Below are 54597 nucleotides of genomic sequence, written 5' to 3'. Positions count from 1 at the left end.
GCGCGCCTTTCGCGCGGACTTCAACCGCTGCCCGATCCACGAACCCATAGCGTGAGCGCAAGGCGCGCTATTTCGGTGTCGCCGTAGGCGGCAGGAAGACGACCGGGTCCAGCGACGCATGGCTCGGCAAGCCTTCCAGGCTTCCGGTGCGCAGGAAGGCGTAAGCCAGTTCGGCCAGCGCCGGTTGCCCACGCAGCCACTGGAAGGTGCCGCCGTGCTGCGCGCGGTGCAGCACGAGTATCCGAGCGCGGGGAAACCACGGCAGCATCGCCAGCGTGTTCTCCATCGGTGTCGAGGCATCCCAGTCGCCCTGCACGAACAGGATGGGCGTGAAGTCCTGCACGGGCTGCCGGAACGCATCGCCGGCATCGGGTGTGGGCCATTCGTCCCGGGTCTGCAGGTACGAGGCGAAGTTCCATTCGCCTATCACCGGCAGCGCCGGATCGTGCCGCAACAGGGCCTTGCGCTCGGCGCTCATGTCCAGGCCGATGTTGACCAGCGGGTTGAGCAGGCTGCGTTCGCCGGCGGCGCGCTCCCTCGCCGCCTCGCGCGCCCATTCGGCGTAGTGCTGGTGGTACACATCGAGCACGAAGCGCGGAAAACCTTCGGCAGGCTGCACCGCGGACAGCAGCGCGGCCTGGTAGTCCTCCACGCCCAGCATGATGGTCTGCCGGCCGCCGCCCTCTGCGTCGATCACCACGCTGACCGGTGCGTTCTGTAACCGGGTGCGCGTGGCGTCGATCGCCGCGAGCAGCCCGCCGGGGGGCATCCAAGGATGCAGCGCAGGATCGCGGTCGGCTTCCCAGGCGATGCGCTGGTAGACGGCGTAGACCTCCGAAGGCATGTCGTAGCCGCGGTCCAGCGGCTCGGTCGAGGACATGACCGCGCGCGCCACCAGCCCCGGATGTGACTTCATCACCGCCAGGCCCCATTGCGAGCCGAAGCTTGCCGCCAGCAGGCTGATCTTCGTGTAGCCCAGCGCATGGGCCAGGTCGGCCACGTCGTCGGCCATGGCGCCGATGGTGTAGCCGGCGAGGTCGGCCTGTGGGTAGGCCGGCGCCGCGCGGCGCGCCATGTCGCGCACCAGGGCGACGTCGTCCGCTACCGTGCCGGGTCGGTCCAGCGGCAGCGCCGGTGTCCGCAGCACCATCATGTCGCCGCGCAGCGTATAGCCACGCTGTTCGATCACCACCAGATCGGCGACCTCCGCATAGCGCTGCCACACCTTGACCCGGCGCCGCGCCGCCGCATCGTGGTCGAGCACGATGTCGAGCATGGTCACGCCCGGCCCACCCGCGAGCAGGAAGATCGGCGGCGCGCCGGTGGGATGCGCCGCCCGGACCCGCGCGAAGCCAACGCCGATCCGCCGGCTCTTCGCGTGCGCACGGTTTTCCGGCACCTGCAGCGTGCCGATTTCATAGGGCATCGCGGAACCATCATCGGCCGTCGCGCTGCCGGCTTCGGTCTGGATCTGCGCAACGGCGGGGAAGGCGACAAACAGCAGCAGCGCGAGGCGAACGAACGGCATGGCCTTCCCTGGTCGGCGAGGTCGCGGACCGGCAGCATAGCCCGCGGGAAGGGCGGCGAAGGGCCGTTGCTACAATCGCGCGCTCTCCACGCAGGTGCCGCATGCTCGTCCTGTTCAACAAGCCGTACGGCGTGCTCACCCAGTTCAGCGACCGTGGCGCGACCGGCCGGCGCACGCTCGCCGCGTTCGGCCTGCCGCCGGACATCTACCCGGCCGGCCGCCTGGACATGGACAGCGAAGGCTTGCTGCTGCTGACGGACGATGGCGCGCTCGCCCATCGCCTGACCGATCCCAAGCACAAGGAAACCAAGACCTACTGGGTGCAGGTCGAGGGCGCGCCGACCGAGGACCAACTGCGCGCGCTGCGCGAAGGCGTGTTGCTCAACGACGGCCCCACGCTGCCGGCGGGCGCCGCGCTCCTGGACCCCGCGCCGTCACTGTGGCCACGCGATCCGCCGGTGCGCTTTCGCAAAACGGTGCCCGACGCCTGGCTGGCGATCACCCTGCGCGAAGGCCGCAACCGGCAGGTACGGCGCATGACCGCCGCCGTCGGCCTGCCGACGCTGCGGCTGGTGCGCGCGCGCATCGGGCGCTGGTCGCTGGAGGGCTTGGCGCCGGGCCAGTGGCGGACGCTCGACGACGCGCCGGCAGCCCCGACAACACCCTCCAGGCGTCGCCAGCCGCGCTGAAGTGTTGCTATTGGTGGAATCCCGGCCGGCGCCCGATTACGCTTGGCCGGATGCGAACCAAGCCCAACGCCCAGCCCAACCAGAGCCTGATCGACGGCATCGCCACCCTGCAGGCCCTGGCCTCTTCGCCCGAGCCGGTGGGCTGCCGCGAGCTCGCCCGCCAGCTCGGCGCCAACCCGACGCGGGTCAACCGGCTGCTCAAGACGCTGGCTTACCTGGGCATCGCCCGCCAGACCGCCGACCGCAAGTACACGCCCGGCCCGGGCATGCACGTGCTGGCCGCGCAAAGCCTGTTCGCCTCCGGGCTGATCCGCCGCGCGATGCCGGTGCTGGAAAGCCTGCGCCGCTTCGGCCACACCGTGGCAATGGGCGTGTTGTGGAACGACAGCGTGAGCTACCTGTTCCATGCGCCGCCGGGGATCGAGGCGGCGCGCGGCCTGGGCCGCATCGGCCTGCTGCCGGCGACCACCAGCGGCATCGGCATCGTGCTGCTCTCCCAGCTGACCGACGAGGACGTGCGCGAGCTTTACCGCGACAAGCCGATCCCGATGTTCCCCGAAGGCATCGAGCAGTTGCTGCGCGCGCTGGCACAGACGCGCGCGCAGGGCTATGCGCGCGTCCATGTCGCCGACGAACGCGACCACCACGTCGTGGCCATCGCGATGGGCGACCCCGTCCACGCCGGCATCGCGATGTCCGGCTGGATTCCGGAGACCGCCACCGCCGAACTGGTGAAGGCGTTGCGCGAAGCCGCCACGGAGATCGGCTGAGGCTTTGCCGCGATGCGGCTTGACCTGTTGCTACAATAGCAATACGTTGCGGCCTTCCTTGGGGAGGCAGTGACGATGGCCAAGCGGGTGGACGAGTGAGCGGGGCCGGGCGCACGAAGTGGGTGCTGCTGGGGCTGCTGTTCTGTTCGACGGTCATCAACTACCTGGACCGCCAGGCGCTCTCGATCCTCGCCACGACGATCCAGGCCGACCTGCGCATGAGCGACATCGAGTACGCGCGCGTCGTGCAGGTGTTCCTGTTCGCCTATGCCGCCGCCTACGTGATGGCCGGCCGCATCACCGACTGGCTGGGCGCGCGGGTGGCGCTGATCCTGTTCGTGGGCTGGTGGTCGCTCGCCAACATCGCCACCGGTTTCGTGCGCACGCCGCTGCAACTCGGCGCGGCCCGGTTCGCGCTGGGCCTCGGCGAGCCGGGCAACTACACGGTCGGCACCAAGGTCGTGTCCGAGCAATTCCCGCCGCGCCAGCGCGGCTTGGCGCTGGGCCTGTACACCGCCGGCGCGATGATCGGCGCGACCATCGCGCCGCCGCTGATCGGCGGCCTCGCGCTCACCTATGGCTGGCGCAGCGCGTTCTGGGTCACCGGCATCGCCGGCCTGCTGTGGATCATCGGCTGGTGGTGGGCCTACCCACGCGAGAAGTCGCAGGCCGCCGGCGATGCAGCGGCCACGGCGCCGCCGCCGTCGATGAAAGGCGTATGGGGCAAGCTCGCGCGCGACCGCGCGGTGTGGGCGCTGGTGGGCTCGCGCATGGTGGCCGACCCGGTTTGGTACTTCTACCTGTTCTGGTTCCCGAAGTACCTGGGCGATGCGCGCGGCATGAGCCTGGCCGCGGTGGCCTCGCTGGCGTGGGTGGTCTACGTCGCCGCCGACATCGGCAGCGTGGGCGGCGGCGTGATCTCCGGCCAGCTCGTGCGCCGGGGCATCACGCCGGTACGCAGCCGCCTGCTGACCATGACCGGCGCGGCGATGCTCGCACCCGTCGGCATCTTTATCACCCTGCACCCGGGCTTGCCGCTGCTGCTGACGCTGGCGTGCGTGGTGACGTTCGCGCACCTGGTCTACCAGATCAACCTCACCACGATGGTGGTGGACATCTTCCCGTCGCGCTACATCGCCTCGGTGGCCGGCCTGATCGGCTGCGGCAGCGCGCTGGGCGGCATGTTGTCGGCGCAGGTGGTGGGCATGCTGGTGGCGGGTGGCTCGTTCGACCGCACCTTCGTGCTGATGGCGTTCCTGCATCCCGTCGCGGTGGGCCTGGCGTGGCTGGCGTTGAAGCTGGCGCGCCGCTCGCCGATGTCGCTGCTGTCGTCCGACGGCAGCGACGGCGGCGATCAGGCCACTGCTTCGGCGTGATCCCAGAAGCGGGCGCCGGGCACGGCGCCCAGGCCGGCCCCGGTGGGCAGGCGGTAATGCCCGTCGCGATAGGCCATATCGGTGTCGAGCATCTGCAGCGAGCGCGAGAAGATCGAGTGCTGCCACTCGTGCCGCCACAGCCCCGGCAACACGCTCGCCACGTGCAGGCTGGCGGCCATGAACAGGCCGCCGCCGATGGTGGCGTGCGGCGCGATCGGCACGCCCTGCGCTTCGGCAAGGCGCGCGATGCGCAGGAACTGGGTGATGCCGGTGTGGCCCATCTCCGGCTGGATGTACGACAGCGAGCCGCCCGCCAGGCGCAGGCGCGCTTCGTACTCCGTGTGCCATTCTTCGCCGGCGGCGATGGGCACGGGGCTTTCCTTGCCCAGGCGGATGAGGCCTTCCACATCTTCCGGCTTGAGCGGCGCCTCGATGAACTTCACCCGGTAGGGTTCGAGTTGGCGCGCCATGTCCAGCGCCTGCGCGAGGTCGAACTTCCAGTGCAGGTCCACCATCAGCTCCGGGCCGGGGCCGAGCACCCGGCGCAATCCGGCGATCTCCTCCACGATGCCTTCGTGGCTCACCACCGCATGGATCTTGAACGCGTCGTGCCCTTCGGCCGCGAATGCCTGCGCCATGTCCAGCTTGGCCTCCAACGTGCTGGCCGGCAGGCCGGACAAGTAGCCGGGAATCGTCTCGCGTTGCCGCGCGCCGAGCAGCGACCACAGCGGCACGCCGCGCGCACGCGCGCGCAGGTCCCATAGCGCGATGTCGAGCGCGGCGATGGTGTCCACGTGGAAACCCCCGAAGCAGCCGCGCACGCGCATCAGGCCGTAGAGGTCGTCCCAGATCTGCTCCACGTCTTCCGGCTCGCGGCCGATCAGTTCCGGCGCGAGCAGGTCATTGATGATCTCGCACACCGCGCGTGGCGCGCAGATGCCATAGGTTTCGCCCCAGCCCGCCGCGCCGTCGGCGGTGGTGACGCGCACCACCACCGAGCGGTCCACGGTCGGGTAGATGGTGCCGTTGCCCTTGCGCACGAGGTAGCCGCGGCTGTTCACGCGCTCGCCCGGCCCCAGCGGCCCGAGGTAGGGCGTGGTGCGGGGAATGGTGAGGATGAAGGTTTCGACCTGGACGACGTGGCTCATCAACGGATCCTCTGTGCCTGCCCCGGCACGCGATCCAGCGGCAGCAGGTCGGCGATGCGGTCGAGCAGGATATCCAGTTCGCGCTGGTCGAAGGCATCGAGCGCCGGACCCGGCGCACGCACCTTGTCGCTGGCGATCAGCCCACGGCGCAGCAGCACGGCCTTGGTGAGCCGCCAGCGGAACACCGCCTGCATGCTGAGCAGCGGCAGCGTGCGCTCGAACAGCTCGCGTGCGCGTGCGTGGTCGCCGGCCGCCCACGCCGCCAGCATCGCCACATGCACCTCGGTGATCTCGCACGCCGGCATGGTGCCCACCGCGCCGCGGCCGAGCTCATCGAGCACGTAGCGCGCGCCGGCACCGCCGAACACCGCGCGCACCTGGCTGCGGCCGGCCTGCTCGGACAGCGCGGTGATGCGATGGCCCGACGGCATCGTCTCTTCCTTGACGTACTCGATGCCCGGCACGCGCGCGGCCAGTGCCACCACCTCGTCCACGCCCAGGCCCACGCCCATCGGCGCCGGCGCGTTCTGCAACATCACCGCCACGCCAGATTCGGCATGCAGCCGTTCGAAGAACGCCGCCATCGCCTCGGCATCGCCGGCGTGGCGATGCGGCGTCAGCACCATTGCCGCCTGCGCGCCGGCCTCGCCGCCGGCACGCGCGAAGGCAATGGCTTCCTCCACCGTCTTGGCGCTGGCGCCGACGATCAGCGGGACGCGGCCGCGGTTCCATTCGCCCAGTCGCGCGGTGAGGTGCAGGCGCTCTTCGGCGGTGAGCATGTCGTACTCGCTCGCCAGCCCGGGAAACACCACGCCGGCCGCACCGGCGCCCAGGATGTACTCGAACACATTGGCCATCCCCGCCTCATCGACGGAGCCGTCGGCGTGGAAGATCGTCGGGAGGATGGGGAAGACGCCTTGCAGTTCGGCCATGGCCGGGTCCTTGCGGTAAGTGTGCCGTTATAAGCAACAAGTTGAAGGGTGGAAACGGGCTCCTCGCGAGCCTGTTTCACTTTCTACGTTGCGCTGCAGCGTGCGCGACCAAAACATATTGCTATATTAGCTACAACACTGCCAAGTCGCAGTGCAGCAGTCATCGACGAATCACGCTGGATCGAAGGGCGGTATCACCGGGTGGAAGAGGGGGGAGGGCGCGCGTCATGCGCCTTCGCCACCCCCGGCGGCGGCGCTTCGGTTCCTACATTGGGGGAGGGCCCAACACATGCGTAGCTTTCGACGTTCCACCCTGTTCACCGCCCTGGGCGCCTGTCTGCTGACGCCCTGCGTGGCACTGGCGCAATCGGCCGAGGCACCGGCCGCGCCGGCCGCCGATTCGCAGGCCACCACGCTCGACGCGGTCACCGTCACCGGCATCCGCGGCAGCCTGGAAGCCTCGCGCGACATCAAGCGCGATTCACCGCAGATCGTCGATGCCATCGTCGCCGACGACATCGGCAAGCTGCCGGACAGCAACGTGGCCGAATCGCTCTCGCGCGTGGCCGGCGTGCAGCTCGAACGCGGCATGGGCGAAGGCAGCGACATCCTCGTGCGCGGCTTCAAGGAAAACGTGCTGCTCTACAACGGCCGCCAGATCGTCGATGCCACCGGCCGCGGCGGCAATGGCCTGGACCAGCTGGCGACTTCCACCTACGGCCTGCTCTCGCTGGTGCCGTCCGAGCTGATCTCGCGCTTGACCGTCACCAAGCTGGCCGGTTCGGACCAGATCGCCGGCGGCCTAGGCGGCATCGTGGATATCCAGACCCGCCAGCCGCTGTATGGCGATGGCGAGCAGAACGTCGTCAGCCTGGCCGGCACCTACGACGAACTGTCCGATTCCTACGGCCAGAACGCCTTCGCGCTGCTGTCCACGCGCAGCGAGGACCGCCGCTTCGGCGCGCTGGTCTCGGCCACCTACAGCAAGCGCGAAGTGGTGCAGCAGGGCCTGGACACCTTCTCCGGCTACTCGCGTTTCAACGATCCGGCCAACCCGGGCCAGGTGCGTTTCGGCAGCACCGACATGCGCGCGCAGAACATCGACGACGACCGCGACAAGCTCGGCGCCAGCCTGGTGCTGCAGTGGCGTCCGGTGGACGGCGTGGAAATTACCTCCGACACGTTCTATTCGCGCCAGGAAGCCAAGCGCGACCGCTACTGGATCGCCTTCAACCCGTCTGCCGGCCTGACCAACGCCGTCTATTCGGACCACGACATCCTGCTGGCCGGCCGCTCCACCGGCACCGTGCTGCTCAACAGTGAAGTGGCCGATATCGACTCGGACATCTTCTCCACCGCGCTGACGGCCAAGTTCCGCGTGGGCGAGCAGCTCGACGGCTCGGTCGAGGCCGACTACGGCAAATCCACCGCGCGCTACGACCAGCACTACATGCGCCTGGCCCCGCGGGCAGGGCTGACCTCGGTCACCGATTTCGACCTGCGCAGCGGCAACTTCGGCAGCTTCAACGTCAGTGGCGTGGACGTCACCGACCCGGCGCAGTGGCGCATGACCATCCTGTTCGACAACGACTGGCGCGCCGAGACCGACACCAAGGCCCTGCGCACCGACTGGAGCTGGGCGTTCAACGACGGCCCACTGCGCTCGCTGGACTTCGGCGCGCGCTTCAACCGCCTGGAAAGCCTGCAGGACCCGCTGCGCGCGGACATCCGCCCGGCCGGCGGCATCCCCGTCTCGCAGATGGGCAACTACATCCGCCTGTACCGCAACTACGACTTCATGCCGGGCGAATTCGCCGGCCTGCCGCGCGAATACCTGGGTGCGTACCGCGGCGCGTTCGGCGGCTGCGACAGCTTCACCGACCTGCCGGCGATCTCGCAGAACACGCAGTGCCTGAACCCTGGCAGCAGTGCGCTGTCCTACGGCTCGACCTTCAGCGTGGACGAGGATTTCCTGGAGGCCTACGCCAAGCTCAACTGGGATACCGAGATCGGCGAGATGGGCCTGACCGGCAACGTCGGCGTGCGCTTCGTGCGGCGCGACCTCGACTCGCGCGGCAACGTGCTCGGTGCCGACAACAGCGTCACGCCGTCCACCTTCCACCGCCGCGACGACGAGGCGCTGCCCTCGGCGGTGGCCAAGCTGCAGCTCACCGATACGCTGGTGCTGCGCGGCGGCGCCGCCAAGGTGGTGGCCTTCCCCAATACCGAAGACCTCAACAACGGCGTCACCTTGAACAACAACGCGGTGTTCGACGCCAACGGCGTGCAGACCTCGCTCGGCACCGGCACCGGCGGCGCGCCGGATCTGGACCCGTTCAAGGCCAACCAGTTCGACCTCTCGCTGGAGTGGTACTACGGCGGCCAGGGCATGCTGTCGGCCGGCCTGTTCTACAAGGACGTGTCCACCTTCATCGTCCAGCAGCAGAACGCCGAGGTCTACAACAACGTCAACTACCTGGTGCTGCGCAAGATCAACGGCGACAAGGCCAAGGTGAAGGGCGTGGAGCTGCTGGCGCAGGTGCCGTTCACCGGCCTGCTGGACGGCTTCGGCGTGGTGACCACCTACACCTACATCGATTCGGAAACCCCGATCACCGACATCACCGGCAATGCGATGACCTTCCCGGGCCTGTCGAAGAACAACGTCAACCTGATCGGCTACTTCGAGCGCGGCCCGTTCGGCGTGCGCGTGGCCTACAACTGGCGCGACAAGTACCTGGTCGGCCTGTCCAGCGCGGCCACCGGCATCTACAACGACACCTACAAGGACCTGTCGGCCACGCTGAGCTACGATTTCAGCGACCGCCTGTCGTTCAAGCTGGAAGGCAACAACCTGCTCGACAGCGAACAGCGCACCTTCGACGGCTACGACGAAGGCCTGCGCACCAACGTGGTGTTCGGCCGGTCCTACAAGGCCAGCCTGACCTACCGGTTCTGACGACTGACGGAGGCCATGGGCGACGATGACCGAAGGCGTGATGCGGCAACAGGTGGTGCTGGTCAGCGGTGCGGCCAGCGGCATCGGCGCGGCGGTGGTACGCCGGCTGCGGGAGGAGGGCGCGCGGGTGGCCGCCCTCGACCGGCAGCCGGTGCCCGATGCCGATGCCAGCGCCCAGGCCGACCTGCGCTCGGCCGAGGCCGTGACGCAGGCGGTGGGGCAGCTGGCATCGGCGCTGGGCCCGATCACCGCGCTGGTGCACTGTGCCGGCGTGTGCCCGGCCGGCGGCACGCTGGACGACGACGACGCGCTCTGGCTGGACACCTACTCGGTGAACGTGCTCGGCGCGCTGCGGCTGATGCGCGCGGTGGTGCCGGGCATGCGCGCACGCGGCAGCGGCGCGGTCGTGCTGGTGTCATCGATCAACGCGCGCTTCGCCACGCCCAGCCTGGCGGCCTACGCCGCCTCCAAGGCCGCGCTGGAAGAACTGGCGCGTACCGCCGCGCTGGAATTCGCGCCCGAGGGCGTGCGCGTCAACGTGATCGCCCCGGCCTCGGTGGATACGCCGATGCTGCAGGCGTCCTTCGCCCGGGCCGACGATCCGGCCGCCGCGCGGGCACGCAACGTGCAGCGCCACCCGCTGGGCCGCCTGGGCACGCCCGAGGACGCCGCGGAACTGGCGCTGTTTCTGGTATCGCCGTGCAGTGGCTGGATCACAGGCGGCATCTTTCCTTTGGATGGCGGGGCGGGAGTAACGCGACGATGACGTGGGACAAGGACGGCGGGGACATCGTCGGCATCAACTGGGGCAGCTCCAACTTCCGTGCTTTCCTGATCGGCGCCGACGGCGCGGTGCGCGATTCGGTGGAACAGCCGCGCGGCATCGCCGGCCTGGAACGCGCGCAGATGCAGGCGATGGTCGCCGAGCTCGCCGCACGCTGGCCACACGCGGCGCGCGCCTACGCCAGCGGCATGATCGGCTCGAACATCGGCTGGAGCGATGCGGGGTATGTGGATTGCCCCACCACGCTGGCGCAGCTGGCCGCGCACCTGCATGCCGTGCGCCTGGGCGATGTGCCGGTGGCGATCGTGCCGGGGCTGGCCTGCCGCCGCGCGGTGGACGACGCACCGGACATCATGCGCGGCGAGGAGACCGAACTGCTCGGCCTGATCGCCAGCGGGCGGGTGCCGGCGAGCGGCCTGGTCGCGCTTCCGGGCACGCACAGCAAATGGGTGCGGCTGCGCGAGGGGGCGGTGGTCGAGTTCATGACGGCGATGTCCGGGGAAATCTTCGACCGGTTGACCGCCGCGGGCCTGCTGGCCTCCGTGGTCGATGGCCCGGCGGTCGAGGGCTCGGCCTTCCACGCCGGCCTGAAGGCGGGGCACGACAGCGGCCTGGGCCTGGGGACCTTGCTGTTCGGGGCACGCGCGCGGGTCATCCGCCAGGACCTGCCCAGGCAGGACGGCGCTTCGTACCTGCGCGGCCTGCTGATCGGCGCCGAACTGGCCGATGTGCGGCGGCTATGGCCCGAAGCGCTCGAAGGCAACGTGCCGCTGGTGGGCGCGGCACCGGTCTGCGCGCTCTATGGCGCCGCGGTGGCGGCGCTGGGCGGGCATGCCGCGCAGATCCACTCGCACGACGCGGTGACCCGCGGCTTTGCCGCGCTGCACGCACACGCGGTGGCCGCGTGAGCACGTTCGACGAGATCCTCGCGCAGGCGCCGCTGGTGGCGATCCTGCGCGGCCTGCACGAAGACGCCATCCCGGTGGTGGAGGCGTTGTACGCGGCCGGCGTGCGCGTGGCCGAGGTGCCGCTCAATTCGCCCGATCCGTTCACCACGCTGGCCGCACTCGTGCGTCATTTCGACGGACGCATGCAGATCGGCGCGGGCACCGTGCTCGAGGTGGAAGAGGTCGAACGACTGGCGGCCCTGGGCTGCGCCTTCTGCGTATCGCCCAACACGGATGTGGCGGTGATCCGCGCGACGGTCGCGCACGGCATGGTGCCGATGCCCGGTTTCTCCACGCCGTCGGAAGCCTTCGCGGCGATTGCCGCCGGCGCGCGGCACCTCAAGGCGTTCCCCGCGCACGGCGCCGCGCCGCGATTGTCGGCCTTGTCCGCGGTATTGCCCAAGGGCGTGCAGCTGGTGGCGGTGGGCGGCGTGGCGGCCGACGATCTGGAGGGCCTGCGGGCGGCGGGCGTGACCGCGGTCGGGGTCGGCTCGGACCTCTACAAGCCGGGCCGCACGGCCGAAGACGTCGGCGCGCGTGCGCGCACCTGGCTCCAGGTGCTGCGCGAACGCCCCGCGCGGGCCGAACGGGTGTGCAACCCGCAGGCGCTGGTGGGCGAGTCGCCCCGGATGCTCGGCGACGAAGTGATCTGGCTGGACCCCACCGCGCCCGCGCTGCTGCGCTGGAATGGCGAGACGTGCACACGCACGCCGCTGTCCGAACCGGTGTGGTCGCTGTCGCCGCACGCCGGCCGCCTGGTCGGCAATGGCGAAACGCATTTGCTGTCCATGACGGAAGAGGGCCGGATCACGCCCGGGCCGGAGCTCGACGTCGGCGCAGGCTGCCGCCTCAACGACATGACCGTAGATGCGCGCGGCGGCCTGTGGGCCGGCTCGATGCACAGGGGCCTGCTCGCGGGCAAGGGTGCGCTGTTCTACACGCCCGATCCGGCGCAGCCGGCACGTCGTGTCGCCGAGGGCCTGGGCGTCGCCAACGGCATGGTGTTCTCGGCCGATGGGCGCACGCTGTTTGTCGTCGATACGCTGGCGCGCACGCTGCTGGCCTATCCGGCCGATATCGCCGCCGGCACGCTCGGCGAACCGAGGGTGGTGACCGATTTCCTCGGCGTGCCCGGCAAGCCCGATGGCTTGGCGATGTCGCGGCAGGGCCGGCTGTGGGTGGCGATGTGGGGCGGGCAGGCGGTGGTGGAATTGGCCGAGAACGGCGCGGTGCTGCGTTCGATCGCCATTCCCGCGCCGCACGTGGGCGCATTGTGCTTTGGACCGGCGGGGCGGCTGTACGTCACCACCGCGCGGGCGCGGCTCGCCCCGGAAGCGCTGGCGGCCTTTCCCGGCTCGGGCGGGCTGTTCGTCGTCACCCCTTGAACGAAGATCGCCGCGACGTGCGCGGCGATCTTCCATCCACGGGAGGCGGCGGTCAGGCGCCGGCTTCGTCGGTCGGATCGACCACGCGGCCACGGTAGTGCTGGCGGGCAGCACGGCGGGCATTCGCGTTGCCCTGCTGCTCCACGCGCTGCGCGGTGCCGTCGATCGCCGCGTTGTCGCGCTGCTTCTTCTTGCGGTAGATCGCATAGGCGATCAGGCCGACACCGGCCGCCGCCGCCGCGATGGTCACCGCCGGGTTGCGGCGGGCCAGGCGCGTGGCCACCTTGCCGCCGGACTTCACCGCGCCGAGCGCCGCGCCGGTCTTGATCCAGTCCATCGCCTGCGGGGCGACGTGGTCGCGCAGGTTGCTACCGGCATGGCGCAGGCCGTCTCCGGCGCTGGAGGCCAGGTCCATGGCGCGTTCCAGCGCCCGGTCGGTGATCACGGTCAGTCTGCTCATGGCGGGGAATTCCTCGGTTCAACGGCGATGGAAGGCCAGTGTCGAGGGCAGGCCGTATAGATGATGTCAGTGCGGCGCTCCGGCCCTATCCGCCCGCTGAACCGGACTCAGGTGCCGCGCGGCTTGGCCCGGTGCGTGGCCGTGGCGCTCCAGGGGTCGTCCGGCCAGGGGTGCTTGGGGTAGCGGCCCTTCATTTCCTTGCGCACTTCCGGGTAGGTGTTGCTCCAGAAGCTGCGCAGGTCCTGGGTCACCTGCAACGGGCGTCCGCCCGGCGAGAGCAGGTGCAGGGTCAGCGGTACGCGGCCATCGGCCACGCGCGGCGTATCGGCCAGGCCGAACAGTTCCTGCAGCTTCACCGCCAGTACCGGCGGTAACGGGGCGTCCTCGTGGTCGAGCGCGTAATCGATCCGCCGCTCCATGCCGGAGGGCACGGTGATGCGCGTGGGCGCGTGGCGGTCGATGAGTTGCCGCTGCGCCCACGGCAGGGGCGATTTCAACGCCTCGCCCAGTTCTTCCTCGGAGAGCGCATCCAGGCGGCGCTTGCCGGCGAACGCCGGTGTGAGCCAGTCGTCCAGCGTGGCGAGCAGCGCCACGTCGCCGTAATCGGGCAATGCCAGCTCCGGCATCCAGTGGTGCAGCGATTGCGCGCGCGCCTGCCATTGGCGCAGGCCCTCCGTCCACGGCAGCGCCGACAGGCCGAGTTCGCCCACGGCCTGGGTGAGCGCGTGGGCGGCCAGCGCCGGGTCCACGCTGCCGGCCGAGCGGCTGTCGAGCACGATGCGGTCAAACCGCGTCTCGCGCAGGGCCACCAGCGCCCGCCGCTCGGCATCCCAGCGCACCACGTCCTCCTGCACGAAGCGCGCGGGGAAGGCGTGGCGCAGCCAGCCTTCGTCGACCGGCGCGGCGCGCAGCAGCAGGGCGTCGCGCGGTTCGAAACGCAATTCGGTGGCCACCAGCCACGGCTCGCCGCGCAGGTCGCTGGGGTCGAACAAGCGCGCGCTGCGTCCGTTGGCCAGCAGGTAACGCAGTGGATCGGTGGGATGGCGTGCGGCAATGCGGTCCGGGAAGGCGTGCGCGAGCAGGTCGCCGAGCGCGTGCGCCTCGATCTCTTCCGGCGGCGTGGCCTCGCAGCGCAGGCGACGGCGCCACTGCTTGGCGGCGGCGTCGATCGCGGCCAGCCCGCCGCGGTTCGCCTCGGCCGGTGGGCGGCCGCGCCTGAAGGCCGCCAGCGCGCGCCAGCGGGCGGCGAGCGCGTCGCCGCCCTGCCGCAGCGGATCGCGCGCCTCCACCAGCGCGGCCAGATCGCAGGCCAGTGCCTGCGCGCGATCGCCTTGCGCTTGCAGCAGCATCGCCGCCAGCCGCGGGTGTGTGCCCAGCGCCAGCATGCGCCGTCCCAGGCCGGTGAGGGTGCCGCCAGCGCCGAGCGCGCCCAGGCGCTGCAACAGTTCGCGTGCCGCGGCCAGCGCGCCGGGCGGTGGCGCATCGACGAAACGCAGCGCATCCGAGCCCCACGCCGCCAGCTCCAGCGCGAGCGAGGCCAGTTCGACCTGGCCGATCTCCGCGCGCCGCTGCGCCTCCAGCCGTTGCGATGGCGGCCACAGCCGGTACGCCCAACCGGCGGCGACGCGCCCGGCACGGCCAGCACGCTGGTCGGCGGAGGCCTGCGAAATCGCGGCGGTCTCCAGCCGCGAGAAGCCGCTGTTCGGATCGTAGGCCGGTTCGCGCGCCAGGCCCGCATCGACCACCACGCGCACGCCCGGCAACGTCACCGACGACTCGGCGACGTTGGTCGCCAGCACCACGCGGCGATGGCCGTCCGGATCGGTCTGCAGCACGCGCGTTTGTTGTTCCACCGGCAGCTCGCCGTGCAGCGGCAGGATCCGCACCGCCGGATCGAGCACGCTCTCCAGCGCCATCTGCACGCGCGAGATCTCGCGCTGGCCGGGCAGGAACACCAGCACGTCGCCCGGGTGCGCCGCCAGGGCGTGCTCCACCGCGCGCCGCGCCTGCGGCTCCAGCGCCTCGTCGCGGCGCGGCGGGAAATGCGCGATCTCGACCGGATACCCGCGCCCTTCGCTGGACAGGCGCGGCGCATCGAGGAAGCGCGACAGCCGCTCGCCGTCCAGCGTCGCCGACATCACCACGATGCGCAGGTCCTCGCGCAGCTGGGATTGCACGTCCAGCGCCAGCGCCAGGCCGAGGTCGCCGGCCAGGTGGCGCTCGTGGAATTCGTCGAACAGGATCGCGCCGACGCCGTCCAGCAGCGGGTCGTCCTGGATCATCCGGGTGAGGATGCCCTCTGTGACGACCTCGATGCGCGTGCGCGCGCTGGTGCGGTTCTCGAAACGGATGCGGTAGCCGACCGTCTCGCCCACCGCCTCGCCGAGCTGGCGCGCCATGAACGTGGCGGCGCTGCGCGCGGCCACGCGGCGCGGCTCCAGCATCACGATGCGGCGGCCGGCCAGCCACGGCGCATCGAGCAGCGCCAGCGGCACCTGCGTGGTCTTGCCGGCGCCGGGCGGGGCCTCCAGTACCAGGCGCGGGTGATGCAGCAGGCTGTCGCGGATCGGCGCCAGCAGCGGGGAGATCGGGAAATCGGGGGTCGCCATCGTGACAAGGATAAGGCCCGCGCCCGCTACAATGCCGCGCTTTCCGATTCCGGCCTGGCCATGCAACTGATCGACATCGGCGCCAACCTCACCCACGAATCGTTCGACCGCGATCGCGACGCGGTACTGCAGCGCGCCCGGCAGGCCGGCGTGGCCGCGATGGTGGTGACCGGCGCCAGCCGCGAGCATTCGCCGCTGGCCCTGGACCTGGCGCGCCAGTACCCGGGCTTCCTTTACGCCACGGCCGGCGTGCATCCGCACCACGCGGTGGAGTACACCGAAGAGTGCGATGCGCAGATGCGCGCGCTGCTGGCGGACGAGCAGGTCGTGGCGGTGGGCGAGTGCGGGCTGGATTATTTCCGCGATTTCTCCCCGCGCCCCGCGCAGCGCCGCGCCTTCGAGCGCCAGCTGCGTATTGCCGCCGACCTGGCCGATGCCGGCAATCCGAAGCCACTGTTTCTGCACCAGCGCGACGCGCATGCCGACTTCCTCGCCGTGATGAAGGAATTCGAGGGGCGCACCGGCGCGGCGGTGGTGCATTGTTTCACCGGCACGCGCGAGGAGATGTTCGATTACCTCGACCGCGACTGGTACATCGGCATCACCGGTTGGCTGTGCGACGAGCGGCGCGGCGCGCACCTGCGCGAGCTGGTCAAGCACATCCCGGCCGAGCGGCTGATGATCGAGACCGACGCGCCCTACCTGCTGCCGCGCACGCTCAAGCCCACGCCGAAGGACCGCCGCAACGAGCCGATGTTCCTGGCGCACATCGTCGAGGAACTGGCGCGCGATCGCGGCGAGGACGTGGACACGAGCGCGGCGGCCACCACGGCCACGGCACGCGCCTTCTTCCGCCTGCCAGGCTGACGCACTCAGGCGGCGACCAGCTCCCAGCCTTCCGCATCGCGCAGCCGCAAGCCGGGCTGGCGGCCGCTGACCGTCAGCCGCAGGCCCTGCGCCCATGGCAGTTGGCGGCGTTCGGGAAACCAGCGGCGGCGTCGTTCGACCACGATGAGCATGCCCAGGTGGTCGCCGAGCGGGGCGAATTCGTCGGATGCCTCGCCCCCCAGCGGACGGGCATCGAAATGGTTGCCCAGGCTGCGGGTGACCGCCGCCACGTCGGCGCTCGGCAAGCCCACCTCGCTCAGGCACTGGATCTCCGCGCCGTTGAAAGGCCCGTCGCGCCGCGCACCTTCGCCCAGTGCGCGGCGTGCGATCAGCTCCAGCACCGCGCCGTCGGGCCCGGCGAAGTACACCGATTCGGATTGCCACGCGCCCTCCAGGCGGAAGCGCGCCTGTCCGAGTGGATCGCGCAGCAGCGGCACGCGCGCGGCCAGCCACTCCGCCGCCGCGGCGAAACGCGGCGGCGGCACGTTGAAGGCCAGGTGCAGGCAGCCCACCGCACCGTTGGCCGGCACCAGGTCGATGGTGCTCCAGCCGGCGCGCACGCGCTGGCCGTCCACCGGCAACTCCAGCACGTCGCGGTAGAACGCGGCGCTGGCCGCCGGATCCAGGCTGGGCAACAGCAGGTGCAGCAGGCGCATGGGGCGCTTCCGGAAAAAAGGAAGCGCCATTGGACGACCTCAACCGAACTTCAGGTCAAGCGTCCTGCGGCGCGGCGTGTGCCAGTTCCCATAGGTGCCGCACCACCGGCGTGTTCGCGCGCGTCACCGGGTGCGTGGCCAGCGCCAGGCGTGCCAGCGGCACGCGGCCTTCGATCTGCAGGTAGCGCACGCCGGGCAGCTGCATCTGCGCGGTCGATGCCGGCACCACCGATACGCCCAGTTCGGCCGCCACCAGGTTCACGATGGAGGACATCTGCGGCGCCTCCTGGGTGATCTGCAGGCTGAAGCCGGATTCGCGGCACACCGAGAGGATTTCGTCGTACAGGCTGCTGCCGAAGCTGCGCGGGAAGAGGATGAACGGCTCGCCGGCCAGCGCCACCAGGGGCGCGCGTGCGCGCTGGGCGAGCGGATGGGCGGCGGGCACGGCGATCAGCATCGGCTCGTCGGGAAAGCGCATCAGGTCCAGGCCGGCCGGCAGCGCGGAGGGCGTGTAGCGGATGAAGGCCGCATCGAGCCGGCCGTTGCGCAGCGCCTCCAGCAGGCCGGCGGTATTGGTTTCCTCCAGCACCAGCTGCACGCGCGGCCATTGCCGGCGGAAATCGCGGATCAACCGCGGCACGCGCGGGTTGAACGCCGCCGAGGCGGTGAAGCCCAAGCGCAGCCGGCCGGCCTCGCCGCGGGCGATCCGGCGCGCGGTGTCGGCGGCGCGCTCCACATCGGCCAGCACGCGCTTCACTTCGACCAGGAAGGCCTCGCCGGCCTCGGTCAACTCGGCACCGGCGTGGGTGCGGCGAAACAGCGGGGTACCGAGTTCGCGCTCCAGCGCCTGGATCTGCTGGCTCAGCGGTGGCTGGCCGATGCCCAACCGCGCCGCCGCGCGGGTGAAGTTGGCTTCCTCGGCCACGGCCAGGAAGTAGCGGAGATGGCGCAGTTCCATCATATGCAAGAAATATGGAGACTGCCTGGATCATATATTGGACAGGGGGTCCGCGGGGGCGAACAATGGCGCTACCCCACACCCACCTCCCGTCGTGACGACCCCCATCCCCGCCGTGGCGCGCCCCGGCGACCCGCCAGCCGCCACCTTGCTGCGCATCCGCATCGCGCTGTTCCTGGCCGGCTTTGCCACCTTCTCGCTGCTCTACAGCGTGCAGCCGCTGTTGCCCGAGTTCGCGCGCACGTTCCAGGTCGGCGCGGCGGCCAGTTCGTTGCCGCTGTCGCTGGCCACCGGTGCGCTGGCCCTCGCCATCTTCTGCGCCGGCGCGGTGTCGGAAAACCTGGGCCGGCGCGGGCTGATGTTCTGCTCCATCGCGCTGGCCGCCGTGCTCAATGCCGTGGCCGCCTGGCTGCCGCACTGGGGCTCGCTGGTGGTGGTGCGCACGCTGTCGGGCCTGGCGCTGGGCGGCGTGCCGGCGGTGGCGATGGTCTACCTGGCCGAGGAAGTGCCAGCCACGCGCCTGGGCGCGGCCACCGGGTTGTACGTGGCCGGCAATGCGTTCGGCGGCATGAGCGGTCGCATCGCGATGAGCGTGCTCACCGACCACTTCGGCTGGCGCGCCGCGCTGAGCGCGTTGAGCGTGGTCGACCTGCTGTGCGCCTTCGGCTTCGTATTGCTGCTGCCGCCCTCGCGGCATTTCGTGCGCCGCCACGGCATCAACCTGCGCTTCCACCTGCGCGCGTGGGGCGGCCACCTGCGCGACCGGCATTTGCCGTGGCTGTTCTCGCTGCCGTTCCTGCTGATGGGCTGCTTCGTGAGCGTCTACAACTACGCCGGCTTCCGCCTCGGCGGGCCGGAATTCGGCTTGAGCCAGAGCCAGATCGGGCTGATCTTCGGCGCCTACGTGTTCGGCATCGTGAGTTCCTCGGTGGCCGGCGCAGCCTCGGACCGCTTCGGCCGCGGCCCGGTGGTGCAGGCGGGCGTGGTGTGCGCCATCGCCGGCGTGCTGCTCACGCTGGCGCACCTGCTGCCGCTGGTGATCCTGGGCGTGGTGCTGCTGACCATCGGGTTCTTCGTCGCGCACTCGGCAGCCAGCGCCTGGGTCGGCCGCCTGGGCGGCGAGCATCGCAGCCATGCCGCCTCGCTCTACCTGCTGGCGTACTACATGGGCGCCAGCGTGATCGGCTCGGTGAGCGGCAGCTTCTGGCAGGTCGGCGGCTGGAACGCGCTGATCGCCTTCTGCCTGGCGCTGCTGCTGGTGGCCTGGTTCGCCGCGCATGTGCTGCGGCGCGGCGCGCGCGACGAACGACCCGCGCAGGTGCCTGCCCGCGCGCAGCCCACGGCCTCGCGAGGCGCCTGAGCATGCGCATCGACCGCCTGGACCATCTCGTGCTCACGGTGGCCGATATCGAGGCCACCTGCGCGTTCTACCGGCGCGTGCTGGGCATGGAAGTGGTCACCTTCGGCGAGGGCCGCAAGGCGCTCGCGTTCGGCTGGCAGAAGATCAACCTGCACGCGGCCGGCCATGAATTCGAACCCAAGGCGCGGCACCCCACGCCGGGGTCGGCCGACCTGTGCCTGGTGACCGGCATGCCGCTGGCGCAGGCGCAGGCGGAGATCGAGGCCTGCGGCGTGCGCATCGAGCAAGGCCCGGTGCCACGTACCGGCGCGCGCGGGCAGATCCTGTCGATCTACTTCCGCGACCCCGACGGCAACCTGATCGAAGTCAGCAACTACGTTTGAGCGGCGCTTGTGCGCGGCGCCCGCCGGCCACATCTGGGGGGCATGAGCCCTCCCGACGCCCTGCGTGCCTTCATCGAGCGCCACGAGCGCCTGTTCGTCCTCACCGGCGCAGGCTGCAGCACGGCCTCGGGCATTCCCGATTACCGCGACGCCGACGGCGGCTGGAAGCGTGCGCAGCCGGTGACCTACCAGGCTTTCATGGGCGAGGCCGCCACGCGCCGCCGCTATTGGGCGCGCAGCCTGGTCGGCTGGCGCCACTTCGGGCAGGCGAAACCGAACGGCACCCACCACGCGCTCGCCGCGCTGGAAGCGCAGGGGCGCCTGGGATTGCTGCTCACCCAGAACGTCGATGGCCTGCACCAGGCCGCCGGCAGCCAGCAGGTGATCGACCTGCACGGCCGCCTCGACCAAGTGCGCTGCATGGGCTGCGAGGCGCGCCTGCCACGCGGCGAGTTCCAGCACGCGCTGGAAGCGGCGAACCCGGATTGGGCCGCGCTGGACGCCGGCCAGGCGCCCGATGGCGACGCCGACCTGGAGCAGGCCTCCTTCGACGACTTCGTCGTGCCTGCCTGCCCGCACTGCGGCGGCGTGCTCAAGCCGGACGTGGTGTTCTTCGGCGAGAACGTGCCGCGCCCACGCGTGGCGCAGGCGCAGGCGGCGCTGGAGCAGGCCGATGCGGTGCTCGTGGTGGGCTCCTCGCTGATGGTCTATTCCGGCTTCCGCTTCGTGCAGGCCGCCGCACGCCAGGGCCTGCCGGTCGCCGCGCTCAACCGCGGCCGCACGCGCGCCGACGCGTTGCTCACGCTCAAGGTCGAACACGATTGCGCGGACGCCCTGCGCTTCCTGCAGCCCGCGACCCGGCACGCGACGCAGTGATCCAGCGGCGCGGTTGATCGCATGCCGGCGTCGGCGTGCAATGGTGCATTGCCCGCCTCCCCCACGGCGGCCTGCATCGGGATATCCACTTGAGCACGCTTTTCTCTCCGCTGGCACTGGGTTCGCTCACGCTCGCCAACCGCATCGTCATCGCGCCCATGTGCCAGTACTCGGCGCAGGATGGGCGCGCCAACGACTGGCACCGCATCCATCTCGGCACGCTCTCGCAATCCGGCGCCGGCCTGCTGATTCTCGAAGCGGCGGCGGTGGAAGCGCGCGGCCGCATCAGCTACGCCGACCTGGGCCTGTATGACGATGCCTGCGAAGCGGCGCTGGCTGACGTACTCGCCTCGGTGCGGCGCTGGTCGCCGATGCCACTGGGCATCCAGCTTGCGCATGCCGGTCGCAAGGCCTCCACGGAAAAGCCCTGGGACGGCGGCGGGCCGATCGCGGCCGACGCGCCGAACGGCTGGCCCATCGTCTCGGCCTCGGCGCAGCCGTTCGATGCGGGCTATTCAACGCCGCAGGCACTGGACGAGGCGGGCATCGACGCCATCGTCGAAGCATTCGCCAACGCCGCGCGCCGCGCCGAGCGCATCGGCCTCGAGCTGATCGAGCTCCACGCCGCGCATGGCTACCTGCTGCACCAGTTCCTCTCGCCGCTGTCCAACCAGCGCACCGACGCCTACGGCGGCACGCTGGAGAACCGCATGCGCCTGACCCTGCGCGTACTCGACGCGGTGCGCGCGGCGGTGTCGCCGGCGGTGGCCGTGGGCGTGCGCATTTCCGCCACCGACTGGGTGGAGGGCGGCTGGGACGTGGCGCAGAGCATCGTGCTTTCCCGCGCGCTGCAGGCACATGGCGCTTCGTATGTGCACGTGTCCAGCGGCGGCCTCGACCCGCGGCAGCAGATCGCGGTCGGCCCGGGCTACCAGGTGCCGATGGCCGAGGCGATTCGCGCCGAAGTGGAGATCCCGGTCATCGCCGTGGGCATGATCACCGAGCCGGCGCAGGCCGAGGCGATCCTGGCCGAAGGCCGTGCCGATGCCATCGCGCTGGCGCGCGGCATCCTCTACGACCCCCGCTGGCCGTGGCACGCCGCCGCCGCACTCGGCGCGCAGCTGGCACCTGCGCCGCAATACCTGCGCTGCGAGCCGCGCCAGGCACGTGGCCTGTTCGCGGCGCGCCCCGCGTAGTCGTCAACCACAAGGACAGGGGGAAAGATGGCGATTGGATTTCTGGGCCTGGGTTCAATGGGAGCCGCCATGGCGGCCAACCTGTTGCGCGGCGGCCACCCGTTGCGCGTATGGAACCGCGATGCCGCCAAGGCCGATGCGCTGGCACGCGCGCATGCGCAGGCCACGCCGGTCGCCCGCGCGGCGCAGGCCGCGCACGGGCAGGTGCTGTTCTCGATGCTGGCCGACGACAACGCGGCACGCCAGGTGTTGATCGAGGGCGGCGTGATCGACGCGCTGCCGGCCGGCAGCGTGCACGTGAACATGGCGACGATCTCCGTGGCGCTGGCGCGCGAACTCACCGTGCTGCATGCCGAGCGCGGCGTGGCCTACCTGGCCGTGCCGGTGCTCGGGCGGCCGGACGTGGCCGCCCGCGGCCAGTTGAACCTGCTTGCCGCCGGCGACGCGCTGGCCCTGGCGCGCGTACAGCCGCTGCTGGACCTGCTCGGCCAGCGCACCTGGACGTTCGGCAGCGAGCCGGCGCAGGCCAACGCGGCCAAGCTGGCCGCCAACCTGTGCATCGCCAGCGCGATCGGCACGATGGCCGAGGGTGCGGCGTTGGTCCGTGGCCACGGCGTGGAGCCGGCGCAGTGGCTGGAATTGCTGTGGAGCACCTTGTTTGCCGCACCCGTCTACCAGGGCTACGGCCGCCTGATGGCCGAGCGGCGCTACCAACCGGCCGGGTTCACCAGCGTGCTCGGCCGCAAGGACGTGGACCTGGCGATACAGGCCGCGCAGGCGCAGCGCGTGCCCGTGCCCTTGGCCGAAGTGCTGCGCGCCGAACTGGACGACGCCATCGCCGGCGGCCAGGGCGATTGCGACTGGGCGGTGCTGGCGGAGGTTGCCGCGCGCCGCGCTGGCCAGGGCTGAGCCGCCGGCGCACGGTTGCGCCTGCAAGTGTCGCGGCGCGCTGAGCGCGCTGGCTATGATCGGCCGATGCGCCACGACTACATCCTCACCCTGTCCTGCCCGGACCGCACCGGCATCGTCTACCGCGTGACCGGCCTGCTGTTCGAGCTGGGCTGCAACATCCGCGATGCGCAGCAGTTCGGCGACGAGGACAGCGGGCGCTTCTTCCTGCGCGTGCACTTCGACAGCGATGCGGCGCTGGCGCAGGACCGCCTGCACGCGGCGATCGGCGTGCTCGCCACCGATTTCTCGATGGATTGGCAGCTGCACGATGCGCGCCGGCGCGCGCGCCTGCTGGTGCTGGTGAGCCGCCAGGGCCATTGCCTCAACGACCTGCTGTTCCGCGCGCACAGCCGGCAGCTGCCGGTGGACATCGCCGCGGTCGCCTCCAACCACGAAGACTTCGCGCCACTGGCCGCGTCCTACGGGGTGCCGTTCCACCACCTGCCGGTCAACGCGGGCAACCGCGCCGCGCAGGAAACGCAGCTGCAGGCGCTGGCCGCCGCCGAGCGCGTGGACCTGGTGGTGCTGGCGCGCTACATGCAGATCCTCTCGCCTGCCCTGTGCCTGGCCTGGGCGGGCCGCGCGATCAACATCCACCACAGCTTCCTGCCCAGCTTCAAGGGCGCGCAGCCGTATCACCAGGCGCACGCACGCGGGGTCAAGATCATCGGCGCCACTGCCCACTACGTGACGCCGGACCTGGACGAAGGCCCGATCATCGAGCAGGACGTCGCGCGCGTGGACCACGCGATGCGCCCGCCCGAACTGGTCCGGCTGGGCAGCGATGTCGAATCGTTGGTACTGGCGCGCGCGGTGCGTCGCCATGTCGAGCATCGCATCGTGCTCAACGGGCACCGCACGGTGGTGTTCCGCTGATCAGTCGATGCGGATGCCGGCTCGCGCCAGCGCGGTGCGCGTGGCCGTGTCGTTGCCCGCATCCACGGGGCGGGTGAGATCCCACAGGAAGCGCACGCGCAGGCCGGCGGCCGCCGCGTCCTGCGCGCTCCACAGCACGCAGTAGTCGCGTGCCAGGCCGCAGACGTGCACTTCGGCCACGCCGCGCTCGCGCAGCCAGCCGGCCAGGCCGGTCGCGGGGCGCTCGCCGCCCGGGCCGTGGTTCTCGCGGAACGCGCTGTAGGAATCCACCGCCGCGCGCGTGCCCTTGCGCAGGATCAGGTCGGCGCGGCTCCAGTCCACGCCCGGGTGAAGCGCCGCGCCGGGCGTGCCTTGCACGCAGTGGTCCGGCCACAGCGTCTGCGGGTGGCCGTGCAGCGATATCTGCTCGAACGCCGCGCGTCCCGGATACTGGCTGGCGAACGAGACATGCGTGGGGGGATGCCAGTCCTGCGTGGCCACCACGGTGGCATAGCGGCGCGCCTGCAGCAGGGCGGCAATCGGCGCGACGATCGCCTCGCCTTCCGCGCACGGCAACGCGCCACCGGGCATGAAGTCGGGCTGCAGGTCGATCACGAGCAGGGCGGTATCGGCGGGGAAGTGGGACATGAGGTTCACGGGGCAGGCACGTGGCAAGCCTACCCCGCTTGGCGCCACGGCAGGGGCATCGCGCGGCGCACGCGTCCATCCGCCGCAGGGGCGGCGCCCTCTTCGTCAGCCTCCCGGGGGCGGCTCGTCACGCTGCAATTCCTCGTCGCGGCAGGGCGAGGCAATGCTGCGGCCGCGTCCGTCGCGTTCGCGCGCCTTGGCCGCGAGCTGCTCGTAGCGATGGCGGATGCGCTCCAGCTGCTTCTCGTCCAGTTCCTCCATATTCAACAGGAGGTTGTCCGCGGCATGCGTGGCGCGGATCAATTCGTCCAGCTTCAGGTGCAGCGCCGCGGTATCGGCGTTTTGCGTGTGCTGGATCAGGAACACCATCAGGAAAGTGATGATCGTGGTGCCGGTATTGATCACCAGCTGCCAGGTGTCGTTGAAACCGAAGACAGGCCCGCTGATGCCCCAGACGACCACGATGCCCAGCGCCCCGGCGAACACCCAGGGCGAGCCTGCTGCGGTAGACGCCTTCTTGGCGAGCGAATTGAAAAGTTTGCGAATGCTCATGGCGATTTCACGTAGGCCGGCGACGCGCGGCCACTTCAATGTGGCCGCTGGCGGATCGAAACGGTGTCAACGCTGCCGCCCGGACATTCAGCCGGGAGGCGGCGTTTCGTAGTCGTCCGGATGAGCGTGGTCGCGGTCGCGCGGCTCGTCGGGCATGTCGTGGTCTTTCCAGCGCGCGGTGTCGGTGCGGTGCTGGTCGGGGGTGTGCGCCTTTTCCTGGTCGCTGGCCGGGCCTTCGGGTTTGCGGTCCGTGTTCATGGCCGTGCTCGCTGGGGAATGAGCATGCAGCATGGCCGCCGGCGCGCTAGCGGCGCGTGCAGCGGGGGTGAGGGAGGTGTCTGCCTGCGGCTAGGCGCTCGGGCGCTGTGCCCGATTGCGCTGGCGCTGGCGGATGTATTGCACGCGCCGCAACCGCAGCGCCGACCAGTCCGCGTCGATCGCCACCATTCGCACCGGCTCCAGGCCGAGCTGGCCCGCGCGGTCCCAGCCGCTGTCGCGGTTGAACTCACCGCGATACCGGCGCGAGGTCTGCTTCGGATACGCGATCCACAACACCGCATCGCCCGGGCAGTGGTCGGCCAGGGCTTGCAGGCGCTCATCGAGTTCGGCCTGGGTGATGGCAAACGCCAGGCCGAAACCCGCCTGGCCCTGCGCGCGTTCGCGCGGGGCCGGCGCGGGCCAGGGCGAGAACAGGTCGCGCACGTCGTCCGGCACGCCGAGCCACAGCGCCGGCGTGCCGGCGCGCAGGTTGAGCTTGCGCAACAGCGGGGCCAGCAAGGCCTGGCCGTCGTCCGGATCGGGCGCGGCCGGGCTCATCCGTCCAGCAGGGCGCGGTCGCGCACCGCCCCCTTGTCGGCGCTGGTGGCCAGCAGCGCATAGGCCTTCAGCGCCGTGGTGACCTTGCGCGCGCGCGGCGCGGCGGGCTTCCAGCCTTGCGCGTCCTGCTCCAGGCGGCGCGCGGCCAGCGTGGCGTCGTCCACGAGCAGGTTGATGGTGCGGTTCGGGATGTCGATGAGGATGCGGTCGCCGTCGCGCACCAGCCCGATCGCGCCGCCGGCGGCCGCCTCCGGCGAGGCGTGGCCGATCGACAGGCCCGAGGTGCCGCCGGAAAAGCGCCCGTCGGTGAGCAGGGCGCATTGCTTGCCCAGGCCTTTCGACTTCAGGTAGCTGGTGGGGTAGAGCATTTCCTGCATGCCCGGGCCACCCTTCGGGCCTTCGTAGCGGATGACCACCACGTCGCCGGCCACCACCTCGTCGGCGAGGATGCCCTTCACCGCGGCGTCCTGGCTCTCGTAGACGCGCGCGCTGCCCTCGAACACATGGATGGATTCGTCCACGCCGGCGGTCTTCACCACGCAGCCATCGACGGCGAGGTTGCCGTACAGCACGGCCAGCCCGCCCTCCTGCGAGTAAGCGTGGGGAACATCGCGGATGCAGCCTTCGCTGCGATCCAGGTCCAGCGACGGCCAGCGCGTGGCCTGGCTGAAGGCCGCCTGGGTGGGAATGCCCGCCGGCCCGGCGCGGTAGAAGGTGTGCAGCGCTTCGTCGTCGCGGTCGGACACGCTCCACTGCGCGATGGCCTCGCCCAGGCGCTTGGCGTGCACGGTGGAGACATCGGTATGCAGCAGGCCGCCGCGCGCCAGCTCGGCCAGGATCGCCATGATGCCGCCGGCGCGGTGCACGTCCTCGATGTGGTACTTCTGCACGTTCGGCGCGACCTTGCACAGCTGTGGCACGCGCCGCGAAAGGCGGTCGATGTCGCGCAGCGTGAACGGCACCTCGGCCTCCTGCGCGGCGGCGAGCAGGTGCAGGATGGTGTTGGTCGAGCCGCCCATCGCGATATCCAGCGTCATCGCGTTTTCGAACGCCTCGAACGTGGCGATGCCACGCGGCAGTGCGCCTTCGTCTTCGTCGCCATACCAGCGGTGGCACAGTTCCACCGCCAGGCGGCCGGCGCGCTTGAACAGCTGCTCGCGGTCGGCATGCGTGGCCAGTGTGGTGCCGTTGCCCGGCAGCGACAGGCCCAGCGCTTCGGTGAGGCAGTTCATCGAGTTGGCGGTGAACATGCCCGAGCACGAACCGCAGGTCGGGCATGCGCTGCGCTCGTACTCGGCGACCTTCTCGTCCGACGCGCTGGCGTCGGCGGCGATCACCATCGCATCGACCAGGTCCAGCCCGTGCGGCGCCAGCTTGGTCTTGCCGGCTTCCATCGGGCCGCCGGAAACGAACACGGTGGGAATGTTCAGGCGCAGCGCGGCCATCAGCATGCCCGGGGTGATCTTGTCGCAGTTGGAGATGCACACCAGCGCGTCGGCGCAGTGGGCATTGACCATGTACTCGACCGCGTCGGCGATGATCTCGCGGCTGGGCAGCGAATACAGCATGCCGTCGTGGCCCATCGCGATGCCGTCGTCCACGGCGATGGTGTTGAATTCCTTGGCCACGCCGCCGACCTGCTCGATCTCGCGGGCCACGAGCTGGCCGAGATCCTTGAGGTGGACGTGGCCGGGCACGAACTGGGTGAACGAATTGGCGATGGCGACGATCGGCTTGTGGAAGTCGTCGTCCTTCATGCCGGTGGCGCGCCACAGCGCGCGGGCGCCGGCCATGTTGCGGCCGGCGGTGGAAGTGCGGGAGCGATATTCGGGCATGCGGGCGGGGAAGGCTGGCGTGGTGCGGAATGCCATTCCCTTATACGGGATTCGCTTGGTTGCCACTGAAACCGTGGGCACGGGCGAGATGGCGGCAAGCGGTAGAATTCCCGCATGCGCGACTGCCTCTCCTGCCGCGATGGCTGCGGCGCCTGCTGCATCGCGCCGTCCATCACGTCCGCCCTGCCCGGGATGCCGCACGGCAAGCCGGCCGGCGTGCCGTGCGCACAGCTGGATGCGGACATGCGCTGCCGGGTATTCGGCCGGCCCGAGCGCCCGGGCTTCTGCGGCAGCCTGCGCCCGGCCGCGGACATGTGCGGCGGTTCGCGCGCGGAGGCGATGTCGCTGCTGGCGGCGCTGGAGCGCGCCACGCGGCCCTGAACGCGGGGCCCGCGCCGGCGTCATCCGGCCAGGTACTTGTCCTTCAGGCGCACGTAGTGATCGGCCGAGTAGCGCAGGCTCTCGATCTCCTTGTCGCTGAGCTTGCGCGCGAACCGCGCCGGATTGCCCAGCCACAGTTCCGCCTCGCCGACCTGCTTGCCCGGCCCGACCACCGCGCCCGCGCCGACGAAACCGTACTGGCCGACGCTGGCGCCATCGAGGATGCACGCGCCCATGCCGATCAGGCTGTAATCGCCGATGGTGCAGGCGTGGATGATGGTGCCGTGTCCGACGGTGACGCCTTCGCCGATCAGCGTCGGGTAGCCGCCCTTGTTGAACGGGCTGTGGTGGCTGACGTGGATGATGGTGCCGTCCTGGATGTTGCTGCGCGCGCCGATGCGCACGTAGTTCACGTCGCCACGGATCACCGTGCCCGGCCAGATCGAGACATCGTCGCCCAGCACCACGTCGCCGATCACCGTGCTGGCGGGATCGACGTAGACGCGCTCGCCGAGCACCGGCAGCTTGCCCTCGAAGGAGCGCAGCGGCGTGCCGCTCATGCCGCGCTCGCGCGCCGCGCGCGCTCCAGGTGCACCAGCAGCAGCGAGATCGCCGCCGGCGTCATGCCGGGGATGCGCTGCGCCTGGCCGATCGTCGCCGGGCGCACGCGCGCCAGCTTCTGCGTCACCTCGGCCGAGAGCCCGCGCACGCCGGCGTAATCGAAGTCTTCCGGAATGGCGGTGTTCTCGTGCCGCTGCTGGCGCTCGATCTCGCTGCGCTGGCGGTCGAGGTATCCGGCGTACTTCACGCCGATCTCCACCTGCTCGGCCACCTGCGCGTCGTCCACGCCCGGGCCCAGCGAGGGCACGCGCATCAGCGTGGCGTAGTCCAGCTCGGGCCGCTTGATCAGGTCCAGCACGTTGGTTTCGCGGCTCACCGCCACGCCCAACGCCTGCTCGACCTCGCGGCCCAGCGCATTGCCCGGCGTCGCCCACAGCGCCTGCAGGCGCTGGCGCTCGCGTTCCACCGCTTCCTGCTTGGCGCCGAAGCGCGCCCAGCGCGCCTCGCCGACCAGCCCGAGCTCGCGGCCCACCGGCGTGAGGCGCACATCGGCGTTGTCCTCGCGCAGTTGCAGGCGGTATTCGGCGCGGCTGGTGAACATGCGGTACGGCTCGGTGGTGCCGTGGGTGATGAGATCGTCGACCAGCACGCCGAGGTAGGCCTCATCGCGTCGCGGCGTCCATGCCGGCAGCTGGCGCACGCGACGCGCGGCATTGACGCCGGCCAGCAGGCCCTGGGCCGCCGCTTCCTCGTAGCCGGTGGTGCCGTTGATCTGGCCGGCGAAGAACAGGCCTTCGACCAGCTTGGTCTCCAGCGAGGGCTTCAGCCCGCGCGGGTCGAAGAAGTCATATTCGATGGCGTAGCCGGGCCGGGTGATGTGCGCGTGCGCGAAGCCGCGGATCGAGCGCACCAGCGCCAGCTGCACGTCGAACGGCAACGAGGTGGAAATGCCGTTGGGATAGATCTCCGCGACCTCCAGCCCTTCCGGCTCCACGAAGATCTGGTGGCTGTCCTTCTCGGCGAAGCGCACCACCTTGTCTTCGATGGAGGGGCAGTAGCGCGGGCCGATGCCCTCGATCTGCCCGCTGTACAGCGGCGAGCGGTGCAGCGCGCCGCGGATGATCTCGTGCGTCTGCTCGGTGGTGTGGGTGATCCAGCAGCTCACCTGGCGCGGATGTTCGTCCACCGTGCCGAGGAAGGACATCACCGGGCGCGGGTCGTCGCCGGGCTGTTCCTCCATCGCCGCGTAATCCAGCGTGCGGCCGTCGATGCGCGGCGGGGTGCCGGTCTTCAGCCGGTCCACGCCGAACGGCCGTTCGCGCAGGCGCGCGGCCAGCGTGGTCGCGGGCGGGTCGCCCATGCGGCCGGCCGCGTACTGGGTCGGGCCGACGTGGATCTTGCCCGCCAGGAAGGTGCCGGCGGTCAGCACCACCGCTTCGGCGTCGAAGCGCAGGCCGGTCTGGGTAATCACGCCGCGCACGGTGTCGCCCTCGATGACGAGGTCGTCCACCGCGGCCTGGAAGACGGTCAGCTGGTCCTGCGCCTCGACGATGCGGCGGATCGCGCTGCGGTACAGCGCGCGGTCGGCCTGGCAGCGCGTGGCGCGCACGGCCGGTCCCTTGGAGGCGTTGAGCGTGCGCCACTGAATGCCGGCCAGGTCGGCGGCGTGCGCCATCGCCCCGCCGAGGGCGTCGATCTCCTTGACCAGGTGGCCCTTGCCGATGCCGCCGATGGCCGGGTTGCAGCTCATCGCGCCCACGGTCTCGATGTTGTGGGTCAGCAGCAGGGTGCGCGCGCCGGTGCGGGCCGAGGCCAGCGCGGCTTCGGTGCCGGCGTGGCCGCCGCCGATCACGATCACGTCGTAGCGGTAGAAGGAGTCAGTCATCGCGGTGGGCCCCCTGGGGGCCGGCAGTATGGACGCGCCGAGGGTGGGGGCGCGTCGGGAAGAGGGCCGATTCTGTCGGCGAGGTCACATTTTACGAAAGCCGCCCTCAAGTTGGCACGCTTCCTGCGGATAACCCGATAGCACCCAATCGTGGCAATGCGACACAGGGGCGTAGGGCTGGAATTGGAACAGGGGCCAGCCAGGCGCACATTGGGGAAGCGCGGGGCCGGTAGTCGGGGGACTGCCGGCCCTTTTTTTGTCTCGCGTATCGCCTGAAAGCCGCACCGGCACAGGCACGCGCCCTTCCGAGCACCAAAAAACGAAGCCCCGGCGGGGGCCAGGGCTTCGCTGTGTTTGGCGCCGACGTCCGACAGGGCCGGAACAGGGGGGATCCAGATTTCCCTGTCGGACATCGACATTGAAACGGGCAGGTGCCGAAGGCTGGGTCAGAAAACGACGCGTTAGGTCACCCGTGGCCGTAGCTTGGGGCCTGCGCGAACGCTGCGCAAGCCCCCGGTCAGTGCAATTGTGCCGTTCGTCGCATTGAACCGATGAGGCCCTGAATCCCTCAGGGTTCAACCTGCTGCACATGCGGTGCGGTCTGCTTCGGCTGCGCCTGGCGGATGGACGGACGCGGCGCGCTCGGGCGCGGACCCGATGGACGCGGCGGCGGCATATCCGGGCGCGGCGGCCGATCCGGGCGGCCATCCGGTGGACGGGTCGGCGGCCGACCGTGGTTCGGCGGACGGCCATCGGGCGGACGGTGATCCGGCGGGCGGCCATCCGGCGGCCGGTGGCCCGGGCGCGGCGGCGGCCGGACGGGGCGGTAGTAACCGCCACCCCCGTAGTAGCCGCCACCGTAGTAATAGGGATAGCCGTAGCCGTACACACCCACACCGGTGCCGTAGTACGGATAGCCGTAGTTGTAGTAGCCCGCCGGATAGCGGTACTGGACGCTGGGCGTGCCCCGGTAGTAACCAGCGTTGCCGCCGGTGTAATCGTAAGTGGCACAGCCGGCCAGACCCGCCAGCGCCACGGCGGCGAACAACAGGCGGAGTTTCATCTTCGTTCTCGTCATAGGTGTACGAGACTACTCTCCTTGGGGCGGATTGAATCCGTCCTTAATTCCAACCGCCGCGGGCGTCGCGCGACGGCTGCCGTTGCGCTTTGTCGCAGCGGCGCAACGATGCGGTGCGATCGCCGTTCGGGGTGGATCAGTTAACCTTGCGGCATGAGCGCTCACCGCCTGGTCGATTACAACGCTGTTCTCCATGCTGCGGTCCGCATCGCCCCTTTCGCCGAGGTCACGCCGGTCCTGCGCTCGCGCACGCTGGATGCGCTGGCCGGCGCGCAGCTTTACTTCAAGGCCGAACACCTGCAGCGCGGCGGAGCCTTCAAGTTCCGCGGCGCCTGCAACGCGGTGTGGGCGCTGGAAGACGCCGCGGCCGCGCGCGGCGTGGTGACGCATTCCTCCGGCAACCATGGCGCGGCGTTGGCGCTGGCCGCGCGTACCCGCGGCATCGCCTGCCACGTGGTGGTGCCCGAAGGCGCGGTGGCGGCCAAGCTGGCCAACATCGCCCGCCACGGCGCCACGCTCTGGCGCTGCGCGCCGACCACCGCCGCGCGCGAGGCCATGTGCGCCGAAGTGCAGGCCTCGACCGGCGCCACGTTGGTGCATCCCTATACCGATGCGGCCGTGATCGCCGGCCAGGGCACCGCCACGCTGGAACTGCTGCGTAGCGCCGGGCCCCTGGACATGCTGGTGGTACCGGTCGGTGGTGGCGGGCTGGCCTCGGGTACGGCGCTGGCCTTGGCCGGCCAGGCGCCAGACTGCGCGCTGGTGCTGGCCGAACCGGCCGGCGCGGCCGACGCGGCGCGCTCGCTGGCCGCGGGGCGGCGCGATGTCGATTTCGTGCCGGATACGATCTGCGACGGCCTGCGCGCCGGCATCGGCGTGCCGAATTTCGAGCTGTTGCGGCAGGCCGGCGCCGAGGTCGTCACCGTGGCGGACCGCGAGGTCGTGGCGGCCATGCGCCTGGCCTGGGAGATCCTCAAGCAGGTGATCGAGCCGTCTTCGGCCACGGTGCTGGCGGCGGTCCTGCAGCAGCCGGCACGGTTTGCCGGCCGCCGCGTGGGCTTGGTGATCTCCGGCGGCAACGTGGACCTGGAGGCCCTGCCGTGGCGGTGAAGCGGCACGGGCTCGGCGGCTGGGGCTGGACGTGGCGCCTGCTGTGCGTGGTGCTGACGTGGCTGCTCGGGGTATCGGCCTGGATCATCTGGGTGGGCGACCGCGACCAGGCGGCACCGGCGGACGTGATCATCGTGCTGGGTGCGGCCGCCTACGACGCCAAGCCCTCGCCGGTATTCGAAGAGCGCATCCGCCACGGGCTGTCGCTGTACCGCGCCGGCTATGCGCCCAAGCTGATCTTCACCGGCGGTTTCGGCGGCACGGGCGCGCGCTTTTCCGAATCGCAGGTGGCACGGCGCTATGCGCTGCGCCACGGCGTGCCGGAGAAGGACATGTTGATCGAGACCGTCTCGCGCACCACCCGGCAGAACCTGGTGGAGGCGCGCACGTTGATGCAGCGCGAGGGCATGCATACCGCCATTATCGTCAGCGACCCGCTGCACATGGCGCGCGCCCTGCGGCTGTGCCGGGAACTGGGGATCGATGCACTGGCCTCCTCCACGCCGAGCACGCGGTTCCGCAGCTTCCATACGCGGTGGCGGTTCCTGTTGCAGGAACTGTATTTCTTCCATCGCGACCTGTTCCTGAGCGCGGCCTAGCGGCGTGCCTGCCGGCCGTATCATGGCCGCCCCACCTACCGGATTGGACCATGAGCCAGCAGGCCGCCCTCGAACTCGTGCAGCGCTATTACGACGCCTTCAACCGCGGCGACTGGAACGGGATGCTCGACTGCCTGACCGATGAGGTGGCGCACGATCTCAACCAGGGCGCGCGCGAGACGGGGCGCGCCGCGTTCGCGGCGTTTCTCGCCCGGATGGAAGCCAGCTACCACGAGCAGCTGCGCGATGTGGTGCTGATGGCGTCCGCCGATGGCGCACGCGCGGCGGCCGAGTATGTCGTGCATGGCCAGTACCACCATGACGACGAGGGATTGCCGAAGGCCCACGGCCAGCGCTACGTACTGCCGGGTGGCGCGTTCTTCGAGATCGCGCATGGCCGGATCGCGCGGGTGAGCAACTACTACAACCTGCAGGACTGGATCGCGCAGGTGAGTGGCTGAGTCCGGCGGGCCCGCGGGCGCACGGTGTGCGTTCGGCGCCCCGCCGCGAACGCGCCGCCCTCAGATCAGGATGACCGCCACCACCACCGCCGCGAAGATGCCCCACTTCAGCGCCTGGTACAGCGGGTTGTTGCGTTCCTTCAGTGCCTTGGCCTTCAGGCGCAGGACGTAGAAGTAGCGGAACAGGCGGTTGATGCCGCCGGTCTTGTCGCCGTCCTGGTTGGGCGAGGCACCCGCCGCCAGCAGCGTCTTGCCGACCATCCGGTTCACCGCCTGCGCCCAGCGCCAGCGCATCGGCCGCTCGATGTCGCAGAACAGGATGATGCGGTCCTGGTCGGTATCGTTGCGGGCGTGGTGGATGTAGGTCTCGTCGAACATCGTCCACTCGCCATCGCGCCAGCTGTGGCGCTGGCCATCGACCTCGATGAAGCAACGGTCGTCGTTCGGCGTGGCCAGGCCCAGGTGCAGGCGCATGGAGCCGGCGAACGGGTCGCGGTGCGGACGCAGTTCGCTGCCCGGCGGCAGCTCGGCGAACATCGCCGCCTTCACCGTCGGGATGGAGGCCAGCAGCGCGGTGGTCTGCGGGCACAGCTCGGCGGCCGAGGGATGCGCGGTGCCGTACCACTTCAAGTAGAAGCGCTTCCAGCCGCGGCGGAAGAACGAGTTGAAGCCGATGTCCGTGTAGCCATCGGCGGCGCGGATCTTCTGCATCTGCGCCAGGGCCACGGCCTCGTCGCGGATCGCCGGCCACTGCGCGCGCAGCGGCGCCAGCTCCGGAAATTCCTTGCCCGGGTCGATGAAGGGCGTGGTGGGCACGCGCGAGCACAGGTACATCAGCGCGTTGATCGGCGCCATGAAGGTCGAGTGGTCGAGCAACTGCCGGCTGAGGCGATGGCGTACCCGGCCGCGGTAATGGATATAGAGCGCCGACGCGACGAACAGCGCGATGAGGAACCACTTCAGCATGGGGGCCTTGGGGGAGGACGGTGCGGGCGCAATTCTACTCCCGGCCCCCGCGCCGGGCGGGCCGGGATTGTTCATCCCATGGGCTACTGCGGTTCGCGCGGCCGCCGGCGGATCGGGATCTGCGCCACCGGCACGGCGGCGATGTCGTGTCCGCGCTCGCGGATCGGCGCACCCGGGTCCGGTGCCCAGGCATGGGCGTAGATGACTTCCCAGGTGCTGGGCAGCTTGCCGTCCGGGCGGCGCATCGGCTCGTAGGCCGCGGCGGCGGCGGCAAAACGCTGCTTGCCGGTGAGCGTGTGGCGGCGCGCGCTGAGGGCGTTGGTCGCACCCATCGCGCGCAGTTCGCGCATCAGCGCCGGCAGGTCCGGGTAGGTCAGCGTGAAGGGGTCGCGGTCCAGTACCGGGTCGCGGAAGCCGGCCATCATCAGCGCATCGCCGAACTGCGCGATGGGCGGGAAGCGGCTGACGTGCGGCACCGCGCCGTCGGCCTGGGCGAAGGCTTCGCGCAGCTCGATGAGCGTGTCCGGGCCGAAGGTGGAGCACAGCAGCAGGCCGCCCGGCTTGAGCGCGCGGCGGAAACCGGCGAACACCGCCGGCAGGTCTTCCACCCACTGCAGGCACAGGTTGCTGAAGATCACGTCCACGCTGCCGTCGGCCAGCGGCAACGCGTGTGCGTCGCCGGCCAGGCGCTGGAACGGGCGCCACCAGCCGGCCTGCTTCTTCGCTTCCAGCAGCATCGGCACGGCCTGGTCCAGTGCGATGACCTGCGCCTTGGGCCAGCGCTTCTTCATCGCCGCGCTGGCGTGCCCGGTGCCCGCGCCCACGTCGAGCACGACCTGCGGCTGGCGGTCGTCGAGGTAATCCAGCGATTCGAGCAGGCGCCGGCCGACCTCCAGCTGCAGGGGCGAGGCGGCGTCGTAGCTGCCGGCGGCGCGCGAGAAGGCGCGGCGGACGTGTCGGGGGTCGAAGGAGGAATTCATGGACTGCGTATTGTCGCCGCGCCGGGCGCGGTGGGGAAACCCGCCGCGTTCAGCCGTTAGAACGTGCCGGGATAGGCCCCGCCGTCGATCAGCAGGTTCTGCCCCGTGATGTAGCCGGCCTGCGCGCCGCACAGGAAGGCGCAGGCGATGCCGAATTCCTCCGCGGTGCCGAAGCGCCCGGACGGCTGCGCGCGGCGGCGGGCATCGGCGATGTCCTCGACGCTGCGGCCCTGCGCCTGCGCGGCCAGGGCGAAGTTGCCGCGCAGGCGGTCGGTATCGAACGCGCCGGGCAGCAGGTTGTTGATCGTCACGTTGTCCGCCACGGTCTTGCGCGCGAGCCCGGCGACAAACCCGGTCAGGCCCGAGCGCGCGCCGTTGGACAGGCCGAGCACGTCGATCGGCGCCTTCACCGCGCTGGAGGTGATGTTGACGATGCGGCCGAAGCGGCGCGCCCGCATGCCATCCACCGTGGCGCGGATCAGCTCGATGGGCGTGAGCATGTTGGCGTCGAGCGCGGCGATCCAGTCCTCGCGGGTCCAGTCGCGGAAGTCGCCGGGCGGCGGGCCGCCGGCGTTGTTGACGAGGATATCGACCTGCGGGCACTGCGCCAGCGCGGCCTGCCGGCCCGCGGGCGTGGTGATGTCGGCGGCCACGGCGCGGACTTCGCCGGCGCCCGGCAGCGCACGCAAGCGGGCGGCGGCCGTTTCGAGCGCCTCGGCGCCACGCGCCACGATCACCACGTTGACGCCTTCGCGGGCCAGCGCCTGCGCGCAGCCATGGCCCAGCCCCTTGCTCGCGCCGCATACCAGCGCCCAGCGCCCCGCGATGCCCAGATCCATGTCGTGTGTCCCGTGCGAACAGGCCGACATCATCGGCCAGCGGCGCTGCCGGGCGTTAGTCCAGCGCGGATACGAAGCGTTCCAGCCGCTCGGCGACCTCGTCGGCAAGGCCGAGGAAAGGCGCGTGCCCGCCGCCCGGGAAGGTGTGGGCCTGGGCGCCGGCCGACAGCGCGGCGGCGGCGTGCATGCCGGCGGCCGGCACCAGCCGGTCGCGCTGGCCAGCCAGCCACAGGCTCGGCTGGGCGAGCGTGGCCAGTGCGCGGCGCAGGTCGGTACGCCGCAGCAGCGCCAATCCTTCCTGCAGTGCGCGCGGCGCGGGCTCGCCGCGTTCCACCAGCGCCTGCTTGAGCGTGCGCAATTCGCTGCGGGCGTGTTCCGAGCCCAGCGTGTCCAGGGCCAGGAAGCGGTCGAGCGTGCCGCGGTAGTCGCCGGCCAGGTCGCGGCCGAACTGCGCGAACACCTCGGTATCAACCGCGTGCGGCCAGTCGGGGCCATGCACGAAGCGTGGCGTGGCGGCGATCATCGCCAGCGCGCGCACCTGCGGCTGGGTGGCTGCGGCGTGCAGCGCGAACAGGCCGCCGAGCGACCAGCCCAGCCACACCGCCGGCGGCGTGGCCGCGGCGATCGCGCTGACCACGTGCGGCAGCGCCAGCGGCGTGTCGTCCTCGCGGCTGTGGCCGTGGCCCGGCAGGTCGACCAGGTGCAGGCGGAAGCGCGGCGCCAGCCGCGCCACCAGCGGCGCGAACACGCCGCCATGCAGCGCCCAGCCGTGGATCAGGACGAGGTCCGGCCCCTGGCCGACGGTATCGATGTGCATGCGGCGTTCCGGTGGATCAGGCGCGCAGGGCCGCCACGTGCTGCTGGCGCTGCACGATGTCGCGCGCGCGGGCGGTGGCATCGACCAGTTCCATCACCTGCTGCGGCGTGTGCAGTGCCGAGAGCGTGACGCGCAGGCGCGCCTTGCCTTCGGGCACCGTGGGCGGGCGGATCGCGCTGACCAGGAAGCCGGCGTTCTCCAGCGAGGCCGACATCGCCATCACCGTGGATTCGTCGCCGCACAGCAGCGGCTGGATCGGGGTATCGGAGGCCATCAGCTCCAGGCCATGCCGGCGCGCGCTGTCGCGGAACTGGCCGATGAGCGCGGTGAGCTTCTCGCGGCGCCAGTCGTCGCGTCGCGCCAGTTTGACGGCGGCCAGCGCGGCGGCCGCCTGCGCCGGCGGCATCGCGGTGGTGTAGATGTAGGGGCGCGCGGTCTCGGCCAGGTGCTGGATGAGCGTTTCCTCGCCCACCACCACCGCGCCATGGCCGCCGAGCGCCTTGCCCAGCGTGACCAGCTGCAGCGGCACTTCGCTCACGCCCAGCCCGGCATCGGCCGCGCAGCCGCGGCCTTGCGGGCCCACCACGCCCACGCCGTGCGCGTCGTCCACGTAGAGCACCGCTTCCTGCATGCGCGCCACCAGGCTCAGCGAGCGCAGCGGGGCGATGTCGCCATCCATGCTGAAGACGCCGTCGGTGACCAGCATCGCCGCGCCTTCCGGCGCGCTCTTGAACTGGCGCATCGCCCCTTCGGCATCCAGGTGCGGATAGCGGCGCAGGCGGCAGCCGGCCAGGCGGCTGGCATCCAGCAGGCTGGCGTGGTTGAGCCGGTCCTGCACGCAGAGGTCTTCCTCCTCGCTCAGCAGCGCCTGCTGCACGGCGAGGTTGGCGATGAAGCCGCTGCCGAACAGCAGGCCGCGCGGATAACCGAGCCAGTCGGCGACTTCGCGCTCGAGCGCTTCGTGCAGGGCGTGGTGGCCGGAGATCAAGTGCGAGGCGCCGGCACCGGCGCCTTCGCGCGAGGCGGCGTCCTGCAGCGCGGCGACGACCTCGAACTGCTGCGACAGGCCCAGGTAGTCATTGCTGCAGAAGCCGGTCAGCCAGCGGCCGTCGACCTCCACCCGCACGCCATCCCGGCGCGCGACGGTGCGGCGGACGCGGATGCGGCCCTGGGCGGAGCGCAGCTTGCGCAGCGCCTGGATGCGTTCGTGCAGGTCGGGTCGGGCCATGATCTTCCCTTCTGGCTGTCCGGGTCCGGGCCGGCTAGGTTAACCGCAGCCCGGGTCCGGCGGGGTGACATGGTCCGACGACCGGGCCGCCCGGGCGCCCGGGCGGCAGCGCGGAGGATCAGGCGGCCTGTTCGCAGCGGCCAGGGCAGGTGATGTCGGCGTGCACGGTGCCAGCGTGGTCGTGGTCGGCCGCATCCACCTCGATGGCCATCGGGCGCAGGCCCAGGCGCTCGAACAGCGCCAGGTCGCGCTCGGTATCCGGGTTGCCGGTGGTCAGCAGCTTTTCGCCGTAGAAGATGGAGTTCGCGCCGGCCATGAAGCACAGCGCCTGCAGTTCGTCGCTCATCGTCTCGCGGCCGGCCGACAGGCGCACCATAGAGCGCGGCATGGTGATGCGGGCCACGGCGATCATGCGCACGAACTCGAACGGGTCCAGCTGCGCGGTGCCGTGCAGCGGCGTGCCGGCGACCTGCACCAGGCGGTTGATCGGCACCGAATCCGGGTGCGCCGGCAGCGTGGCCAGCGCCAGCAGCAGGCCCACGCGGTGCTCGCGCGTTTCGCCCATGCCCACGATGCCGCCGCAGCAGGTCTTCAGCCCGGCATCGCGCACATGGCCCAGCGTATCCAGGCGGTCCTGGTACTGGCGGGTGTGGATGATCGAGTCGTAGAAGTCCGGCGAGGTGTCGAGGTTGTGGTTGTAGTAGTCCAGGCCAGCGTCCTTGAGCGCGCGCGCCTGCGAGGCATCGAGCATGCCCAGCGTGGCGCAGGTCTCCAGGCCGAGCGCCTTCACCTCGGCGATCATCGCCGCCACCTTCGGGATGTCGCGGTCCTTGGGCGAGCGCCAGGCCGCGCCCATGCAGAAGCGCGAGGCACCGGCGGCCTTGGCCTGGCGGGCGCGCGCAACGACGGCCTCGGTCTCCATCAGCTTCTGCGCCGACACGCCGGTGTCGTAGCGCTGGGCCTGCGGGCAGTAGGCACAGTCTTCCGGGCAGCCGCCGGTCTTCACCGAGAGCAGCGTGGAGACCTGCACCTCGGCCGGGTCGAAATGTTCGCGGTGCACGCTCGAGGCGCGGTGCAGCAGCTCGGGGAACGGCAGCGAGAACAGCGCGTGCAGCTCCTCGGCGCGCCAGTCGTGGCGGAGTTCGGCGGACATCGGCTTACCTGCGGTCGGCGGCGGGAAGCGGCGCAGTCTGGTGGGCCGGCTCAGGGCTGTCAACCGTACCCAGTGGTTTGGAGTTGACAGGGGGGCGCGCCGGATCGGTCACCCCTGCATAAGCTGATCGCCACAGGCCATTTCCGCGCCGTGCCCGTGTCTGGTGTCCTGATCACCCAGCTGCCACTTCCTCGGCGACGGTCACCGGCCATGCATGCCCTGTCCTTGAACGCGACACGCGCCTTCCTGGGTCAATGGAGCCGCCGCAAGGCGCTGGCGCTGCGCGCCGAACGCCGGCTGGCCCTGCTGGCCTGCGCGACGTTGCAATCCCACCTGGCGGAAGTGCGCGCGCTGCTGCGCTCGGGCGGCTCGCTGGCGTTGTCCGACGAACTGCGCGGTTATGCCAGCCGTTTCGAGGCCAAGGCGAGCAGCCTCCTGCGCGAGGTGCCCGGGCGGCATGACGGGGATCTGGCGAGCTGGCAAACGCTGCGCCTGCTGGCGCAACGCTTCAATCGCGACTACGACGACGCGCGGGCCGAACTCGTCGGCGAACCTCCAGACGCCTGAGCGCCGCTACCACGCCGGATAAGCCAACGCGCCCGACTCGGCACGCAGCTGTGCCACGTCGCGTGCCGGCGGCAAGCCGAACTGGCGCGCGTATTCCCGGCTGAACTGGGAAGGGCTGTTGTAGCCCACCGAGAAGCCCACGCTCGCCGCGTCGCTGCCTTCCATCAACAGGCGAGAGCGTGCTTCCTGCAGGCGGATGCGCTTCTGGTATTCGAGCGGCGTCATGCCGGTGACTGCCTTGAAGCCGCGGTGCAGGGAAGACTCGCTCAGCGCGGCCAGCCTGGCCAGTTCGGCGATACGCAGTGGCTCGTGGTAGTGCCGGCGTATCCACGCCGCCGCCCGCGCGATCTGCGCATTGATGCCACGGCCGCGCACCAGCGCGCGCACCACCGCGCCGTGCGGCCCGGTGAGCAGGCGGTAGTGAAGTTCGCGCGCGATGAGCGGCGCGAGCACCGGCGCCGATGCGGTGTCGTCGAGCAGCCGCATGGCGCGTACCGCCGCATCGAGCAGATCGTGCGCCACCGGCTGCAGGTCCACCATGCCCGAAGACGAAGCGGGGGGCGCCAGCTCGGGCAGCGTCAACACCAGCTCGGCCAGCAGCGACGTATCGAGCGCGAAGCCAACCGCCAGGTAAGGCGAGCGCGGGCTCGCCCGCACGATCTCGCTGGCGACCGGCGCGCTCATCGTCACGGCCAATGAATCGCCGCGACCGAATTGCAGCACGCGCTCGCCCATCACGATGCGTTTCACGCCCTGGCCGACCAGGCAGAACATCGGCTCGGCGACCACCGAGACCGCCGCGCTTGGCTGGTCCGCGCGCACCAGCATCGCACCCGGGAACGCGGCGAAATCGCCATGGCGAGCGTGGCGTCGGATCAGGTCGGACAGCTCGTCGAGGGCGAGCGCGGTGCGTGCATCCACGGCATCGGAGTCGGTGAGGGCTTGGCAGGATTGTGCAAGAACCTTCCGGAATCGGTCTACCGCGCCGCGCCGATGCGCGCCCAACATGGCCTCACCGTTTCCCACCTGGAGCAAGCCCATGTCCACCCACCTCCAAGATACCTCCACGCCCACCTGGTTCGTCACCGGCGCCAATCGCGGCCTGGGCGCGGCCATCGCCCGCGCGGCGTTGCAGGCGGGCTTCAACGTCGTCGCCGCCGCGCGCCATCCCGATTCGCTGGCGGCCCTGGCGAACGAACATGGCGAGCGCCTGCATGCCGTCGCGCTGGACGTGACCTCGCCCGAGCAGGCACGCCAGGCGGTAGACGAGGCGCTGGCGCGCTTTGGCCGCATCGACGTGCTGGTGAACAACGCCGGCTACGGGCAGCTCGGCCCCTTCGAGGAAATCGACGGCGCGGCCATCCGCGCGCAGTTCGACACCAATGTCTTCGGCCTGATGGAGGTCACCCGCGCGGTGTTGCCGACGATGCGCGCGCAGCGCGCGGGCCACATCTTCAACATGTCCTCGGTCGGCGGGCTGGCCGGTTTCGCCGGTGCGTCGGTGTACTGCGCGAGCAAGTTCGCCGTGCAGGGCTTCTCGGCCTCGCTGGCACCGGAGGTCGCGCCGTTCGGCATCCGCGTCACCAGCGTCTCGCCGGGCTTCTTCCGTACCGATTTCCTGGACAACCGCTCGGTGCGCTATGGCGAACACGCCGTGTCGGACTACGCCGATGCCTCCTCGGCGCTGCGCGCGCAATACGACGGCTATAGCCACCAGCAGGCCGGCGACCCGGACAAGCTGGCCGCGCTGCTGCTGGCGGTGGCGGCCGACCCGCGGCCGACCGTGCACGCCGTCGTGGGCGCCGATGCGATGGAGATCATCGGGCAGGAGCTGGCGCGCGTGCAGGGCGACATCGCCGCCTGGGCCGAGCGTTCGGCCGCCACCGCGCACGCCTGAGCGCTATTCGCCGCGCCCGGTGGTGACCAGGCGCATGAACAGCGCGTGCGGATACCGGCTCATGCGCAGCTGCTGGCCGGTATCCAGCGTGAGCACGTGGTGCCCGTTGAACCATGAATAGATTTCGCGTACGCGGCGCACGTTGACGATGGCCGAGCGGTGCACCCGCGCGAGCGGCGCGGGTCCAGCGGCGCGGCGAGCGCAGACCGAATTCCTCGGCCTGCCGCGCCGGCAGGCGCAGCCGCCACGCCACGCCGCGCGGGAAGGTCATGTCCAGGCGCGACTCGGCCGCATCGCCGCAGAGCTCGCGCAGGCGAAGCCGGGTGTTGGCCACGCCGATACCGTTGACCTCGTGTTCCGCATGCGGCGCCTGTGCGTCCAGCACGCTGTGCGGTGGCGCGCCTCGATGCGCTGCATGTCCTGCTCGCGCGTTACCTCGATCTCCACGCGGTCCCCACCGGCATGCCGGCCGATGCCGTGACGGATCGCGGTCTCCAGCGGCCGCAGCGCCAGGGCTGCCGGCAAGACCTGCGCTTGGCCTTCGCCGGTGGCCGCACGCTGAACTACGCGGATGTGGGTGTTTTCCGGCGGCGAGCCGACCGCGCAGGCCGGCCTGCCGGCAGCGATCGGCAGCGTCAAGGCCATGGGGTTCGAGGTAGGCCTGCACACAGGCGGCATGTACCCGGCGCGCCTGCGCCAGGTGCTGCCGCTGGTGGACTGGATAGGCCTGGACATCAAGGCGTTGCGTGGCGACTACGACGCGGTGACCGGCCGACGCGGCAGTGGCCGTGCGGTGGAGGTTTCGCTGCAGCAGGTGCTCGATAGGGGTGTCGCCTACGAGTGCCGCACCACCTGGTCGCCCGGGTTGTTCCCGCGCCAGGCGCTGTACGCGCTGGCCGAAGACCTCGCCGCGCGGGGCGTGACCCACTGGGCGTTGCAGCAGCGGCGCATACCGGGCGCGGTGTGGACGCCGCCGCTGCGAGAGGAAGTCGATCTCGCGAGGCTGGCTCGGGGGTTTAAGGTGTTCACCGTACGCGCGGCCTGAGGCGGAGCCGTGGCTGGATGGCTCAGCGCGCCATGCAGCGCTCGTCTCCCGTCACCGCCGGTGCCTTCATCCGGTAGAGGTCGAGCTTGCCGGCACGTGGCGCCTTCGCGCTTCCGCTCACCAGCAGCTCGCTGGGCTTGCTCGCATCCACCACGGGTCCCAGCGTGGTGCCCTGTTCGTCGTTGAAGGACAGCGGCAGCGGCTGCGGGTCGACATAGCGACCCTGCCGGCACTGCGCGATCCACAGCCGCACTGGCTTCGTGGCCGGATCTTCCGAGCGCGCGAACACGATCGCGCGGCCATCGCCCAGCCACGCGGCATCGAACTCGTCCTGGGCGCTGGCCAGCCCCGGCACCGGCCGCGGGTCCACGAAGGCCTGCCCGTCCCAGCGCGCGACGAACAGGTCGTGCCGCCCCGCGCCGCCATGGCCGTCGCTGGCAAACAGCAGCCGCTGTCCATCGGCCGAAACCGTCGGCGCCCATTCGTCGCCCCGCGTGTTCACGCCGGGGCCCAGGTTTTGCGCCGGGCCGAAGCCGCCATCGGCCAGCACCGCCGCGCGGTACAGGTCATCGCCGCCCTGGCCGCCCTTGCGGTTGGAGAAGAAGTACAGCCAGTGGCCGTCGGGGCTGAAGAACGGATCGAAATCGTTCGCCGGCGAATTGACCGGCACGGGGCGCGGGTCTTGCCAGCGGCCATCGCGCAGGCTCGCCTGCCACAGGTCCCAGCCGCCGACGCCGCCGGCGCGATCCGTACTGCCCCAGACGATGCGCTGGCCGTCCGGTGCCACGGTGCCGCGAACTTCGTTGGCCGGCGTGGAGACCACGCCCATGCCCTCGATCCCGAACTCCGACAGGCCCGAGGCCGAGGGCGCACAGAGTAGACTCGCGGCGAGCGCGAGCCCTGGCAGGCGGAAGCGCATGTCCGTTTCCCGAAGGCGAAGCGGCCCAGTCTAGCCAACCCGAGAGGCTCCATGTCCCCTTCCCGCTTCGCCGTGTTCGGCCACCCCGTCGCCCACTCGCTGTCGCCGCGCATCCACGCCGCGTTCGGGCGCCAGCTCGGCATCGCGCTGGAATACGTGGCGCTGGATGCCGCGCCTGCGCAGTTCGCGCAGGCACTGGCGCAGTTCGCCGCGCGCGGCGGGCAGGGGGCCAACGTCACCCTGCCGCTGAAGGAAGACGCCTACGCCCTGGCGGCCACCCGCAGCGAGCGCGCGGTGCGCGCTGGCGCGGTGAACACGCTGGTGCGTCGCGAGGACGGCTGGCACGGCGACAACACCGATGGCGCCGGGCTGGTACGCGACCTCACCGATCGCCACGGCCTGGACCTGCGCGGCCGCCGCGCGTTGCTGCTCGGCGCGGGCGGCGCGGCGCGTGGCGTGGCGCCCGCGCTGCTCGATGCGGGCGTGCGCGAGATGGTCATCGTCAACCGCAGCCCAACGCGCGCGGATGCGCTCGCCGACGCGCTCGGCGAGCCCGCGCGGGCCTACACCCGCTACTGGGACGACCTGCACGAACTCGGCGATTTCGAGCTGATCGTCAACGCCACCGCGGCCGGGCGCGGCGACCCGGCCGGCTTCACGCTGCCGCTCTCGCTGGTGGATAGCCTCACCGCGGCGGTGGACCTCAACTACGGCGAGGCGGCGATCGACTTCCTGGCCTGGGCGCGCGCGGCGCAGTGCCGCGACGTGGTGGACGGGCTCGGCATGCTGGTGGAGCAGGCTGCCGAGGCTTTCGAGCTGTGGCATGGCGCGCGCCCGCGAACGGACGACATCTACGCCGAGCTGCGCTCGCGCGACCGCGTGCTGGTGGGGGAGGACTGAGCCATGGCGATGGCGGCCCTGCTGGCCTTGCTCGACGCGCTGCTGTGGCGCCTGCCGATGTTCATCGCCATCGCGGTGGGCATGTCGCTGCTGCTGCGCGCGCGCGGCACGCCCTCCCGGCGCATGGGCTTGCTGGGCTTGGCGCTGTGCCTGGCCAGCGTGCTGGTCGATGCGCTGCTGGGCATGTTGCCCATGGCCTTGCTGAGCCAGGGCGCGGCAACTTCGCTGGTGCAGCTGGGGCCGATCATGCGCGGCGCCGGCGTGGTAGTGCACCTGTTGCTGGCCGCCGGGGTGCTGGTGCTGTGCTGGGCCCTGGCCCGCACCCCGCCGGCCGCGCCCACGCTCGACTGAACCGCCCGTCCCGCGCACTGCGACGCGGGCATGAGAAAATGCCCGCATGAATGACGAAGTGGCCGCACCGCCGGCGGACGCCGCGGCCAAGGCCGCCGGCCACCGCCAGCTCGACGAATCCCTCAAGGCAAGCATCCGCGACGCCTACGCCCGCTTGCAGGCGAACACCCCCGGCTTCACCACGCGCCGCGCGCAGAGCCGGATGATCGGCGTGGTGTCGCGTGCGCTGGCCACCTCCGGCGGCGTGGCCGTGGCCGAGGCGCCCACCGGCGTGGGCAAGAGCCTGGGCTACCTGACCGCCGGCGTGCCGATCGCGCTGGCGGCGAAGAAGACGCTGGTGATCAGCACCGGCACCGTGGCGCTGCAATCCCAGTTGGTGGAGCGCGACATCCCCGCGTTCCTCAAGGCGACCGGCCTGCAGGCGACGGTGGCGCTGGCCAAGGGCCGCACCCGCTACCTGTGCACGCGCAACGCCGCCGAGCTGCAGGGCGAGACCAGCCAGGATGCCTTGTTCGAGGATGCCCACGCGGTCTACGACCGGCCGCTGAGCCCGGCCGACACCGAGGTGGCGCGCCGGCTGGCCAACGCCTATGCGCAGCAGGCCTGGAATGGCGACCTGGACCAGGCGCCCGAGCCGGTATCGGTGCCGTTGCGCCTGCGCATCACCACGCCGGCGTCCGGTTGCGCCGGCCGCCGCTGCAGCTATGCCGCGCAATGCCCGGTGCTGCGCGCCCGCACCGACGTGCGCGAGGCGCAGATCGTGGTGACCAACCACGCGCTGCTGCTGTCCACCTTGCAACTGGGCGATGCGGAGAACGGCCAGCCGCTGATCGCCGCGCCCGCGGACATGCTGCTGGTGCTGGACGAAGGCCACCACGTGGCCGGCGTGGCGATCGACCAGGGCGCCGCGAACCTGCCGCTGGACGACATGGCCAAGCGCACCGGCCGCTTGCAGATCCTGATCGCCGCCGCCTACCGCGCGATCGACAAGGAGCGCATCGGCAACTTGGTGCCGAACGAGGCGGTGGAGCTGGCGGCCGATGTCGCCAAGCGGCTGAAGGCCTTCCACGGCGAGGTGAGCCGCACCTGGACGCCGGACCCCTCCGAGCGCGAGCCGATGTGGCGCGCGCCCAACGGCCAGCTGCCGCGGGCCTGGGGCCCGGCGATCGAGGAACTCGGCGAGCAGACCCGCGCGCTGTTCAACTGGGTGCATGCCGCGCATGGCCTGATCGCCAAGGGCAAGCCGGAGGACGCCGCGCGCGAGCGCCTGCAGCGCAGCTTCGGCCTGGCGCTGGAGATGATGGAGCAGCAGCACGCGTTGTGGACCGGTTGGCGCCGGGAAGACAAGGAAGGCCAGCCACCGATGGCGCGCTGGGTCACGCTTTCGCGCGAGGGCGACCTGATCTGCCATTGCTCGCCGGTATCGGCCGCGCACGTGCTGCGCTCGCTGCTGTGGAACGAGGTCGATTCGGTGGTGATGACTTCCGCCACGCTGACCGGTGGCGGCGATTTCCAGTCCTTCGCCATCGACACCGGCCTGCCGGAGCACGCCGAGAAGGTGTCGCTGGATTCGCCGTTCGACCTGTTCAACCAGGCCGAGCTGGTGGTGCCGAATTTCCCGGTGACGCCGGACGACCGCGAGGGGCACCCGAAGGAAGTGGCGCGCTACCTGGTACGCGAGCTGGACTGGGGCAAGGGCAGCATGGTGCTGTTCACCTCGCGCTGGAAGATGGAGAAGGTAGCCGACCTGTTGCCGATCACCCAGCGCAATCGCGTGCTGGTGCAGGGCGAGGGCAACAAGTCGCAGGTGATCGCCGAGCACTTGCGGCGCATCGCGGCGGGCGAGGGCTCGGTGCTGTTCGGGCTCAATTCGTTCGGCGAAGGCCTGGACCTGCCGGGCGAGGCCTGCACGACGGTGGTGATCACCCAGGTGCCGTTCGCGGTGCCGACCGATCCGCAAACCGCGACGCTGGGCGAATGGCTGGAAAGCCGCGGCCAGAATGCCTTCAACCTGATCGCGATCCCGCACGCGCTGCGCACGCTCACCCAGTTCGCCGGCCGCCTGATCCGGACCTCCAGTGACCATGGCCGGGTGATCATCCTCGACTCGCGCTTGCTGACGCGCCGCTATGGCCGGCGGATCATCGACGCGTTGCCGCCGTTCCGCCGCGTCATCGGCTGACGCGGCATCCCGGCGGCAGGACGTGGGCGTCAGGCGCCCAGAAACCTGCCGCCGCGCCCGCCTGTTGCAAGAGTGGCTTCAGCCGCGACCGCGGAACCGACGCGCCCGCGAAAGCCCTGCGCAGCGCAGGCCCACGGCCCTCAGCCTAACGCCTCTCGCAACGTCGTCTCCAACGACGTGGTCGGCCGCCCGATCAACCGCCCCAGCGTGCCGCTGTCATCGAACAACCCGCCCTTCGCGGCGCCGGCATCCGAATCGGCCAGCAGCGCGGCCACCGGCGGCGGCAGCCCGACCTGTTCGAGCAGCTGGCGATAGGCCGCCTCCGGCATGTCCTGATAACGCACCGGCTTGCCGGAGAGCCGCGACAACGTCGCCGCGTATTCCTCCAGCGTGAAGCTCGCATCGCCCGCCAGTTCGTAGACCTGCGCCGGTTGCGCGTGAGTGAGCACGATGGCTGCAGCGGCCGCGTAATCCGCGCGCGAGGCGGTGCTGAAGCGACCCTGGCCGGCGCTGCCCGCGCGCACGCCGCTTTCGACTTCGTGCTTCGCGCTGCCGGTCAGGTTTTCCGTGTACCAGCCATTGCGCAGCAGCGAATACGCCAGCCCGGCGTCGCGCAGCGCGGCCTCGGTGTCGCGATGCTCCTCGCCCAGGCCGAGCGGGCTCGTGTCGGCGTGCAGCAGGCTGGTGTAGGCCACGTAGGCGACGCCGGCGCGCTTGGCCGCGTCGATCGCCTGCCGGTGCTGCGCGCGGCGCTGGCCGACGGCATTGGAAGAGATCAGCAGCACGCGCTCGATGCCGGCGAAGGCCGCCCCCAGCGAGGCCGGGTCGGTGTAGTCGGCCTGGCGCACGCTGATGCCTTGGGCGGCGAAGTCGGCGGCCTTGGCGGGATCGCGGACGGCCACGGCGAGGTCGGCCGCGGGCACGCGCTTCAGCAGTTCGGCGATGACCAGGCGGCCGAGTTGGCCGGTGGCGGCGGTGACGAGATAGCGGGGGTTGGACATGGGAGTCTCCGGGAAGGTGTGGGAACGTCGCCTGGTCTAGAATAGAGACCGCCTCCGATCGCGCAAGGAGGCAGTTTTCCCGCCCCTGGTTACTCCGAAGGAACCTCCCTTGGCCGTCTCCTCGCTTCGCACCCGCCCGATGTTCGCCGACATGGACGTGCACGACTGCCCCGTGCGCGATGTCCTGGACCATGTTGCCGCCAAGTGGACCACGCTCATCCTGACCGCCCTGGGCGATGGCCCGCTGCGCTTCGGCGAGCTGCACCGCGCGCTGCCGGATATCTCCAAGCGCATGCTGACCCAGGGCCTGCGCGATCTCGAACGCGATGGCCTGCTGACCCGCCACGTGCACCCGACCAAGCCGCCGAGCGTGGAGTACCAGTTGTCGCCGCTGGGACAGTCGATGCTGGTGCCGCTGGGGGCGCTGATCGATTGGGCCAAGCAGGCGCATCCGCATATCCGCCAGGCGCGCGTGGCGTATGACGCGGCGGAGGGGTGACATCGTCGCCCGGCGAACCGGGGCGACGTGTCCTCATTTCCCGCGGGTCACGCGCTAGATGGCGGTAAAGCCGCCGTCCACCACCAGTTCGATGCCGGCGATGTAGCGCGCCTGGTCGGACGCCAGGAACAGCACCGCATCGGCGATTTCATCGGGCTGCGCCAACCGGCCGAGCGGGATCATCTGGTTGAACGCGCTCTCCACGCCGGGTCGATCGTCGAGGTAGCTGCGCATCATCCGGGTTTCGGTGCCACTCGGCGCCACCACGTTCACGCGGATGCCGCGGTCCTTCAGGTCGGCGGTCCAACTGCGCGCGAAGGAGCGCACGACGGCCTTGCTGGCGTTGTACAGCGACTGGCCGGCGAAGCCCTTGCTGCCGGCCACCGAACCGTTGAGGATCACGGAAGACCCCGGCCCGAGCAGGGGCAGGGCTTTCTGCACGGTCAGGATCACGCCGCGCACATTGATACCGAACACATGGTCGTAGCTCGCGGCATCGATCGCTTCCAGCGGCCGCGTTACCGACTCGGCGACGCCGGCATTCGCGAACACGACGTCCAACCGGCCGTGGTCCTGGCCGATGCGCGCGTAAAGCCGCTCCAAGTCCTCGGCCTGGGAGGCATCGCCCTGCACGCCGACCGCGCCGTGGCCAATCTCCTGCACCGCCTGCTCGAGGCGGTCCGCGCGTCGTCCCGTGACGTATACGTGCGCGCCTTCCGCCGCGAAACGCTTGGCCGTGGCCAGCCCAATGCCCTCGCTTCCGCCGGTGATAGCGATGACCATGTTCTCGAATCGTGTATTCATACATCCGCCTTGAGTAAGTGGAGTGTTGCTCCATTTACTATATGGAGGAATCATCCGCTTATCAACCGAGACTTCTGATGGCCGAACGCATCCCCGCCCCCGATACCCCGCTGCGTGCCGATGCCGCCCGCAACCGCGAGCGCATCCTGGATGCGGCGGAGGCGGTGTTCATCGAACGCGGTGCCGACGCGTCGCTCGATGAAGTCGCCAAGCGGGCCGGTGTGGGCATCGGCACCTTGTACCGGCGGTTTCCCACGCGTGAAGACCTGCTCGCCGCCATGTGCGACGAGCGGCTGCTGGCCGTCGTCCGGCAGAGCGAGGAGTGCTCGAACACCCGGTCGCCCATGGAGGCCATCCGCGACTACGTGCACGCCCTGGTCGTGCACACCACGCATTTCCGCGGTCTGGCGGCATCGCTGGGGGCCGTGCTGCAGACGGGCACGGCGGGATGCCAGGCCAGCCAGGTCGAAGGCGAGCGTCTGCTGGCGCGGGCGCGACAGGCCGGCGTCTTGCGCGAGGATGTCGCCATCAGCGACCTGGTGTGCATCATCATCGCCGTCGCGCTGGCGATCGAGCAGGACCCGGACTCGGCGCAGCGCGCTGATCGCCGTATCGATCTGTTCCTGGGCGGGATTGGGCGGCCATGAGGTAGTCGTGGGACAGTCGCGTGCGAGGCGGCGCCCCAGCATCACGCCATCCATCTGTTCCAGATGCGCGAGCGCCCATACGGAGTAGCGGCAGACGATCAGGGTAGAGGTTTCGCCGCGGATGCCGTTGGTGAAGGATTCGGAGGCTGGCAGGGCGTTGAAGATCGCGTCTCCCGCGCAGAGTCACGGGAGGAGGCTTTGCCGCGCTTGCTGGCGGCATCCAGGCGCGCGGCGCGCGTCTTCTTGCGCTTGGCCGTTCGGGGCGCGGCCAGACCCGAGCGCATGGCGATCCACAGATGACAGAGGACGACGTGCCCCCGATTCTGCTCAACGGCCAGATAGCGGACGAGCCGGTGCGCCTGCGACACGGCGACACGGTGGTGCTGGTGAATACGTCGGTCTCCGGCAAGATCGTGGTCGGTCCGCTGCGCATCCTAGGCCGCAACGGTTACCATGCCGCGCACATCGCCACCGAGCCACGCGGCGCAATGCCCGAAGGTGCGCCAGAGAACTGGTTTTTCACCCACGGCGCATTCTTGGTGTGCGAGGTCTTAGCTAGCGCCGTCGTGGCTCCCCGGAACGGCGCAGAGTGTTCGCGGAAGATCAAAGGCTTGAGCGATCGCCGTCCTTAAAGTCAATGCGCCCAAGGCCTGATTCATAAGTTGAGAACATCTGACTTCTAAGTCGGTTCCCAATCGGCCCAAGCGTGTTGCTGATCTACGCGAACCGAACGTGCTTCCTCTGCTGAAACGGCATCTCCAAAGATGTTTCTGAGAGCGCCAGCACGGGATTTAGAAAAATTTTCGACTAGTTTGAGGGGCCATCCTTGCCGCGGTCATTAGGACATGGGGGTCAAATGCAGCATCGTAGTGGCGCTCGCTTGCCAGTTCCTTTGTGGAGCAAAGTTGCAGCATTCGTGTCCGTTAATCTCCGCGCGGTAACGGGATTGGGCGCTTCTGTAGCGTTAGCCGCCTTTGCTTGGAGAGGTTGCGGGCAGAATTTTCTTCTGAGCTTTCTGTTCGGAGGCGGCTGGGGGTTCTCAATGCTTTATGGCGTCCAGCTTCGCGGAATCTTCCGACAAGACGGCTCAGTAAGCTGGACTGGAGCAATTGTCAGCTCAATTCTCTGGGTGGTGGCAACTGGTCCGCTGTTCTTACTCGCGCGTACGGCGAATGCACCGGTAAGACCGGCGGCGGCGAGTGCAAAGTTGGGGTCGAAATGAAGTGGGAGAAGGGAGACGGCGGCGGTAAGAATCCGCTCAGGATTGCAGATTTCGCCGCCTATGCGTTGGATGCGACACCGGACGCAGCGCTATGGGAGATGGATACTGCGGGGTCCCAGATCCCTTATCCGGCAACCGGCACCGTGAGCGTCATGCTCATGAGATCCGCTGATAACGTCGTGGTCGCCGCACAGACCTTCTCCTATGTTAAATCGGGAACCATCGTTCGCTTGGCAGATCCCGACGCAGTGAATAACTGGGCATACGCTAACGCCGGGGATGCCGACAGCATCAAGTACGAAACGGCGCCCTTCGTTTCGATGTTCCAGGGCGAGAAGACGACGAGCATCGCGGCAAAGTACGCCAGCGAACAACAGGCATCGTTCTCTGCTACGGTGTACGGAAATCCGCGCTGCACTACGTACCCATCGCCGTATCAGTGCCAGCCTGAGTGATTCTGGGGGCGAGAGGCGATCCCTCTCGCTCTTCTTTGTGCCGCATGTGGGGCCAGCTTTGTCCGCCCAACCCATCCATATCATGCCAATAGCGCTCGTTGCTCGGAGTAAGAGATTTTTCGCTTCCCTTGCGTTGATCTCGGTCGTTCTTTCTGCATGTTTCCCGGCGAGTGCTGTCCCTGGGCTTTCGGTAGAGGGGATGAACAAGAACACCCTTACTAAGGTCGGCGGTTTTTATCTCACACGTTCCGAAGTGCTGACAGAAGGGCGGGCAGAAAAAGTGCGGCTCAGTCTGAGAATCGCGTGCGAAGACAGCAGGGTTCGCCTACTGGTAACCAAGGGATTCGACAAAGCGAACGCTGAAGTCATTTGCGCAACAGCAAGCAAAGCGCTCACGTTCTCCGTCAACCAATCGGAGGGGCAGCGTGCTTCAGTCGAAATTCGCGTTGTGCCGCCGCGAGTCTTCTACAGAGAGACGTCATGGCGTGTTGGTCGCTACCCGAAGCTAGTTCTGATCGTCCCTGAACTTACTGAGCTCAATGCCACCTTGGCGAACGTGGCGGACCTGGTTGCGCACGAGGTTTTCCATGTGGTGATGATTGCGGCTGGAGACATAGCGCTGGGGACAGACGAGTATGTCGCCTACCACTTTGGACTTTGCGGGCAACTAGTCGCGGTCGGCGATATCATGCCGTGGTCGATGCCTGGCTTCTCACTCGCCTCGGTTGATCCGAACGTGGTGTCTTCATCTTCCGCTGCCGAAAAGGTTCGCGACGAGCTAAAAGCATACTCGGGCGGGGCGCCGATCGAGGCAGATAGTGCCCTCGGGCAGCAGCTTCTTAGCAAGTGTAGGTCTACGAGACCTGGCGTTCATTGAGGGGCGGTAGTCGATCTCGCTCGCGGCGCCTGATCGTCAACTAGATCCGATCTTCGCACTCGCTTCACGGCTGCCTTTGAATACGCTTTGACTTCGCGACTAGCTTTAGAAGACGAAGTGCCGGGTGAGCGGCGGCGAGGGGTCGCCTTCTGGCAACGAGCGTACCCAGCCCTTCGCGACGCATGGACATGTTGCCGGCTTGTGTTTGAGGAAGCCCCTTAACATGGTCCAGCCCTTCGGCCCGCCACTTGATAAGTTGCTCCACAGCAACGTCTCCGCCCGGCTCGCCTGCTCGAGTCTCGAAGTCCGCAAGCTCGAGCTCGATTCGCTCAGCCCACGTTTTGGCCGCGGTATTGGTCGTGAACGCCTTGCTTGGGTCGCATGCCTTTCCGGCGCACAATAGCGCGCCACCTACGCCGCGGGATTGAAGGGCCGCCATTTATGGTCCCGGCGTACCAAGGCAACTGAGGTACACCGGTGGCACACATCGGCGGGAGACAGCGGATTTTCGGGGTGCACTTGGTAGCGTGGTTGTGAGCGAACAGAGCTAACTGTATGACTTATCTAGAAGAAAGCGCCATCCGCCTCTCCGTCGCCCCCATGATGGACTGGACCGACCGCCACTGCCGCGTCTTCCACCGGCTGCTGGCGCCTTCGGCGCGCCTGTACACCGAGATGGTCCACGCCAACGCGGTGATCCACGGCGATCGCGAGCGCCTGCTCGGCTTCGATCCCAGCGAACAACCGCTCGCGCTGCAGCTCGGCGGCAGCGAGCCCGCGTTGCTCGCACAAGCCGCGCACATCGCCGGCGAATGGGGCTACGCGGAGGTCAACCTCAACTGCGGCTGCCCCTCCGACCGCGTCCAGGCCGGGCGCTTCGGCGCCTGCCTGATGCGCGAACCAACGCTGGTGGCCGAGTGCGTCGCGGCAATGCGCGAGGCCACGTCGGTTCCGGTCACGGTGAAGTGCCGCCTCGGCGTGGACGAAGACAACGACTACGACCTGTTCGCGTCGTTCGTCGACCAGGTCGTGGCCGCGGGCAGCGCCATGGTCGTCGTGCATGCACGCAACGCGTGGCTCAAAGGCCTGTCGCCGAAGGAGAACCGCGAAATCCCACCCCTGCGCTACGACTGGGCCTACCGCCTCAAGCGCGAACGGCCAGCGTTGCCGGTGGTGCTCAACGGCGGCATCGCCGAGGTCGACGCCGCGCTCGCGCATCTGGAACAGGTGGATGGCGTGATGCTCGGTCGCGCGGCGTATCACGATCCCTATGTCCTGCACCGTCTCGACGCCGCACTGACCGGCGCGACCCCGCGCCCACGAGCGGAGCTGCTACGCGCGCTGCGGCCTTACGTCGAGGCCCAGCTGGCGGGGGGACTGGCGCTCAAGCACATCACTCGGCACCTTCTCGGCCTGTTCGTGGGGCAGCCCGGCGGGCGCGCGTTCCGGCAGGTCCTCAGCGAGGGCGCACATCGGCCGGGCGCCGACTGGTCCCTGGTGGAGGAAGCCCTCGCCGTGACCGAGGCGCGAGCCCGTCGCGTCGCAGCCTGAGCCGTCGCCGTTGGGCTCGAGGCGTTGCAACACATCACAGAATCGCTAGACTTCGGCGTTC

General features: G+C 70.0%; 57 protein-coding genes (1 of these 57 cut by a window edge). 31 read left to right on the top strand and 26 right to left on the bottom strand.

What is annotated here, in order from left to right:
* Positions 1-55, top strand: the 3' end of a protein-coding gene (locus P6166_RS00585; protein WP_277762599.1) for a catalase family protein. Its footprint begins 1025 nt before the window's first position; the window shows 55 of its 1080 coding nt (coding positions 1026-1080); the start codon falls outside the window, past its left edge; it ends in the stop codon at positions 53-55.
* 12 nt (positions 56-67) lie between these two features.
* On the opposite strand, the gene P6166_RS00580 is transcribed toward P6166_RS00585, so the two are convergent.
* Positions 68-1528 (bottom strand): alpha/beta hydrolase, encoded by a 1461-nt coding sequence (locus tag P6166_RS00580; RefSeq protein ID WP_277762598.1) that lies wholly within the window; start codon positions 1526-1528, stop codon positions 68-70.
* A gap of 101 nt (positions 1529-1629) precedes the next feature.
* On the opposite strand from P6166_RS00580, the gene P6166_RS00575 reads away from it, so the two are divergent.
* From P6166_RS00575 to P6166_RS00565, 3 genes are all read left to right on the top strand, one after another.
* Positions 1630-2217, top strand: a complete 588-nt coding sequence (locus tag P6166_RS00575; protein ID WP_277762597.1) for a pseudouridine synthase — start codon at positions 1630-1632, stop codon at positions 2215-2217.
* Positions 2218-2267: 50 nt separating this feature from the next.
* Entirely contained in the window at positions 2268-2987 is a 720-nt protein-coding gene (locus P6166_RS00570; RefSeq protein WP_277762596.1) for a helix-turn-helix domain-containing protein, read from the top strand.
* 95 nt (positions 2988-3082) lie between these two features.
* Positions 3083-4363, top strand: a complete 1281-nt coding sequence (locus P6166_RS00565) for an MFS transporter (RefSeq protein ID WP_277762595.1) — start codon at positions 3083-3085, stop codon at positions 4361-4363.
* Here P6166_RS00565 and P6166_RS00560 read toward each other — a convergent pair.
* Both P6166_RS00560 and P6166_RS00555 read right to left on the bottom strand, forming a co-directional pair.
* Positions 4342-5511 carry a mandelate racemase/muconate lactonizing enzyme family protein gene (locus tag P6166_RS00560; protein ID WP_277762594.1) on the bottom strand — a complete coding sequence of 390 codons (1170 nt, stop codon included), beginning with the start codon at positions 5509-5511 and terminating at the stop codon, positions 4342-4344. The two genes, P6166_RS00565 and P6166_RS00560, sit on opposite strands and share 22 nt — an antisense overlap.
* Positions 5511-6443 (bottom strand): dihydrodipicolinate synthase family protein, encoded by a 933-nt coding sequence (locus P6166_RS00555; RefSeq protein WP_277762593.1) that lies wholly within the window; start codon positions 6441-6443, stop codon positions 5511-5513. Before P6166_RS00555 ends, P6166_RS00560 begins: the two co-directional genes overlap by 1 nt.
* Positions 6444-6732: 289 nt before the next feature.
* Here P6166_RS00555 and P6166_RS00550 point away from each other — a divergent pair, with 289 nt between their 5' ends.
* Genes P6166_RS00550 through P6166_RS00535 form a run of 4 tightly spaced genes read left to right on the top strand, consistent with a single transcriptional unit; the run spans position 6733 to position 12518 of the window.
* On the top strand, positions 6733-9402 hold the full coding sequence (locus P6166_RS00550) for a TonB-dependent receptor (protein ID WP_277762592.1): 2670 nt from the start codon (positions 6733-6735) through the stop codon (positions 9400-9402).
* A gap of 25 nt (positions 9403-9427) precedes the next feature.
* Complete coding sequence (locus tag P6166_RS00545) at positions 9428-10168, top strand: SDR family oxidoreductase (protein ID WP_277762591.1); 741 nt, start codon at positions 9428-9430, stop codon at positions 10166-10168.
* A complete protein-coding gene (locus P6166_RS00540; protein ID WP_277762590.1) occupies positions 10165-11094 on the top strand; it encodes a 2-dehydro-3-deoxygalactonokinase in 930 nt (309 codons plus the stop codon). The genes P6166_RS00545 and P6166_RS00540 overlap by 4 nt, the downstream gene beginning before the upstream one ends.
* Positions 11091-12518 carry a 2-dehydro-3-deoxy-6-phosphogalactonate aldolase gene (locus P6166_RS00535; protein WP_277762589.1) on the top strand — a complete coding sequence of 476 codons (1428 nt, stop codon included), beginning with the start codon at positions 11091-11093 and terminating at the stop codon, positions 12516-12518. The genes P6166_RS00540 and P6166_RS00535 overlap by 4 nt, the downstream gene beginning before the upstream one ends.
* A 52-nt stretch (positions 12519-12570) precedes the next feature.
* Here P6166_RS00535 and P6166_RS00530 read toward each other — a convergent pair whose 3' ends face one another.
* Positions 12571-12978, bottom strand: coding sequence for a hypothetical protein (locus P6166_RS00530; protein WP_277762588.1), 408 nt, complete (start codon positions 12976-12978; stop codon positions 12571-12573).
* Positions 12979-13085: 107 nt separating this feature from the next.
* Positions 13086-15587: an ATP-dependent helicase HrpB gene (hrpB, locus tag P6166_RS00525; RefSeq protein ID WP_277762587.1), complete on the bottom strand. Its 2502-nt coding sequence runs from the start codon at positions 15585-15587 to the stop codon at positions 13086-13088.
* 60 nt (positions 15588-15647) lie between these two features.
* On the opposite strand from hrpB, the gene P6166_RS00520 reads away from it, so the two are divergent.
* Positions 15648-16454 carry a TatD family hydrolase gene (locus P6166_RS00520; protein ID WP_277762586.1) on the top strand — a complete coding sequence of 269 codons (807 nt, stop codon included), beginning with the start codon at positions 15648-15650 and terminating at the stop codon, positions 16452-16454.
* Between the two features lie 5 nt (positions 16455-16459).
* Here P6166_RS00520 and P6166_RS00515 read toward each other — a convergent pair whose 3' ends face one another.
* Both P6166_RS00515 and P6166_RS00510 read right to left on the bottom strand, forming a co-directional pair.
* Positions 16460-17131 carry a hypothetical protein gene (locus P6166_RS00515; RefSeq protein WP_277762585.1) on the bottom strand — a complete coding sequence of 224 codons (672 nt, stop codon included), beginning with the start codon at positions 17129-17131 and terminating at the stop codon, positions 16460-16462.
* 55 nt (positions 17132-17186) lie between these two features.
* The gene (locus P6166_RS00510) at positions 17187-18089 is read right to left on the bottom strand and encodes a LysR family transcriptional regulator (protein ID WP_277762584.1); all 903 of its coding nucleotides are present in this window, start codon (positions 18087-18089) and stop codon (positions 17187-17189) included.
* A 94-nt stretch (positions 18090-18183) separates the two neighbouring features.
* Here P6166_RS00510 and P6166_RS00505 point away from each other — a divergent pair, with 94 nt between their 5' ends.
* The 6 genes from P6166_RS00505 to purU all read left to right on the top strand — a co-directional run bounded on the left by P6166_RS00505 (position 18184) and on the right by purU (position 23731).
* A complete protein-coding gene (locus P6166_RS00505) occupies positions 18184-19449 on the top strand; it encodes an MFS transporter (RefSeq protein WP_277762583.1) in 1266 nt (421 codons plus the stop codon).
* A 2-nt stretch (positions 19450-19451) separates the two neighbouring features.
* Positions 19452-19832: a VOC family protein gene (locus tag P6166_RS00500; RefSeq protein WP_277762582.1), complete on the top strand. Its 381-nt coding sequence runs from the start codon at positions 19452-19454 to the stop codon at positions 19830-19832.
* A 42-nt stretch (positions 19833-19874) separates the two neighbouring features.
* Complete coding sequence (locus P6166_RS00495) at positions 19875-20708, top strand: NAD-dependent protein deacetylase (protein ID WP_277762581.1); 834 nt, start codon at positions 19875-19877, stop codon at positions 20706-20708.
* An 89-nt stretch (positions 20709-20797) separates the two neighbouring features.
* Positions 20798-21904: an NADH:flavin oxidoreductase/NADH oxidase gene (locus P6166_RS00490; protein WP_277762580.1), complete on the top strand. Its 1107-nt coding sequence runs from the start codon at positions 20798-20800 to the stop codon at positions 21902-21904.
* Between the two features lie 27 nt (positions 21905-21931).
* Complete coding sequence (locus P6166_RS00485; protein WP_277762579.1) at positions 21932-22813, top strand: NAD(P)-dependent oxidoreductase; 882 nt, start codon at positions 21932-21934, stop codon at positions 22811-22813.
* Positions 22814-22879: 66 nt separating this feature from the next.
* Positions 22880-23731, top strand: coding sequence for a formyltetrahydrofolate deformylase (purU, locus tag P6166_RS00480; protein ID WP_277762578.1), 852 nt, complete (start codon positions 22880-22882; stop codon positions 23729-23731).
* On the opposite strand, the gene pncA is transcribed toward purU, so the two are convergent.
* From pncA to ilvD, 5 genes are all read right to left on the bottom strand, one after another.
* The gene (pncA, locus tag P6166_RS00475; protein WP_277762577.1) at positions 23732-24358 is read right to left on the bottom strand and encodes a bifunctional nicotinamidase/pyrazinamidase; all 627 of its coding nucleotides are present in this window, start codon (positions 24356-24358) and stop codon (positions 23732-23734) included.
* Positions 24359-24463: 105 nt separating this feature from the next.
* Entirely contained in the window at positions 24464-24910 is a 447-nt protein-coding gene (locus P6166_RS00470; RefSeq protein WP_277762576.1) for a low affinity iron permease family protein, read from the bottom strand.
* Positions 24911-24997: 87 nt separating this feature from the next.
* Positions 24998-25168 (bottom strand): hypothetical protein, encoded by a 171-nt coding sequence (locus tag P6166_RS00465; RefSeq protein ID WP_277762575.1) that lies wholly within the window; start codon positions 25166-25168, stop codon positions 24998-25000.
* 90 nt (positions 25169-25258) lie between these two features.
* A complete protein-coding gene (locus tag P6166_RS00460; protein WP_277762574.1) occupies positions 25259-25726 on the bottom strand; it encodes a hypothetical protein in 468 nt (155 codons plus the stop codon).
* The gene (gene ilvD / locus P6166_RS00455; RefSeq protein WP_277762831.1) at positions 25723-27561 is read right to left on the bottom strand and encodes a dihydroxy-acid dehydratase; all 1839 of its coding nucleotides are present in this window, start codon (positions 27559-27561) and stop codon (positions 25723-25725) included. Before ilvD ends, P6166_RS00460 begins: the two co-directional genes overlap by 4 nt.
* 114 nt (positions 27562-27675) lie before the next feature.
* Between ilvD and P6166_RS00450 the strand changes: the two genes are divergently transcribed.
* A complete protein-coding gene (locus P6166_RS00450; RefSeq protein WP_277762573.1) occupies positions 27676-27942 on the top strand; it encodes a YkgJ family cysteine cluster protein in 267 nt (88 codons plus the stop codon).
* Positions 27943-27962: 20 nt separating this feature from the next.
* Here P6166_RS00450 and P6166_RS00445 read toward each other — a convergent pair whose 3' ends face one another.
* From P6166_RS00445 to P6166_RS00435, 3 genes are all read right to left on the bottom strand, one after another.
* Positions 27963-28502 (bottom strand): gamma carbonic anhydrase family protein, encoded by a 540-nt coding sequence (locus tag P6166_RS00445; RefSeq protein WP_277762572.1) that lies wholly within the window; start codon positions 28500-28502, stop codon positions 27963-27965.
* Positions 28499-30388 carry a tRNA uridine-5-carboxymethylaminomethyl(34) synthesis enzyme MnmG gene (gene mnmG, locus P6166_RS00440; RefSeq protein ID WP_277762571.1) on the bottom strand — a complete coding sequence of 630 codons (1890 nt, stop codon included), beginning with the start codon at positions 30386-30388 and terminating at the stop codon, positions 28499-28501. The genes P6166_RS00445 and mnmG overlap by 4 nt, the downstream gene beginning before the upstream one ends.
* Positions 30389-30956: 568 nt before the next feature.
* Positions 30957-31451 (bottom strand): hypothetical protein, encoded by a 495-nt coding sequence (locus P6166_RS00435; RefSeq protein ID WP_277762570.1) that lies wholly within the window; start codon positions 31449-31451, stop codon positions 30957-30959.
* A gap of 168 nt (positions 31452-31619) precedes the next feature.
* Here P6166_RS00435 and P6166_RS00430 point away from each other — a divergent pair, with 168 nt between their 5' ends.
* The 3 genes from P6166_RS00430 to P6166_RS00420 are packed head-to-tail and all read left to right on the top strand — an operon-like array spanning position 31620 to position 33636.
* Positions 31620-32576: a pyridoxal-phosphate dependent enzyme gene (locus P6166_RS00430; protein ID WP_277762569.1), complete on the top strand. Its 957-nt coding sequence runs from the start codon at positions 31620-31622 to the stop codon at positions 32574-32576.
* Positions 32567-33175 carry a YdcF family protein gene (locus P6166_RS00425; protein ID WP_277762568.1) on the top strand — a complete coding sequence of 203 codons (609 nt, stop codon included), beginning with the start codon at positions 32567-32569 and terminating at the stop codon, positions 33173-33175. The genes P6166_RS00430 and P6166_RS00425 overlap by 10 nt, the downstream gene beginning before the upstream one ends.
* Before the next feature lie 50 nt (positions 33176-33225).
* Complete coding sequence (locus P6166_RS00420; protein WP_277762567.1) at positions 33226-33636, top strand: ketosteroid isomerase-related protein; 411 nt, start codon at positions 33226-33228, stop codon at positions 33634-33636.
* A gap of 60 nt (positions 33637-33696) precedes the next feature.
* Here the strand turns inward: P6166_RS00420 and lpxO are convergent, their stop codons facing one another.
* From lpxO to bioB, 6 genes are all read right to left on the bottom strand, one after another.
* Positions 33697-34602: a lipid A hydroxylase LpxO gene (gene lpxO / locus P6166_RS00415; protein ID WP_277762566.1), complete on the bottom strand. Its 906-nt coding sequence runs from the start codon at positions 34600-34602 to the stop codon at positions 33697-33699.
* 83 nt (positions 34603-34685) lie between these two features.
* Positions 34686-35582: a malonyl-ACP O-methyltransferase BioC gene (gene bioC, locus P6166_RS00410; protein ID WP_277762565.1), complete on the bottom strand. Its 897-nt coding sequence runs from the start codon at positions 35580-35582 to the stop codon at positions 34686-34688.
* A 56-nt stretch (positions 35583-35638) separates the two neighbouring features.
* Positions 35639-36421: an SDR family oxidoreductase gene (locus tag P6166_RS00405; protein WP_277762564.1), complete on the bottom strand. Its 783-nt coding sequence runs from the start codon at positions 36419-36421 to the stop codon at positions 35639-35641.
* A gap of 55 nt (positions 36422-36476) precedes the next feature.
* Complete coding sequence (gene bioH / locus P6166_RS00400) at positions 36477-37238, bottom strand: pimeloyl-ACP methyl ester esterase BioH (protein ID WP_277762563.1); 762 nt, start codon at positions 37236-37238, stop codon at positions 36477-36479.
* 16 nt (positions 37239-37254) lie between these two features.
* Positions 37255-38466, bottom strand: a complete 1212-nt coding sequence (bioF, locus tag P6166_RS00395; RefSeq protein ID WP_277762562.1) for an 8-amino-7-oxononanoate synthase — start codon at positions 38464-38466, stop codon at positions 37255-37257.
* Between the two features lie 118 nt (positions 38467-38584).
* Positions 38585-39619, bottom strand: coding sequence for a biotin synthase BioB (gene bioB, locus P6166_RS00390; RefSeq protein ID WP_277762561.1), 1035 nt, complete (start codon positions 39617-39619; stop codon positions 38585-38587).
* Positions 39620-39829: 210 nt separating this feature from the next.
* Here bioB and P6166_RS00385 point away from each other — a divergent pair, with 210 nt between their 5' ends.
* On the top strand, positions 39830-40186 hold the full coding sequence (locus P6166_RS00385) for a hypothetical protein (protein WP_277762560.1): 357 nt from the start codon (positions 39830-39832) through the stop codon (positions 40184-40186).
* Positions 40187-40192: 6 nt separating this feature from the next.
* Here the strand turns inward: P6166_RS00385 and P6166_RS00380 are convergent, their stop codons facing one another.
* Positions 40193-41107, bottom strand: coding sequence for an AraC family transcriptional regulator (locus P6166_RS00380; protein WP_277762559.1), 915 nt, complete (start codon positions 41105-41107; stop codon positions 40193-40195).
* Between the two features lie 118 nt (positions 41108-41225).
* Between P6166_RS00380 and P6166_RS00375 the strand changes: the two genes are divergently transcribed.
* Positions 41226-42083 carry an oxidoreductase gene (locus P6166_RS00375; RefSeq protein ID WP_277762558.1) on the top strand — a complete coding sequence of 286 codons (858 nt, stop codon included), beginning with the start codon at positions 41226-41228 and terminating at the stop codon, positions 42081-42083.
* A 3-nt stretch (positions 42084-42086) separates the two neighbouring features.
* On the opposite strand, the gene P6166_RS00370 is transcribed toward P6166_RS00375, so the two are convergent.
* Entirely contained in the window at positions 42087-42248 is a 162-nt protein-coding gene (locus P6166_RS00370; RefSeq protein ID WP_277762557.1) for a LytTR family transcriptional regulator DNA-binding domain-containing protein, read from the bottom strand.
* A 406-nt stretch (positions 42249-42654) separates the two neighbouring features.
* Here P6166_RS00370 and P6166_RS00365 point away from each other — a divergent pair, with 406 nt between their 5' ends.
* Positions 42655-43128, top strand: coding sequence for a hypothetical protein (locus P6166_RS00365; protein WP_277762556.1), 474 nt, complete (start codon positions 42655-42657; stop codon positions 43126-43128).
* A gap of 22 nt (positions 43129-43150) precedes the next feature.
* On the opposite strand, the gene P6166_RS00360 is transcribed toward P6166_RS00365, so the two are convergent.
* A complete protein-coding gene (locus P6166_RS00360; protein ID WP_277762555.1) occupies positions 43151-44047 on the bottom strand; it encodes a TolB-like protein in 897 nt (298 codons plus the stop codon).
* 51 nt (positions 44048-44098) lie between these two features.
* Here P6166_RS00360 and aroE point away from each other — a divergent pair, with 51 nt between their 5' ends.
* From aroE to dinG, 3 genes are read left to right on the top strand one after another with little or no spacing between them, the layout of a single operon-like run.
* Complete coding sequence (gene aroE / locus P6166_RS00355) at positions 44099-44947, top strand: shikimate dehydrogenase (RefSeq protein WP_277762554.1); 849 nt, start codon at positions 44099-44101, stop codon at positions 44945-44947.
* Between the two features lie 3 nt (positions 44948-44950).
* Entirely contained in the window at positions 44951-45298 is a 348-nt protein-coding gene (locus tag P6166_RS00350) for a hypothetical protein (protein WP_277762553.1), read from the top strand.
* A 46-nt stretch (positions 45299-45344) separates the two neighbouring features.
* On the top strand, positions 45345-47480 hold the full coding sequence (gene dinG, locus P6166_RS00345) for an ATP-dependent DNA helicase DinG (RefSeq protein ID WP_277762552.1): 2136 nt from the start codon (positions 45345-45347) through the stop codon (positions 47478-47480).
* Between the two features lie 140 nt (positions 47481-47620).
* On the opposite strand, the gene P6166_RS00340 is transcribed toward dinG, so the two are convergent.
* Complete coding sequence (locus P6166_RS00340) at positions 47621-48481, bottom strand: SDR family oxidoreductase (RefSeq protein WP_277762551.1); 861 nt, start codon at positions 48479-48481, stop codon at positions 47621-47623.
* Positions 48482-48590: 109 nt separating this feature from the next.
* Between P6166_RS00340 and P6166_RS00335 the strand changes: the two genes are divergently transcribed.
* Positions 48591-48980, top strand: a complete 390-nt coding sequence (locus P6166_RS00335) for a helix-turn-helix domain-containing protein (RefSeq protein ID WP_277762550.1) — start codon at positions 48591-48593, stop codon at positions 48978-48980.
* Between the two features lie 54 nt (positions 48981-49034).
* Here the strand turns inward: P6166_RS00335 and P6166_RS00330 are convergent, their stop codons facing one another.
* The gene (locus P6166_RS00330) at positions 49035-49784 is read right to left on the bottom strand and encodes a glucose 1-dehydrogenase (RefSeq protein ID WP_277762549.1); all 750 of its coding nucleotides are present in this window, start codon (positions 49782-49784) and stop codon (positions 49035-49037) included.
* Between the two features lie 77 nt (positions 49785-49861).
* Here P6166_RS00330 and P6166_RS00325 point away from each other — a divergent pair, with 77 nt between their 5' ends.
* The 5 genes from P6166_RS00325 (at position 49862) to dusA (ending at position 54536) form a co-directional block, all read left to right on the top strand.
* Positions 49862-50431, top strand: a complete 570-nt coding sequence (locus P6166_RS00325) for a TetR/AcrR family transcriptional regulator (protein ID WP_277762548.1) — start codon at positions 49862-49864, stop codon at positions 50429-50431.
* Between the two features lie 296 nt (positions 50432-50727).
* A complete protein-coding gene (locus P6166_RS00320; RefSeq protein WP_277762547.1) occupies positions 50728-51063 on the top strand; it encodes a hypothetical protein in 336 nt (111 codons plus the stop codon).
* 586 nt (positions 51064-51649) lie between these two features.
* Positions 51650-52108: a hypothetical protein gene (locus P6166_RS00315; protein ID WP_277762546.1), complete on the top strand. Its 459-nt coding sequence runs from the start codon at positions 51650-51652 to the stop codon at positions 52106-52108.
* Positions 52109-52307: 199 nt separating this feature from the next.
* Complete coding sequence (locus P6166_RS00310; RefSeq protein WP_277762545.1) at positions 52308-52985, top strand: hypothetical protein; 678 nt, start codon at positions 52308-52310, stop codon at positions 52983-52985.
* Positions 52986-53540: 555 nt separating this feature from the next.
* Complete coding sequence (gene dusA, locus P6166_RS00305) at positions 53541-54536, top strand: tRNA dihydrouridine(20/20a) synthase DusA (protein ID WP_277762544.1); 996 nt, start codon at positions 53541-53543, stop codon at positions 54534-54536.
* Positions 54537-54597: the final 61 nt, after the last annotated feature.

The organism is Stenotrophomonas sp. HITSZ_GD, assembly GCF_029543105.1.
Taxonomy (GTDB): domain Bacteria; phylum Pseudomonadota; class Gammaproteobacteria; order Xanthomonadales; family Xanthomonadaceae; genus Stenotrophomonas_A.
Note: the sequence above shows the minus strand (reverse complement) of the source record. Positions and strands in the feature narration are given on the sequence as shown.

What these genes read in the sequence shown, in the direction of transcription:
- P6166_RS00580 (WP_277762598.1), bottom strand. Translation starts at nt 1,528, where the DNA reads ATGCCGTTCGTTCGCCTCGCGCTGCTGCTGTTTGTCGCCTTCCCCGCC.
- P6166_RS00575 (WP_277762597.1), top strand. Translation starts at nt 1,630, where the DNA reads ATGCTCGTCCTGTTCAACAAGCCGTACGGCGTGCTCACCCAGTTCAGC.
- P6166_RS00570 (WP_277762596.1), top strand. Translation starts at nt 2,268, where the DNA reads ATGCGAACCAAGCCCAACGCCCAGCCCAACCAGAGCCTGATCGACGGC.
- P6166_RS00560 (WP_277762594.1), bottom strand. Translation starts at nt 5,511, where the DNA reads ATGAGCCACGTCGTCCAGGTCGAAACCTTCATCCTCACCATTCCCCGC.
- P6166_RS00555 (WP_277762593.1), bottom strand. Translation starts at nt 6,443, where the DNA reads ATGGCCGAACTGCAAGGCGTCTTCCCCATCCTCCCGACGATCTTCCAC.
- P6166_RS00550 (WP_277762592.1), top strand. Translation starts at nt 6,733, where the DNA reads ATGCGTAGCTTTCGACGTTCCACCCTGTTCACCGCCCTGGGCGCCTGT.
- P6166_RS00545 (WP_277762591.1), top strand. Translation starts at nt 9,428, where the DNA reads ATGACCGAAGGCGTGATGCGGCAACAGGTGGTGCTGGTCAGCGGTGCG.
- P6166_RS00540 (WP_277762590.1), top strand. Translation starts at nt 10,165, where the DNA reads ATGACGTGGGACAAGGACGGCGGGGACATCGTCGGCATCAACTGGGGC.
- P6166_RS00530 (WP_277762588.1), bottom strand. Translation starts at nt 12,978, where the DNA reads ATGAGCAGACTGACCGTGATCACCGACCGGGCGCTGGAACGCGCCATG.
- hrpB (WP_277762587.1), bottom strand. Translation starts at nt 15,587, where the DNA reads ATGGCGACCCCCGATTTCCCGATCTCCCCGCTGCTGGCGCCGATCCGC.
- P6166_RS00520 (WP_277762586.1), top strand. Translation starts at nt 15,648, where the DNA reads ATGCAACTGATCGACATCGGCGCCAACCTCACCCACGAATCGTTCGAC.
- P6166_RS00515 (WP_277762585.1), bottom strand. Translation starts at nt 17,131, where the DNA reads ATGCGCCTGCTGCACCTGCTGTTGCCCAGCCTGGATCCGGCGGCCAGC.
- P6166_RS00510 (WP_277762584.1), bottom strand. Translation starts at nt 18,089, where the DNA reads ATGGAACTGCGCCATCTCCGCTACTTCCTGGCCGTGGCCGAGGAAGCC.
- P6166_RS00500 (WP_277762582.1), top strand. Translation starts at nt 19,452, where the DNA reads ATGCGCATCGACCGCCTGGACCATCTCGTGCTCACGGTGGCCGATATC.
- P6166_RS00495 (WP_277762581.1), top strand. Translation starts at nt 19,875, where the DNA reads ATGAGCCCTCCCGACGCCCTGCGTGCCTTCATCGAGCGCCACGAGCGC.
- P6166_RS00485 (WP_277762579.1), top strand. Translation starts at nt 21,932, where the DNA reads ATGGCGATTGGATTTCTGGGCCTGGGTTCAATGGGAGCCGCCATGGCG.
- purU (WP_277762578.1), top strand. Translation starts at nt 22,880, where the DNA reads ATGCGCCACGACTACATCCTCACCCTGTCCTGCCCGGACCGCACCGGC.
- pncA (WP_277762577.1), bottom strand. Translation starts at nt 24,358, where the DNA reads ATGTCCCACTTCCCCGCCGATACCGCCCTGCTCGTGATCGACCTGCAG.
- P6166_RS00470 (WP_277762576.1), bottom strand. Translation starts at nt 24,910, where the DNA reads ATGAGCATTCGCAAACTTTTCAATTCGCTCGCCAAGAAGGCGTCTACC.
- P6166_RS00465 (WP_277762575.1), bottom strand. Translation starts at nt 25,168, where the DNA reads ATGAACACGGACCGCAAACCCGAAGGCCCGGCCAGCGACCAGGAAAAG.
- P6166_RS00460 (WP_277762574.1), bottom strand. Translation starts at nt 25,726, where the DNA reads ATGAGCCCGGCCGCGCCCGATCCGGACGACGGCCAGGCCTTGCTGGCC.
- ilvD (WP_277762831.1), bottom strand. Translation starts at nt 27,561, where the DNA reads ATGCCCGAATATCGCTCCCGCACTTCCACCGCCGGCCGCAACATGGCC.
- P6166_RS00450 (WP_277762573.1), top strand. Translation starts at nt 27,676, where the DNA reads ATGCGCGACTGCCTCTCCTGCCGCGATGGCTGCGGCGCCTGCTGCATC.
- P6166_RS00445 (WP_277762572.1), bottom strand. Translation starts at nt 28,502, where the DNA reads ATGAGCGGCACGCCGCTGCGCTCCTTCGAGGGCAAGCTGCCGGTGCTC.
- mnmG (WP_277762571.1), bottom strand. Translation starts at nt 30,388, where the DNA reads ATGACTGACTCCTTCTACCGCTACGACGTGATCGTGATCGGCGGCGGC.
- P6166_RS00435 (WP_277762570.1), bottom strand. Translation starts at nt 31,451, where the DNA reads ATGAAACTCCGCCTGTTGTTCGCCGCCGTGGCGCTGGCGGGTCTGGCC.
- P6166_RS00430 (WP_277762569.1), top strand. Translation starts at nt 31,620, where the DNA reads ATGAGCGCTCACCGCCTGGTCGATTACAACGCTGTTCTCCATGCTGCG.
- P6166_RS00420 (WP_277762567.1), top strand. Translation starts at nt 33,226, where the DNA reads ATGAGCCAGCAGGCCGCCCTCGAACTCGTGCAGCGCTATTACGACGCC.
- lpxO (WP_277762566.1), bottom strand. Translation starts at nt 34,602, where the DNA reads ATGCTGAAGTGGTTCCTCATCGCGCTGTTCGTCGCGTCGGCGCTCTAT.
- bioC (WP_277762565.1), bottom strand. Translation starts at nt 35,582, where the DNA reads ATGAATTCCTCCTTCGACCCCCGACACGTCCGCCGCGCCTTCTCGCGC.
- P6166_RS00405 (WP_277762564.1), bottom strand. Translation starts at nt 36,421, where the DNA reads ATGGATCTGGGCATCGCGGGGCGCTGGGCGCTGGTATGCGGCGCGAGC.
- bioH (WP_277762563.1), bottom strand. Translation starts at nt 37,238, where the DNA reads ATGCACATCGATACCGTCGGCCAGGGGCCGGACCTCGTCCTGATCCAC.
- bioF (WP_277762562.1), bottom strand. Translation starts at nt 38,466, where the DNA reads ATGGCCCGACCCGACCTGCACGAACGCATCCAGGCGCTGCGCAAGCTG.
- bioB (WP_277762561.1), bottom strand. Translation starts at nt 39,619, where the DNA reads ATGTCCGCCGAACTCCGCCACGACTGGCGCGCCGAGGAGCTGCACGCG.
- P6166_RS00385 (WP_277762560.1), top strand. Translation starts at nt 39,830, where the DNA reads ATGCATGCCCTGTCCTTGAACGCGACACGCGCCTTCCTGGGTCAATGG.
- P6166_RS00375 (WP_277762558.1), top strand. Translation starts at nt 41,226, where the DNA reads ATGTCCACCCACCTCCAAGATACCTCCACGCCCACCTGGTTCGTCACC.
- P6166_RS00365 (WP_277762556.1), top strand. Translation starts at nt 42,655, where the DNA reads ATGTGGGTGTTTTCCGGCGGCGAGCCGACCGCGCAGGCCGGCCTGCCG.
- P6166_RS00360 (WP_277762555.1), bottom strand. Translation starts at nt 44,047, where the DNA reads ATGCGCTTCCGCCTGCCAGGGCTCGCGCTCGCCGCGAGTCTACTCTGT.
- aroE (WP_277762554.1), top strand. Translation starts at nt 44,099, where the DNA reads ATGTCCCCTTCCCGCTTCGCCGTGTTCGGCCACCCCGTCGCCCACTCG.
- P6166_RS00350 (WP_277762553.1), top strand. Translation starts at nt 44,951, where the DNA reads ATGGCGATGGCGGCCCTGCTGGCCTTGCTCGACGCGCTGCTGTGGCGC.
- dinG (WP_277762552.1), top strand. Translation starts at nt 45,345, where the DNA reads ATGAATGACGAAGTGGCCGCACCGCCGGCGGACGCCGCGGCCAAGGCC.
- P6166_RS00340 (WP_277762551.1), bottom strand. Translation starts at nt 48,481, where the DNA reads ATGTCCAACCCCCGCTATCTCGTCACCGCCGCCACCGGCCAACTCGGC.
- P6166_RS00330 (WP_277762549.1), bottom strand. Translation starts at nt 49,784, where the DNA reads ATGAATACACGATTCGAGAACATGGTCATCGCTATCACCGGCGGAAGC.
- P6166_RS00325 (WP_277762548.1), top strand. Translation starts at nt 49,862, where the DNA reads ATGGCCGAACGCATCCCCGCCCCCGATACCCCGCTGCGTGCCGATGCC.
- P6166_RS00320 (WP_277762547.1), top strand. Translation starts at nt 50,728, where the DNA reads ATGACAGAGGACGACGTGCCCCCGATTCTGCTCAACGGCCAGATAGCG.
- P6166_RS00315 (WP_277762546.1), top strand. Translation starts at nt 51,650, where the DNA reads ATGAAGTGGGAGAAGGGAGACGGCGGCGGTAAGAATCCGCTCAGGATT.
- P6166_RS00310 (WP_277762545.1), top strand. Translation starts at nt 52,308, where the DNA reads ATGAACAAGAACACCCTTACTAAGGTCGGCGGTTTTTATCTCACACGT.
- dusA (WP_277762544.1), top strand. Translation starts at nt 53,541, where the DNA reads ATGACTTATCTAGAAGAAAGCGCCATCCGCCTCTCCGTCGCCCCCATG.